46 protein-coding genes (1 of these 46 running past the window's edge) are annotated in these 57671 nt (G+C 44.8%); 37 read left to right on the plus strand and 9 right to left on the minus strand.

What is annotated here, in order from left to right; all coding sequences use genetic code 11:
* Positions 1-396 precede the first annotated feature (396 nt).
* The 12 genes from AAAT93_RS03555 to AAAT93_RS03610 all read left to right on the plus strand — a co-directional run bounded on the left by AAAT93_RS03555 (position 397) and on the right by AAAT93_RS03610 (position 16205).
* A complete protein-coding gene (locus AAAT93_RS03555) occupies positions 397-942 on the plus strand; it encodes a DJ-1 family glyoxalase III (protein ID WP_021985345.1) in 546 nt (181 codons plus the stop codon).
* A gap of 19 nt (positions 943-961) precedes the next feature.
* Positions 962-2326, plus strand: a complete 1365-nt coding sequence (locus tag AAAT93_RS03560) for a UDP-N-acetylmuramoyl-tripeptide--D-alanyl-D-alanine ligase (RefSeq protein ID WP_021985344.1) — start codon at positions 962-964, stop codon at positions 2324-2326.
* A 447-nt stretch (positions 2327-2773) separates the two neighbouring features.
* The gene (locus tag AAAT93_RS03565) at positions 2774-3364 is read left to right on the plus strand and encodes an NADH peroxidase (protein ID WP_227573069.1); all 591 of its coding nucleotides are present in this window, start codon (positions 2774-2776) and stop codon (positions 3362-3364) included.
* Positions 3365-3747: 383 nt separating this feature from the next.
* Entirely contained in the window at positions 3748-5451 is a 1704-nt protein-coding gene (locus AAAT93_RS03570) for a diguanylate cyclase domain-containing protein (protein ID WP_349095468.1), read from the plus strand.
* Between the two features lie 50 nt (positions 5452-5501).
* Positions 5502-5984 (plus strand): Cys-tRNA(Pro) deacylase, encoded by a 483-nt coding sequence (gene ybaK, locus AAAT93_RS03575; RefSeq protein WP_118734440.1) that lies wholly within the window; start codon positions 5502-5504, stop codon positions 5982-5984.
* Positions 5985-6366: 382 nt separating this feature from the next.
* Complete coding sequence (gene aspS / locus AAAT93_RS03580) at positions 6367-8115, plus strand: aspartate--tRNA ligase (RefSeq protein WP_117781542.1); 1749 nt, start codon at positions 6367-6369, stop codon at positions 8113-8115.
* Positions 8116-8437: 322 nt separating this feature from the next.
* The gene (gene gatC, locus AAAT93_RS03585; protein WP_021985339.1) at positions 8438-8725 is read left to right on the plus strand and encodes an Asp-tRNA(Asn)/Glu-tRNA(Gln) amidotransferase subunit GatC; all 288 of its coding nucleotides are present in this window, start codon (positions 8438-8440) and stop codon (positions 8723-8725) included.
* Between the two features lie 14 nt (positions 8726-8739).
* Positions 8740-10233 carry an Asp-tRNA(Asn)/Glu-tRNA(Gln) amidotransferase subunit GatA gene (gatA, locus tag AAAT93_RS03590; RefSeq protein ID WP_118734439.1) on the plus strand — a complete coding sequence of 498 codons (1494 nt, stop codon included), beginning with the start codon at positions 8740-8742 and terminating at the stop codon, positions 10231-10233.
* Positions 10233-11669 carry an Asp-tRNA(Asn)/Glu-tRNA(Gln) amidotransferase subunit GatB gene (gene gatB, locus AAAT93_RS03595; protein ID WP_021985337.1) on the plus strand — a complete coding sequence of 479 codons (1437 nt, stop codon included), beginning with the start codon at positions 10233-10235 and terminating at the stop codon, positions 11667-11669. Before gatA ends, gatB begins: the two co-directional genes overlap by 1 nt.
* 662 nt (positions 11670-12331) lie before the next feature.
* Positions 12332-13513: a MerR family transcriptional regulator gene (locus AAAT93_RS03600; RefSeq protein ID WP_227572972.1), complete on the plus strand. Its 1182-nt coding sequence runs from the start codon at positions 12332-12334 to the stop codon at positions 13511-13513.
* Positions 13514-13656: 143 nt separating this feature from the next.
* Positions 13657-14742: a dTDP-glucose 4,6-dehydratase gene (gene rfbB, locus AAAT93_RS03605; RefSeq protein WP_117781544.1), complete on the plus strand. Its 1086-nt coding sequence runs from the start codon at positions 13657-13659 to the stop codon at positions 14740-14742.
* Between the two features lie 65 nt (positions 14743-14807).
* Positions 14808-16205, plus strand: coding sequence for a CAP domain-containing protein (locus tag AAAT93_RS03610; RefSeq protein ID WP_147354351.1), 1398 nt, complete (start codon positions 14808-14810; stop codon positions 16203-16205).
* Between the two features lie 67 nt (positions 16206-16272).
* Here the strand turns inward: AAAT93_RS03610 and AAAT93_RS03615 are convergent, their stop codons facing one another.
* On the minus strand, positions 16273-17496 hold the full coding sequence (locus tag AAAT93_RS03615; RefSeq protein WP_227572973.1) for a UTP--glucose-1-phosphate uridylyltransferase: 1224 nt from the start codon (positions 17494-17496) through the stop codon (positions 16273-16275).
* Positions 17497-17702: 206 nt separating this feature from the next.
* On the opposite strand from AAAT93_RS03615, the gene AAAT93_RS03620 reads away from it, so the two are divergent.
* The 3 genes from AAAT93_RS03620 (at position 17703) to AAAT93_RS03630 (ending at position 25245) form a co-directional block, all read left to right on the plus strand.
* Complete coding sequence (locus AAAT93_RS03620; RefSeq protein WP_118374077.1) at positions 17703-18806, plus strand: LCP family protein; 1104 nt, start codon at positions 17703-17705, stop codon at positions 18804-18806.
* A gap of 299 nt (positions 18807-19105) precedes the next feature.
* The gene (gltB, locus tag AAAT93_RS03625) at positions 19106-23662 is read left to right on the plus strand and encodes a glutamate synthase large subunit (protein ID WP_021985331.1); all 4557 of its coding nucleotides are present in this window, start codon (positions 19106-19108) and stop codon (positions 23660-23662) included.
* 20 nt (positions 23663-23682) lie between these two features.
* Positions 23683-25245 (plus strand): glutamate synthase subunit beta, encoded by a 1563-nt coding sequence (locus AAAT93_RS03630; protein ID WP_118374078.1) that lies wholly within the window; start codon positions 23683-23685, stop codon positions 25243-25245.
* A 620-nt stretch (positions 25246-25865) separates the two neighbouring features.
* Here the strand turns inward: AAAT93_RS03630 and AAAT93_RS03635 are convergent.
* On the minus strand, positions 25866-27101 hold the full coding sequence (locus AAAT93_RS03635) for a 6-phosphofructokinase (protein ID WP_227572974.1): 1236 nt from the start codon (positions 27099-27101) through the stop codon (positions 25866-25868).
* Between the two features lie 532 nt (positions 27102-27633).
* Between AAAT93_RS03635 and galE the strand changes: the two genes are divergently transcribed.
* The 5 genes from galE (at position 27634) to AAAT93_RS03660 (ending at position 34450) form a co-directional block, all read left to right on the plus strand.
* On the plus strand, positions 27634-28659 hold the full coding sequence (gene galE / locus AAAT93_RS03640) for a UDP-glucose 4-epimerase GalE (RefSeq protein ID WP_117780600.1): 1026 nt from the start codon (positions 27634-27636) through the stop codon (positions 28657-28659).
* Positions 28660-28905: 246 nt separating this feature from the next.
* Positions 28906-29064 (plus strand): hypothetical protein, encoded by a 159-nt coding sequence (locus AAAT93_RS03645; protein WP_181985513.1) that lies wholly within the window; start codon positions 28906-28908, stop codon positions 29062-29064.
* Positions 29065-29083: 19 nt separating this feature from the next.
* Entirely contained in the window at positions 29084-31249 is a 2166-nt protein-coding gene (locus AAAT93_RS03650; protein WP_227572975.1) for a DUF342 domain-containing protein, read from the plus strand.
* A gap of 15 nt (positions 31250-31264) precedes the next feature.
* On the plus strand, positions 31265-32359 hold the full coding sequence (locus tag AAAT93_RS03655; protein ID WP_021985326.1) for an HD domain-containing phosphohydrolase: 1095 nt from the start codon (positions 31265-31267) through the stop codon (positions 32357-32359).
* A gap of 327 nt (positions 32360-32686) precedes the next feature.
* Positions 32687-34450, plus strand: a complete 1764-nt coding sequence (locus tag AAAT93_RS03660; protein WP_117780585.1) for an ammonium transporter — start codon at positions 32687-32689, stop codon at positions 34448-34450.
* 87 nt (positions 34451-34537) lie between these two features.
* Here the strand turns inward: AAAT93_RS03660 and AAAT93_RS03665 are convergent, their stop codons facing one another.
* Positions 34538-35560, minus strand: coding sequence for an acyltransferase family protein (locus AAAT93_RS03665; RefSeq protein ID WP_227572976.1), 1023 nt, complete (start codon positions 35558-35560; stop codon positions 34538-34540).
* Between the two features lie 270 nt (positions 35561-35830).
* Here AAAT93_RS03665 and AAAT93_RS03670 point away from each other — a divergent pair, with 270 nt between their 5' ends.
* Complete coding sequence (locus tag AAAT93_RS03670; protein WP_196020311.1) at positions 35831-36277, plus strand: DUF6465 family protein; 447 nt, start codon at positions 35831-35833, stop codon at positions 36275-36277.
* A gap of 82 nt (positions 36278-36359) precedes the next feature.
* Here AAAT93_RS03670 and proC read toward each other — a convergent pair whose 3' ends face one another.
* Genes proC through clpX form a run of 4 tightly spaced genes read right to left on the minus strand, consistent with a single transcriptional unit; the run spans position 36360 to position 39630 of the window.
* Positions 36360-37157: a pyrroline-5-carboxylate reductase gene (gene proC / locus AAAT93_RS03675; protein WP_117780582.1), complete on the minus strand. Its 798-nt coding sequence runs from the start codon at positions 37155-37157 to the stop codon at positions 36360-36362.
* A 32-nt stretch (positions 37158-37189) separates the two neighbouring features.
* Positions 37190-37897 (minus strand): glycerophosphodiester phosphodiesterase, encoded by a 708-nt coding sequence (locus AAAT93_RS03680; protein WP_021985321.1) that lies wholly within the window; start codon positions 37895-37897, stop codon positions 37190-37192.
* On the minus strand, positions 37894-38232 hold the full coding sequence (locus AAAT93_RS03685; protein ID WP_021985320.1) for a P-II family nitrogen regulator: 339 nt from the start codon (positions 38230-38232) through the stop codon (positions 37894-37896). The genes AAAT93_RS03680 and AAAT93_RS03685 overlap by 4 nt, the downstream gene beginning before the upstream one ends.
* A gap of 24 nt (positions 38233-38256) precedes the next feature.
* The gene (gene clpX, locus AAAT93_RS03690) at positions 38257-39630 is read right to left on the minus strand and encodes an ATP-dependent Clp protease ATP-binding subunit ClpX (protein ID WP_021985319.1); all 1374 of its coding nucleotides are present in this window, start codon (positions 39628-39630) and stop codon (positions 38257-38259) included.
* A 176-nt stretch (positions 39631-39806) separates the two neighbouring features.
* Between clpX and AAAT93_RS03695 the strand changes: the two genes are divergently transcribed.
* Entirely contained in the window at positions 39807-40172 is a 366-nt protein-coding gene (locus AAAT93_RS03695; RefSeq protein WP_117780579.1) for a hypothetical protein, read from the plus strand.
* Between the two features lie 59 nt (positions 40173-40231).
* On the opposite strand, the gene AAAT93_RS03700 is transcribed toward AAAT93_RS03695, so the two are convergent.
* Positions 40232-40579 carry a hypothetical protein gene (locus tag AAAT93_RS03700; protein WP_021985317.1) on the minus strand — a complete coding sequence of 116 codons (348 nt, stop codon included), beginning with the start codon at positions 40577-40579 and terminating at the stop codon, positions 40232-40234.
* A 93-nt stretch (positions 40580-40672) separates the two neighbouring features.
* On the minus strand, positions 40673-41575 hold the full coding sequence (locus tag AAAT93_RS03705) for a hypothetical protein (RefSeq protein ID WP_021985316.1): 903 nt from the start codon (positions 41573-41575) through the stop codon (positions 40673-40675).
* 101 nt (positions 41576-41676) lie between these two features.
* On the opposite strand from AAAT93_RS03705, the gene AAAT93_RS03710 reads away from it, so the two are divergent.
* The 15 genes from AAAT93_RS03710 to AAAT93_RS03780 all read left to right on the plus strand — a co-directional run.
* Positions 41677-42465, plus strand: coding sequence for a hypothetical protein (locus tag AAAT93_RS03710; RefSeq protein WP_021985315.1), 789 nt, complete (start codon positions 41677-41679; stop codon positions 42463-42465).
* A 150-nt stretch (positions 42466-42615) separates the two neighbouring features.
* On the plus strand, positions 42616-43692 hold the full coding sequence (locus AAAT93_RS03715) for a polysaccharide deacetylase family protein (protein ID WP_021985314.1): 1077 nt from the start codon (positions 42616-42618) through the stop codon (positions 43690-43692).
* On the plus strand, positions 43693-45024 hold the full coding sequence (locus tag AAAT93_RS03720) for a bifunctional folylpolyglutamate synthase/dihydrofolate synthase (RefSeq protein WP_227572977.1): 1332 nt from the start codon (positions 43693-43695) through the stop codon (positions 45022-45024).
* A complete protein-coding gene (locus tag AAAT93_RS03725; protein WP_021985312.1) occupies positions 45008-45487 on the plus strand; it encodes an HD domain-containing protein in 480 nt (159 codons plus the stop codon). Before AAAT93_RS03720 ends, AAAT93_RS03725 begins: the two co-directional genes overlap by 17 nt.
* Before the next feature lie 360 nt (positions 45488-45847).
* Positions 45848-46711, plus strand: a complete 864-nt coding sequence (locus AAAT93_RS03730) for a transporter substrate-binding domain-containing protein (protein ID WP_021985311.1) — start codon at positions 45848-45850, stop codon at positions 46709-46711.
* An 80-nt stretch (positions 46712-46791) separates the two neighbouring features.
* Positions 46792-47562 (plus strand): amino acid ABC transporter permease, encoded by a 771-nt coding sequence (locus AAAT93_RS03735; RefSeq protein WP_021985310.1) that lies wholly within the window; start codon positions 46792-46794, stop codon positions 47560-47562.
* Between the two features lie 12 nt (positions 47563-47574).
* Positions 47575-48324 (plus strand): amino acid ABC transporter ATP-binding protein, encoded by a 750-nt coding sequence (locus AAAT93_RS03740; protein WP_255669602.1) that lies wholly within the window; start codon positions 47575-47577, stop codon positions 48322-48324.
* Between the two features lie 54 nt (positions 48325-48378).
* Positions 48379-49011: a cytidylate kinase-like family protein gene (locus tag AAAT93_RS03745; protein ID WP_021985308.1), complete on the plus strand. Its 633-nt coding sequence runs from the start codon at positions 48379-48381 to the stop codon at positions 49009-49011.
* Between the two features lie 34 nt (positions 49012-49045).
* Positions 49046-50263 carry an aspartate aminotransferase family protein gene (locus tag AAAT93_RS03750; protein ID WP_118374087.1) on the plus strand — a complete coding sequence of 406 codons (1218 nt, stop codon included), beginning with the start codon at positions 49046-49048 and terminating at the stop codon, positions 50261-50263.
* 17 nt (positions 50264-50280) lie between these two features.
* Positions 50281-51429, plus strand: coding sequence for an iron-containing alcohol dehydrogenase (locus tag AAAT93_RS03755; protein ID WP_227572978.1), 1149 nt, complete (start codon positions 50281-50283; stop codon positions 51427-51429).
* A gap of 275 nt (positions 51430-51704) precedes the next feature.
* The gene (gene folP, locus AAAT93_RS03760) at positions 51705-52511 is read left to right on the plus strand and encodes a dihydropteroate synthase (protein WP_117780597.1); all 807 of its coding nucleotides are present in this window, start codon (positions 51705-51707) and stop codon (positions 52509-52511) included.
* 73 nt (positions 52512-52584) lie between these two features.
* The gene (gene folK / locus AAAT93_RS03765) at positions 52585-53409 is read left to right on the plus strand and encodes a 2-amino-4-hydroxy-6-hydroxymethyldihydropteridine diphosphokinase (RefSeq protein WP_021985304.1); all 825 of its coding nucleotides are present in this window, start codon (positions 52585-52587) and stop codon (positions 53407-53409) included.
* Between the two features lie 343 nt (positions 53410-53752).
* Positions 53753-55288 carry an exopolyphosphatase gene (locus tag AAAT93_RS03770; RefSeq protein ID WP_021985303.1) on the plus strand — a complete coding sequence of 512 codons (1536 nt, stop codon included), beginning with the start codon at positions 53753-53755 and terminating at the stop codon, positions 55286-55288.
* A 3-nt stretch (positions 55289-55291) separates the two neighbouring features.
* Positions 55292-57415, plus strand: a complete 2124-nt coding sequence (locus AAAT93_RS03775; protein ID WP_021985302.1) for an RNA degradosome polyphosphate kinase — start codon at positions 55292-55294, stop codon at positions 57413-57415.
* A 29-nt stretch (positions 57416-57444) separates the two neighbouring features.
* Positions 57445-57671, plus strand: the beginning of a protein-coding gene (locus tag AAAT93_RS03780; protein ID WP_227572979.1) for an NCS2 family permease. Its footprint extends 1252 nt past the window's final position; 227 of the gene's 1479 nt are visible here — the first part of the coding sequence; its start codon is at positions 57445-57447; the stop codon falls past the right edge of the window.

Raw genomic sequence — 57671 nt, forward strand, 5'->3', positions numbered from 1 at the left:
GAGACTGCAGATGCTGCGTCGTATAAGGTTTTCTTGCGTACCCGGATCACCGGATTGGTCGTCACATATGCCTGCTCGATGCTGTAATGTGGATATGTGTCTAGCTGATCTGGCAGTTTATGAAATAAAAATTTGCGTTCGATTTCCATATTTTGTTCCTCCGTGTCTGGAATATCTTGAAGATTTCCACAAACTATTATATACTACATGTAATTATGGGATGGAATTGTAACATTTGTTAGATACAAATTCGTAAAACCATAACCAATCAATAATTCCTTGTAAATTATAATGTATTTTATAATAGAAGGAAAGTGGAATTTTAGAAGATGAATATACATGTTTGCGGGTCGGAAATCAACCGGTTTCATGATGCGCAGGGCAAGGAGGATGCATATGAGTAAAGTAAATGTATATCTTGCAGATGGTTTTGAAGAGGTCGAAGGGCTGACCGTCGTAGATCTGCTGCGGCGCGCAGGTATCGAGACAGATATGGTATCCATTATGGGACGGAAAGAAATTACCGGTGCACGGAAGATTCCCGTGCTGGCAGATAAGCTCTTTGAAGAGCAGGACGATCCGGATGTGATCGTGCTTCCGGGCGGTATGCCGGGAACCCTGCACTTAAAGGCGCATGAAGGTCTGGCAGATCTGATCCGGAAAGCAGACAAGGAAGGAAAATTGCTTGCAGCAATCTGTGCAGCACCAACCATCTATGGAGAGATGGGACTTCTCGAAGGAAAGAATGCAACCTGCTATCCGGGCATGGAGGACAAGCTGCTTGGTGCAAACTGGCAGGAGCAGCCGGTCGTTGTCGACGGAAACTTCGTGACAAGCCGGGGCGTTGGGACAGCGATTGCATTTGCACTCACATTGGTTACAATCCTGAAGGATGAAGAAACAGCGAAGTCTTTGGCGAATAGTATAGTTTATAAATGGTAATTCCAATCGGGAGGACGTTATGTACAGATTAACGATAAAGGATATATTGGAAGCAACAGGCGGCGTATTGCTGTGTGGCGATGAAAATACAGAGATCAAAGATGTCTGCATCAATTCCAAGGAGATCAAGCCGGGCGATTTGTTTGTCCCGATCATCGGGGAGCGGGTCGATGCGCATCGTTTTATCGAGAGCGCACTTCACACAGGTGCGGCAACCCTGACATCACAGCATACCGATATTGTTGTATCGGAGAAGCCGTTTGTCTACGTGAGTGATACAGAAAAGGCATTGCAGGATATCGGCGCTTATGTGCGCAGGAAGTTTAAGAAGCCGGTTATCGGTGTGACCGGAAGTGTTGGAAAGACGACAACGAGACAGATGATTGCAACCGTACTTTCGGGATGCTTAAATGTCTATCAGACCGAGGGCAATCTGAATTCCCAGATCGGTGTGCCGCTGACCCTTCGACGGATTGACGAGAACGCAGAGGCAGCCGTGCTTGAAATGGGTATCAGCGAACCGGGACAGATGGAGATTCTGTCTGACATGGTGAAGCCGGATATCTGTGTCGTGACGATGATCGGTGTTGCGCATATCGAATTTATGAAGACGCGTGAGAATATCCGCAAAGAGAAGTTGTCGATTATCAATCATATGAGCCCGGATGGTGTGCTGTTCCTAAATGGCGATGATGCACTGCTTGCAGAAGTGAAAGGTGATACCGGCGTCCGTACATTTACATACGGCACTGGTGCGGACTGCGATTACCGGGCAGAGAATCTTCATATGGAAGATTACCAGTATGTATATGATTTCGTGCATGGAGACACGCGTGTGCATGTGCGGCTCAACGCACTTGGCAAGCACAATGTCGGAAATTCACTGGTCGGTCTTGCAATCGCAGATTATATGGGATTGGATCTGGAGAAGGCAGCAGCCGGACTTTCCGAGTTCAAGGGGCTTCGTCAGAAGCTGATCCGTGTTCCGGGCAAATACACGATCATCGATGATACTTATAATGCAAGTCCGGATTCCATGAAGGCAAGTCTGGATGTGCTGGAGGATCTGGAGACAACCGGTAAGAAAATCGCGGTGCTTGGCGATATGTTCGAGCTTGGTGAAAATGCAGAGCAGTATCATTATGAAGTCGGAAAATACGTGGCGACGAAGAAAATCGATGAGCTGGTCGTAGTCGGGGATCTGGCACAGCATATCATGCAGGGCGTACAGGACAGTAATTCTGATATCAACTGTTACAGCTTCAAGGACAACGGCGAGGTTGCTTTGTATCTGCTTTCTGTGATGCAGCCGGAAGATATCGTGCTGATCAAAGGCTCGAATGGTATGCATCTGGATGAAGTTGTAAATAATATGCTTGGATAATAAGATACATGAATTGTGACAGTGGCATGGCGATGAAACAATTTGTGTATCCGATGAGGTTCTATGGATGCATAGGACCTCATTTTTAATGTGGTAAGCAATGGAAATGCTTGTACATATGTTGATGTGTGAAATCATGGGACTATATATAGATAAGATCGTGCGTATTGTGCGGCTACACTTGCACGAGCCAGTGGAATGTGAAAACACATATGAAATAATCCGGCGGCATGATAGGATGTAATTGTGAAAAATCTGTAAATTATGAAAATACAGGTTGACAGTCAGAATATGGTGTGCTATATTAACAATAACAAAAATGATAATCATTACTGATTTAGAAAAATGTGGATCAATCAGTTCTCGTAAGTATCATTTTGTATAATTGCAGATATTATAGCAAAGTATATCATGTGTATAAACATGTGGAAGAATGAAAGGAGATTTATTATGAAATTTGTATGTACAGTTTGTGGATATGTTTATGAAGGTGACGCAGCTCCGGCAGAGTGCCCAATCTGCCATGCTGGCGCAGATAAGTTCAAGAAAGTAGAAGACGGAGCGATGACACTGGCTGCAGAGCATGAGTTTGGCGTATATGCTTCTACTGTTAAGAACAACCCGGAAATCAGCGACGAGGATAAGAAGTTTATCTTCGATCAGCTTAAAGCAAACTTCAATGGTGAGTGCTCAGAGGTTGGTATGTACCTTTGCATGGCAAGAATCGCACATCGTGAAGGCTATCCGGAAATCGGTCTCTATTGGGAGAAGGCAGCTTACGAAGAAGCAGAGCATGCAGCAAAGTTTGCTGAGATGTTAGGTGAGGACTTAGAGCCAAACATGACAAGTTCTACAAAGAAGAACCTTGCTTGGAGAGTTGACTGCGAATATGGCGCAACAGCAGGAAAGGTTGACCTTGCAAAATGTGCAAAGAAGAATAATCTGGATGCAATCCATGACACGGTTCATGAGATGGCAAGAGACGAGGCAAGACATGGCAGAGCATTAGAAGGATTACTTAAGAGGTACTTTGGTTAAGCTACAAGCCATGCAAAACAGTAAAAATAACGCTCCGCAAGTTTACTTGCAGGGGCGTTTATTTTTGCTGTTTTATACGGCGCCAGCCGTCCATGAAGCGCCCCGAAGGGGTGCGAATGGGGCATGGCTTGTGATTTTACCTTTTTCCATAAGCATATTAGGTAAAATGTTTGGAATATAGATAAGTGGGAAATTCTCTGAAAAGTGAAAAAATGAAAGATTGTCAAACGGAAAAAGATGCGATAGAATATAGGACAATTTATTGAACCGAACGAGATCGGGTGCAGATTGAGGAGACAGACGAAACAATGCGATTCCTTCAGAAACAATATAATAAAAAATGGATGCTTCCGTTGCTGACTTTTGTAGTCGGATGTTTGATTTTGACAGCATTTATACATCATTCTTATGATACAAACCGAAAACAGGTGCGGATGATTACGGAGCTGAATGCAAGCACCTATGCGGAACGACTACGCGACGATATGAACCGCGGAGTTGCTATTACCGATGCACTGAAAGCGATCATAATCAGCGGGAATGGGACAATTGACAATTTTGAAAAGGTATCTGAGAATCTGATGTCAGATTTTGTTCAAAGCATACAAATTGCACCGGATGGGGTTGTCACAGAGATTTACCCGGCGGAAGGAAATGAGGCAGGAAAGATAGACCTGCTTCATGATGAAAAACGTGGGGGAATCTGCCGCTATGGAAGAGATAACAATTGTGTAACGATGCAGGGACCATTTGATTTAAAGCAGGGAGGTCGTGGAATTGCAGTTCGCTATCCTGTCTATCTTGAGGCGGCGGATGGGAATCCTGTATTCTGGGGATTTACCATAGTGATTATCCGGGTTCCGGAAATTTTTGAAGAGTCGGTGCAGGCTCTTACGGAGTTTGGGTATGATTACTGCCTGACCAAGACGGTTTCTCCGCTTTCGGAAGAACGTGAGAGATTATCCTTCTCGAAAGAAGATTTGACAAATCCGGTTACATATACGTTTGAATTCGGCGGCTGTACATTTAATCTGGCAGTCACGCCAAAAGATGGATGGGAGCAAGGGAGGAAGATACTTCCGAATCTGGTTCTTGGATTCTTCATTGTATTATTTTTGACGGGATTGGTGATTGTCATTCTTGTAATCGAATTCCATCGGGAGGTATTAAAGAAGATAGCAATCACGGATCCGTTAACCGGACTTTTGAACCGGGATGGGTTTGATGAACAAATCAAAAGTGCAATACAGGATACCCCGGATGCGCATTGCGTGGGAATTCAGACAGACATTGATGACTTCAAATTTATCAATGATATGTATGGACACGAAGCAGGTGATACCGCGCTTCGGATACTTGCGCAGAGTATGCGGAATGCTTTTGAAAAGGATGCGATTCTATGCAGAAATGGTGGCGATGAATTCTCGGCGGTTCTGATAGGAATGACGGAGGCAGAAGCGAAGGAAAAAATCGAGAAATTCACTATGCAGCCTAGATATATCACACAGAATGGAGAGAAACGTCCATTTTATATTTCGCTTGGGTATGCAGAATATCCGAAGGATTGTGATGATGTATCGGAATTAATCCGCTGTGCGGATATGGCACTTTATGCGGTGAAATTACACGGAAAGCATAGCTGCTGTGCGTATGAGGGTAACTACAAAGTGCAGAATAGAAGCCAGTTGGGATTTGCACTTCAGGATGTGTCAAGAAATCTGCCGGGGGCATTTCTGATATACATTGCGGATAAAACGAATGACCGCATCTTATTTGCGAATCAGGAGTTGATAGAATTTGCGGGATGTAAGGATTTTGATGAGTTTCTTGCATATACGGATCAACGATTCCGGAATCTGATTCATCCGGAGGAGCAGGATGCGGTTGAGACGAGCATCTGGAAGCAGATTGATTCGGAAAAAAGTGGAAACAATGATTATGTCAAATTCCGTTTTGCGAAAAAAGACGGAACGTATCGGCCGGTATTCGATCATGGAAGAATCGTGAAGAGCCGGTATTATGGAAATGTATTTTATGTGTTGATTATGGATTGTGCTCTGATTGATTCATATTATGACAAAATGTGATCGGCAGTGCCCATACATATCAATAAGCAAAATAGAAAAGAGGCAACAACATGGGTAAAAAAGAAGAGAAAACAAATGTGATGCGTCTGCTCGATCAGGCGAAAATCGAATACAAGCATTACTGCTATGCAGGCACGGATGCGGTCGGCGGCATGGAGGTTGTCGAGGTACTGCACCAGGATCCGGATCAGGCATTTAAGACACTGGTCACAGTCGGCAAATCCGGCGAGCATTATGTGTTTGTGATTCCGGTCAATCAGGAGCTTGATTTGAAGAAAGCGGCAGAGGCTGCCGGCGAGAAATCCATCGCGATGATTAAGTCCAAGGAATTGCTGCCGTTAACCGGCTATATTCATGGCGGATGTTCACCACTTGGAATGAAGAAGCAGTTCCGTACATTCTTCCATCAGACCGCCAATGATTTTGAGACGATTATGTTCTCGGCAGGAAAGATCGGCTATCAGGTGGAGGTGAGTCCGGAAGCACTCCGGAAGATCCTGAAATATGAGACCTGTGATCTCGTAAAGGAATAAAAAAATCGTATAAATCCCTTTACATTTGCCGATAATTAGCTTATAATCGAGACAATTATAGGGAAAAAGCGTTGAAGGAGACTGCCGACAACAGGACATGACAGGGAATATGGTCACCGACTGAGAGCCATAACATGACACCATGTCTGGTGGAACACTACCGGAGCTGATAAGCTGAAGCCTACGTGGAGCTACATCCTAAGAGGTCTAGGTTTATCCGGAGCATTCACGTTACGAATGAAGAGAGGAATCCGTCTTATATATATTTATTACAGATGGTTTCAATGCGGGTGGTACCGCGGATGTAACACATGTACATTCGTCCCGAGGTCAAAGCACATTTGACTTCGGGATTTTTTAATGCAGAAAAGGAGATAGGAAAATGCAGGCAAACATTTACAGAGACATGACAATGGCGCAAGTATCAGAAGACCTTGTCGGAAAAGAAATCAGACTGGCAGGATGGGTAGAGAACATCCGTGACCACGGTGGCGTATCCTTTGTGGATTTACGGGACATGTATGGCGTAATGCAGGTTGTTATGCGCGATACAACGTTGCTCGATGGAATTACTAAGGAGCAGTGTATCTCCGTAGCGGGACTGGTACAGCATCGTGACGAGGAGACATACAATCCGAAGATTCCAACCGGAACAATCGAGCTGGAAGCACATGAGGTAGATATCTTAGGAAAGGTGTACAAGCAGCTTCCGTTCGAGGTGACAACCTCCAAGGAAGTCCGTGAGGATGTCCGTCTGAAATATCGGTACTTAGACCTTCGTAACCGCAAGGTAAAGGAGAACATGATCTTCCGTTCCAACGTCATCTCATTCCTGCGTCAGAAGATGACAGAGATGGGATTCATGGAGATTCAGACACCAATCCTTTGTGCATCTTCTCCGGAGGGCGCACGTGATTATATCGTACCATCCAGAAGATACAAGGGTAAGTTCTATGCACTCCCACAGGCACCACAGCAGTACAAGCAGCTTTTGATGGTGTCCGGATTTGATAAATATTTCCAGATTGCACCTTGCTTCCGTGATGAGGATGCAAGAGCCGACCGTTCCCCAGGTGAGTTCTATCAGCTCGACTTCGAGATGAGCTTTGCAACACAGGAAGACGTATTCAAGGTTGGCGAGGAAGTGCTTACCGCAGCATTTAAGAAATTCGCTCCGAAGGGATACACCGTTACAGAAGCACCATACCCAATCATCAGCTACAAGGAAGCAATGCTGAAATATGGTACAGATAAGCCGGATCTTCGCAATCCACTTGAGATCATCGATGTGACAGAGTTCTTCCAGAGATGTACATTTGCACCATTCCACGGCAAGACCGTTCGTGCGATTGCAGTACAGAAGAAGCTTTCCAAGGGACAGCATGAGAAGATGCTGAAGTTCGCGCAGTCTATCGGTATGGGCGGACTCGGATATCTCGAAGTATTGGAAGATGGTTCTTACAAGGGACCAATCGACAAGTTTATTCCGGATGATATGAAGCAGGAGCTCAAAGATCTCGCAGGCTTGAAGGAACTTGATACGATTTTCTTCATCGCCGATACAGAGAAGCAGGCAGCTCTCTTTGCAGGACAGATTCGTACCGAGCTTGGTAACCGTCTTGATCTGCTTGAGAAGAATGCATATCGTTTCTGCTACATTAACGACTTCCCGATGTTTGAGTACAATGTGGAAGAGAAGAAGATTGGATTTACACACAACCCATTCTCTATGCCACAGGGCGGCTTAGAGGCATTAAATGAGAAAGATCCACTGGAGATTCTTGCATATCAGTACGATATCGTATGTAATGGCGTGGAGCTTTCATCCGGTGCCGTTCGTAATCATGACATGCAGATTATGGAGAAGGCATTTGAGATTGCAGGCTATGATAAGAGTGTTCTGGAGGAGAAGTTTGGAGCACTTTACAATGCATTCCAGTTTGGAGCACCACCACATGCAGGTATGGCTCCGGGTGTCGACCGTATGATCATGCTGCTTCGTAACGAGGAGAATATCCGCGAGGTTATCCCATTCCCTATGAGCGGAACCGCACAGGATCTCATGTGTGGCGCACCAAACGAAGTCACAGAGCAGCAGCTTCGTGAAGTTCATATCAAAGTACGCCAGTAGTATTTTTCAGCAAAGAGAAGGCAATTGTGATTTCATATGAATTGCTTGCGTTAACATGAATGATATGTTTGCGGAAATAATCATTAGAAGAGTAGTATATTGAGATGTTCGGATTTATTATTCTTAAGCAGACCGTTGAAGCACGTTGGTACTTAATAAGTGACAATTTATTGGCACGAATTTAGTACCACTACGTGCTGAACCGAACGAGAGCGCGTCTGCGTAGAAAATAAATCCGAACATCTCAGAAACAATAATAGGTTTATTGATTATTTTCGCAAACTATAATATGTAGATTCGCAAGCATTATAGGAGGAAAAATATGACGATTACAGATGAAACAATTGATTATGTAGGTATTCTGGCGAAGCTCGAGCTTTCCGATGAGGAAAAGGAGCAGGCGAAGCAGGATATGTCGAATATGCTGGAATACGTCAGCAAATTAAATGAGCTCGATACCGATTCCGTGGAACCGATGAGCCATGCGTTTCCGGTCAGCAACGTATTCCGTGAGGATGTTGTGACAAATGGGGATGACAGAGACAATCTTCTGGCAAATGCACCAGAGCAAAAAGATGGCTGTTATAAAGTGCCGAAGACATTTGACTAAGGAGGGCGGTATAGATGAGAAAAGATTTAATGAAATTAACCGCCGTTGAACTCGGCAAGAAAATTAAAGACAAAGAAGTGACCGTCGTAGAGGCAACGAAGGCGTGTCTGGAGCGAATCAAAGCACTCGACGAGACATACAACTGTTTCGTCACTGTGGATGAGGCAGGCGCACTGGCACAGGCGGAAGCAATTCAGGCAAAGATTGACAGTGGAGAGCTTACCGGACCGCTGGCTGGTGTTCCGGTTGCCATCAAGGATAACATGTGTATCAATGGTATGCTTACAAGCTGTTCTTCCAAGATTCTGAGTAATTTCGTTCCGACGTATACAGCAACTGCCGTTGAAAAACTGCAGGAGGCAGGTGCGGTTATCATCGGAAAGACAAACATGGATGAGTTCGCTATGGGTAGTACAACGGAGACTTCTTATTATGGTGTGACAAGAAATCCGTGGGATACAGACAAGGTACCGGGCGGTTCTTCCGGTGGTTCTGCAGCAGCCGTTGCAGCAGAGGAAATTCCATATGCACTTGGTTCCGATACAGGTGGAAGTATCCGTCAGCCGGCCGCATTTTGCGGTGTGACAGGTATCAAGCCGACATACGGAAGAGTGTCCCGTTATGGTTTGATTGCGTATGGTTCCTCGCTTGATCAGATCGGACCACTTGCCAAGGATGTCACAGACTGTGCCACAATCCTTGAAGCAATCTGTAAGCATGATGACAAGGATTCTACTTCCTATGCACAGGCAGAGGATGATTTCACATCTGCATTAGTGGACGATGTAAAGGGAATGAAGATTGGTATTCCAAGAGATTATTTCGCAGAGGGTATCGATGAGGATGTTAAGACAGCTGTGCTTGCAGCCGCAAAGAAGCTCGAAGACAAGGGTGCAATCGTGGAAGAGTTTGACCTTGGTATGGTAGAATATGCAATTCCTGCTTACTATATCATTGCATCCGCAGAAGCATCTTCGAACTTAGAGCGTTTCGATGGCGTCAAATATGGTTACCGTACCGCAGAGTACCGTGACCTTCACAATATGTATAAGAAGACCCGTTCCGAGGGCTTTGGTGCAGAGGTAAAGCGTCGTATCATGCTTGGTTCCTTCGTCCTTAGCTCCGGTTATTACGATGCATATTATGTAAAGGCACTGAAGACAAAGGCGCTGATCAAGAAAGCCTTTGACGATGCATTTGCAAAATACGATGTGATCTTAGGACCGGTTGCACCAACGACGGCATTGAAGATGGGCGAATCTTTAAGTGATCCGATCAAGATGTATCTGGGAGATATTTATACAGTATCTGTAAATCTTGCCGGTCTGCCGGGTATTTCCCTTCCATGCGGACAGGATAAGGATGGTATGCCGGTTGGCATGCAGCTGCTCGGACAGACATTTGACGAGAAATCAATCATCCGCGCAGCGTATGCATTTGAATGTACAAAGACTTATAAGCGTCCGGATGCTCTAGGCACCGTGGAAGCAGAAAGGGGGCTTGCATAATGAGTAAAACATATGAGACAGTCATCGGCCTGGAGGTTCACGTAGAGCTTGCCACGAAGACGAAGATTTTCTGTGGATGTTCGACTGCATTTGGCGGTGCACCGAATACACATACCTGTCCGGTTTGTACCGGTATGCCGGGATCCCTTCCAGTGCTCAATAAGGCGGTAGTTGAGAAAGCAGTTGCGGTTGGTCTTGCAACGAACTGTACAATCACACAGAACTGTAAGTTTGACCGTAAGAATTATTTCTATCCGGATAACCCGCAGAACTACCAGATTTCGCAGCTTTATTATCCGATCTGCCGGAATGGTAAGGTAGAGATCGAGGTTGACGGGAATAAGAAATATGTCCGTATTCATGAGATTCATATGGAGGAGGATGCAGGTAAGCTGGTACATGATCCGTATACAGACAGCTCGCTGGTTGATTACAATCGTTCGGGCGTGCCTCTGATTGAGATTGTATCCGAGCCGGATATGCGTTCCGCAGAGGAAGTCATTGCTTATCTTGAGAAATTAAGACTGATCATCCAGTACCTTGGTGCTTCGGATTGCAAGCTGAACGAAGGGTCCATGCGTGCCGATGTCAACCTGTCTGTCCGTGAAGTCGGTGCAGAGAAGTTCGGTACAAGAACCGAGATGAAGAACCTGAATTCCTTCAAGGCGATTGCGAGAGCCATCGAGAACGAGAAGGAGCGTCAGATCGATCTGATTGAATCCGGTGAGAAGGTCATTCAGGAGACAAGAAGATGGGATGATACAAAGGAATATTCCTATGCAATGCGTTCGAAAGAGGATGCACAGGATTACCGTTACTTCCCGGATCCGGATCTGGTTCCGGTTATGATCAGCGATGAATGGATGGAAGAGATTCGCAGCCGCCAGCCGGAGCTGCGTGACGAGAAGCGCATCCGTTACAAGGAAGAGTATGATATTCCGGATTATGATATTGACATTCTGACGAACTCCAAGAAGCTTGCAGATATCTTCGAGGAGGCGATTGCGCTTGGAGCAGCACCAAAGAAGGTATCGAACTGGCTGATGGTTGAGACAATGCGTCTGATGAAGGAAGCATCCATCGATGCCGATGACTTAAAATTCTCAGCAAAGAACCTTGCAGCTATCATCAAGATGGTCGATGACAAAGTCATCAATGGTACGGTTGCAAAGGAAGTGTTCGAGAAGGTATTTGCAGAGGATATCGATCCGGAAGCTTATGTCGAGGAACACGGCCTGAAGACTGTCAATGATGAGGGCGCGCTTCGTACTGTCATCTTAGATGTCATCGAGAAGAATCCGAAGTCTGTCGCAGATTTCAAGGGCGGTAAGGAGAAAGCAATCGGTGCACTTGTTGGACAGACGATGAAGGCAATGCAGGGTAAGGCAGATCCATCCGAGGTTAACCGTATTCTGCGCGAAGAATTAAGTAAATAATTTTTAATCTACGGAGTTGACTTAGGTACGAACTCCTAGATGCAAAGAAGTCCACCTCAAAAAATTCACGTTACAATTTTTGTGAGGTGGACTTTTTGCATCCCGGAGTTCTGGTAAAGGAAAAACGGAAAGCAAAAAAATTTATGAAAATATTCTTCGCATAAAACGGTTCGCCTTGTGTAATACAAGAAATTATAATAAAATTAAAGCATAAAGGTAAGCACTACGGAGAAGTAATATCTATATTTGAATAGATATTATTCGCTTAGTTTAGTCTGTAAATTAGGAGGCAAATATTTTGTATATGTATATCTGCGCCATATTTTGAAATATAAATATGTTTGTAACTTAGAAGTACTTGATGTTCTGTGAGCAAACAGCAATGTTTGAACACGATGTTCAAACAAGCCGCCGCTGAGCCATGGACGGCGAGCGGAGGGCGCATATGAACGAAGTTCATATTTAGGATGCGCCCGACAACCTGCCGCCGAGCGAAGCGAGGGGGCAATACCCGCAAGGCGGTTGCGTCCTATATCATTATGTGAATCAGAACATCTAGAACTTCTTAGTTACAATACATCTGATATTTCAAAATATGGCGTGGATATATTTAACAAAATATTTACCTCCGTATTCTCTTGATAAGCAAAAGGAAAAACACTATGAAAAAAGAAGGATATTACTCGACCGGCGAGTTTATGAAACAAGCGAATATTACGAAGAAAACCGTCCGCTACTACGACGAGAAGGATATCCTGAAGCCCTCCTTTGTCAGTGATTCCGGCGCCCGTTACTACACGGAGAAGGATCTGGCGAAGCTTCAGCAGATACTTCTGTTAAAGTATCTTGGTTTCTCGCTGGGCGATATCAAGGAGATGCAGGTGGACGATGCGGACAAGCATTTTATCGTCAACTCCCTGAACATCCAGCAGAAGCTGGTGGAAGACCGTATCGAGCAGCTGCAATTAGTGAAAATGACGATCAAGGAGGCAACCGATGATCTGCAGGCAGACCGGGAAGTAGACTGGACGAAGCTGTTCGAGTTGATTCAGGTGGCAGATTTGGAGAGCATCCTGAAGAAACAGTACAAGGATGCTTCGAATATCATGGCGCGGATCAACCTGCACAAGCAGTATTCGGTCAATAAACAGGGCTGGTTCCCGTGGATCTATGAGCAGATGCAGGTAAAGCCGGGGCAGAAGATTCTGGAGCTTGGCTGCGGTGCCGGAGACCTCTGGGTGGAAAATGCAGAGAAGTTTCCAGAGGATATTTCAATTACAGTTACGGACATTTCCGATGGTATGCTGCGTGATGCAAGACGCGAAATCGGCAGGGAGGATGCAGTGTTCTCGTATGCGATCTGTGGCTGCGAGTCGATTCCATTTGCGGATGCGACCTTCGATCTTGTCGTGGCGAACCATGTGCTCTTTTACTGCGATGACATCGGGCAGGCGTGCCGGGAGATCCAACGCGTGTTGAAACCGGGAGGTGTGCTTGTTGCGGGTACGTATGGCTCGGCGCATATGAAGGAAATCAGCCGGTTAGTCATGGAGTTTGATGACCGAATTGTGCTTGCGGCGGAGAATCTGTATGACCGGTTTGGCAAGGAGAATGGAACAGATATTCTTCAAAGTACATTTGAGCAGGTGGAGTGGCGGCAGTATGAAGATGCGATTGAGATTGACGATGCCGAACCGCTGATCTCATATGTTTTGTCGTGTCACGGAAATCAGAATCAGTATATTGCGCATAAATACAAGGAATTCCGGACATTTATGAAGAAGAAAATAGTGGGTGGCTTTCACATTACAAAGGATGCAGGAATATTTCTTGTAAAAAAATGAAAAAAACACTTGACTATGCCCTAGGGGCACCCTGTATAATAAATACATAACAAACACATATTCGAATATACCGGATTGTGTTTCGACTCAAAAGCGCGAGACAAAATCAAGAAAATAAAGGAATGATTTAAGGAGGTAGAAAAGTGAGAACGTATTTAGTAACTGGTGGTGCCGGATTTATCGGTTCCAATTATATTCACTACATGTTTAAGAAGTATGATAACGAGATTCGCATTATCAACGTCGATGTGCTGACATATGCAGGCAATCTTGAGAATCTGAAGGATATCGAAGACCGCGAGAATTACACATTTGTAAAGGCAGATATCTGCGATAAGGAAGCAATCTCGAAGATTTTTGCAGAGAATGATATCGACCGCGTGGTACATTTCGCAGCGGAGTCACATGTAGACAGAAGTATCAAGCATCCAGAAGTATTTGTACAGACAAATGTACTTGGTACAGCCGTTATGTTGAACTGCGCGAAGGCTGCATGGGAGCTGCCGGATGGCACATTCAAGGAAGGAAAGAAGTTCCTGCATGTATCGACAGATGAGGTGTATGGTTCTCTTCCGGACGATAAGAATGCATTTTTCTATGAGACATCACCATATGAACCACACAGCCCATATTCTGCAAGTAAGGCAAGCTCGGATATGCTTGTAAAGGCATATATGGACACTTATAAGTTCCCTGCAAATATCACGAACTGCAGTAACAATTATGGACCTTACCAGTTCCCGGAGAAGCTGATTCCTCTGATTATCAACAATGCATTGCAGGGTAAGAAGCTTCCGGTTTATGGTGATGGCAAGAATGTCCGTGACTGGCTGTTTGTTGAGGATCACGCGAAGGCAATCGATATGGTTCAGGAGCAGGGACGTCTGTTCGAGACATACAATGTCGGCGGACATAATGAGAAGCAGAATATCGAAATCATCAATATTATCATTGACACATTGCAGGAGATGCTTCCGGCGGATGATCCGAGACGGGCACTTGTATCGAAGGATCTGATCACTTATGTAGAAGATCGTAAGGGACATGACCGAAGATATGCAATCGCACCGGACAAGATCAAGGCGGAAATCGGCTGGTATCCGGAGACCGATTTTGCAACTGGTATCAAGAAGACAATCGCATGGTTCTTCGAGCATGAGGACTGGATGAAGAACGTGACAAGTGGTGATTATCAGAAGTACTATGACGACATGTACGCAAATAAATAAGACGTGCGAAATCATCTATAATGCCGATGCGGGCACGTCGTATCGAATGCAAGGGGGCGGAAATTATGAAAAGACAAGCATGGAAGCGAATGCAGGCGTGGCTTCTTGTCGTTGCAATGCTCGTTTCTGTTGTAACAGGAATTGGCACTACGAAAACTGCGAAGGCAGCAACCAAGATGGGTGTTACCTATACCGTGCATGTACAGACCTATGGTGACCAGCAGGGATGGGTTCATGATGGTACGATGGCAGGAACGAAAGGACAGGCAAAACGTTTAGAGGAGATTCGCGTCAAACTGACCGGTGATGAATATTCCGGAAGCATCCAGTACAAGACACATATCCAGAGCTATGGCTGGCAGGATTGGTCATACAATGGAGAGAAAAGCGGCAGCCGTGGACAGGCAAAACGTCTGGAAGGCATTGAGATTCAGCTTACCGGTGAAGTGGCAAAACATTACGATGTTGTATATCGTGTGCATTGTCAGACCTATGGCTGGATGGACTGGGTGAAGAACGGTGTCATGGCTGGAACGAGCGGACAGGCAAAACGATTAGAGGGCATCGAGATTAAACTGGTTCCGAAGAGTCAGATTGTAGATATGGGTGTGCAGTATCGTGTGCATTGTCAGACCTATGGCTGGATGAGCTGGCTTACGGATGGGAAGACGAGCGGCACGACCGGCGAAGGAAAACGTCTGGAAGCAATCGAAGTAAAATTGACCGGAAACCGGTATTATGGCGGCATCTCATATCGGACACATGTGCAGACGTATGGCTGGGAGACAAAGATGGTCAGTAATGGTGCCATGTCTGGAACGAGTGGGCAGGCGAAACGTTTAGAGGCAATCGAACTGGAATTATATGGAGAGGTTGCATATTATTATGATGTATACTATCGGGTTCACGCACAGAGCTATGGCTGGCTTGGATGGGCGAAGAATGGTGAGACTGCCGGAACAAGCGGCATGGCAAAACGTTTAGAGGCAATCCAGATTAAGCTTGTGCCAAAGAACAGTGATACCAGTCAGTTTGAGGATGGAAAGAAAGCCTATATCAAAGGGACGCCAACTGCGAACTACTCAACACAGGCACAGGAAGTTCTGGCACAGTGTAATGCACAGCGGCAGGCAAATGGTATTGCGGCACTTTCCTTAGATCCAGAGCTTACAAAAGCAGCCAATATCCGGGCGCAGGAGATTGCAACCTTGTTTTCCCATACACGTCCAGATGGAAGAAAATGTTTTACCGTGTTAGATCAGATCGGGTATTCCTATTGGTCGGCGGGAGAGAATATTGCGGCGGGATACGGAAATTCTTCTGCTGTAATGAATGGTTGGATGAATTCGCCGGGACATCGGAGCAACATCCTCAATGCCGGTTTTAAGAGACTGGGTGTTGGTTATGTGTATATTCCGAATTCAGAATATGGATATTACTGGGTACAGATTTTCTCGAATTAGAATTTAGAATCAGAATTAAAAAGAGAGTCCAAATCGTTGAGATATGGACTCTCTTTTTTTCGTTGTATTAAAGTGTATAGCCGTTTTTCTCCAGCAATGCGCGGGCAGTATCGACGGAATCAACTCCTGTGCTGTTCTTGACTGGCGCAAATTCATGCTCGCGGTCGACCTCGAAGATCAGACAGTCGTCCATCTCGTGGATCAGATCGAGAGCCAATGTCTCAAATTTAAATGCATTTGGCTCTGCCGGGGTAACCGGATTACCGGATTCGTCCACGTAAGGAACCTTTTTCTTTACTATATGCAACGGCATGGATTTATCCAAAGTTTCCTTCAATTTCTGGATTGGGAACAGATAGTTCAGGATAGCTCCAAATCCGTAGGCAAGACTGCCATCTGGCAGACGCTTGTTCAACATATCATCAGTCATTTCGTAATACTCGATAATATGTGGCTTGCCATCTTCCTTGCACATGACACCAACTTTTTCTTCCGGACACGCTTTGCGGACAACCTTTGCTCCACTCATCTTTCCACTGTCGATGGTTGCACCTAAGAATACCGGATCGGCAATCCGCTGCAATACATTGTCCACAGAAAATACATTGATCCATTCCAGATTGGATTCAAAAATTCCTTCCAGAAGTCCAGCTTTGTGCATAGAAGAGAACCAACCGCCGTTTCCGTTTGGAGACAGGGCAAGCTCGTATTTGGATTTCAACAGAATCTTTCCGTTAAAGTCCGTAGCCGGGTTCAATTCCTGTACAAAGAAATGTACATAAGCTGGGTTATAACCAAAATAATCATGTGCTTCAAAGAAAGTCACAGTATCCTGATAGTTAATGTTGCTCGTCATAATATAAAGCGGAATCCATGCATCTGCAGCACGCACGATGTCTAACGTGTGCTCAATCAAAAGCTGGAAGATGTAGAGTTCCTTTGTAATACCAACATTGAAACAGCCCTTTGGTTTGTCGAAACCAAGACGAGTGCCCTGTCCTCCGGCGAGAAGCAAAAGGCAAAGCTTTCCTTCCTTGATTGCCTGCAAGCCGATAGAATGATAACGTTCTGAATCTGCCTGGATCTTATCCAGATGCAGTGCATCGATCTCCTCAATCATGGTATCTTCTTTTTTCTTGTCGTTGTGAAATGCCTGTTCAAATCCCCAGTCAACTGCATCGATCTGTGAAAATAAGATTTGCTTTTCATCATCATTTAACTGGTCGAGAAAGCGTAATAGATGTACCTGTTGCTTCCCCTCCAATAAGTTCTTTCGTTCCTTAAAATTCATATATTCAAATAAATTCCTTCCATAATATAGTAGTCAAAATTTAATTTAGTATAGCATAGGCATACTTTGTTTACAACAGTCAAAATATGAAAGTTTTTTGAAAAATTAGCAAATAAGGAAAAAGAATATTGTAATTTTATGAAGAATCATGTATGATAGGTAAATAGTTTGGTTTAGAAAAAACACAAAGATGGAAGGATAAGAATATGAGCAGGAAAAAGGCAGGCATGAGTGCAAATGCCAAATGGGGAATTGCATTTCTGATTGAAATCGTTGTTATGTTTTTTATGGTTGTCGGATATTTATTCTTTTATGCAAATCGAAAATTAGACAACATTAACCGCCCGACAAATTGGGATGACAGTAAAGAAAATTTGGATATTAATGAAGATGCGAATGAGGCACAGAAGGGATATCGGACAATTGCATTGTTTGGTATCGACTCTAGAAGCACAACTTCCATGGCGGAAGGAAACCGAAGTGACTCTATCATTATCGCAAGTATTAACAATGATACAAAGGAAGTAAAGCTTGCTTCAGTATATCGTGATTCCCTGCTTCAGGTAGATTATGATGGCGGTATCACGACGAAGATTACACATGCATATGCATATGGTGGTCCAGAGATGGCAGTCCGTGCATTGAATGCAAACCTGGATTTAGAGATTACAGATTTCGTAACGGTTAACTTTACAGCGTTGGCACAGGCGATTGATGATCTGGGTGGAATTACGATCGATGTCCGTGAAGCAGAGCTTGAGATGCTGAATGCATGTATTACAGAGCAGATTGGTATTTCCGGCGAATATTCTGATGGTGTATTTTCAGCAGGTACACAGTTGCTGAATGGTACACAGGCAACTGGCTGGGCACGTATCCGTAGTACAGATCAGGGAGATATCACCCGTACAGAGAGACAGAGAACCGTTATTGCGAAGATGATTCAGAAGGCAAAGAGTTCCGATTTGTCAACCATCAATGATATTATTGATGATGTATTCCCAAACATTTATACAAGCTTGACAAAGAAAGAGCTGATGAGTCTTGCAAAGGATATGTTTGATTATAACCTTGGAGATACAATCGGATTCCCGATGGCATATGCACCAGTCACAACAGATGCAAAGGGTGCCGTACTTGTTCCTGCAGATCTGACAACGAATGTATCCGCATTGCATGAGTTCCTGTTCGGAACACAGGATTACACGCCGACCTCTAAAGTACAAGGCATTAGTTCTTCCCTTCAGAGTGAGACGGGAGTTGGAGCACAGGAGATTGATTTGAATATCTTCAATCCGCCGACCGAATAAAGTTATTATTTTGAAACGTATTATATATAGAAGAAACGCATTTTTTACAGAATACTGTGAGGGATGCGTTTCTTTTTTGTATAAGTGATTATTCAGAAGTGCATGTATTCTGAAATGATAGTGAAAAAACTTTGTGAAAATATGGATTTGCTTGTTATTTTCCACAAAAATACAAAAAATGGTTTACATTTCGAATAAAGTGTTGTATTATAGGCGCATGAGTTGAGAAAACAAAGTGAAAAATGTGTTTTACTTGATTTTCGCCAGCACAAGATTTTTTCGAGAAAGGAAAGACAAGCATGACGCAGATAAGAGATGAAAGAGCGCATATCGCAGAACAGGGCATGTATGATAGCAGCTTTGAACATGATAACTGCGGTATTGGTGCAGTAGTAAACATTAAGGGTATTAAGACACACAAGACAGTCAGCGATGCACTTCGGATTGTGGAGAATCTGGAACATCGTGCCGGTAAGGATGCAGAAGGAAAGACCGGTGACGGTGTTGGTATATTGCTTCAGATCTCACACAAGTTCTTCAAGAAGGCAGCAAAGGAGCTTGGCGTGGAGCTTGGAGAGGAACGTGATTATGGTATTGGTATGTTCTTCTTCCCACAGAATGAGCTTCAGCGTAAGCAGGCAATGAAGATGTTCGAGATCATCGTGGAGAAGGAAGGACTGGAATTCCTCTGCTGGAGAAAAGTTCCGACGAATCCGGGAATCCTTGGACATAAGGCTGTCGCTGTTATGCCATATATTATGCAGGCATTTGTGAAGCGTCCAAAGAACGTGGAGCGTGGACTTGATTTTGACCGGAAGCTGTTCGTAGTACGCCGAGTATTTGAGCAGTCAAATGAGGATACGTATGTTCCATCTCTTTCAAGTCGTACGATCGTATATAAAGGAATGTTTCTGGTAGGCGAGCTTCGCTTGTTCTATCAGGATCTGCAGGATGAGGATTATGAGTCAGCCATTGGTCTGGTACATTCCAGATTCTCAACGAACACAACACCGAGCTGGCTGCGTGCGCATCCATATCGTTTCCTTGTTCACAATGGTGAGATCAATACAATCCGTGGTAACGAAGACCGTATGATTGCCCGTGAGGAGACAATGGATTCCGAGTATTTCAAAGGAGAGTTCCACAAGATTACACCAGTACTTGATCCGGATGGTTCCGATTCTGCAAGACTGGACAATGCGCTGGAGTTCTTCGTTATGAACGGAATGCCGCTTCCACTTGCAGTTATGATCCTGATTCCGGAGCCTTGGGATTCCAATAAATATATGCCGAAGGCAAAGCGTGATTTCTATCAGTATTACGCAACGATGATGGAGCCTTGGGATGGACCAGCATCCATGCTCTTTACCGATGGCGATTACATGGGAGCCGTGCTTGACCGTAACGGACTTCGTCCTTCCCGTTATTATATTACCGATGATGATTATCTGATTCTTTCTTCCGAGGTCGGTGTTTTGGATATTGAGCCGGAACATGTAGTGATGAAGGATCGTTTACGTCCGGGTAAGATGCTTCTCGTCGATACGAAGGCAGGAAAGCTGATCTCGGATGATGAGCTGAAAAATCAGTATGCAAATGCACAGCCATATGGTGAATGGCTCGACAGCAATCTGACATATCTGACCGATATTCCAATTCCAAATGAGCGTGTGCCGGAGCTTTCCAACGAGGAGAGAAGCCGTCTGCAGAAAGCATTTGGTTATACCTACGAGGAGTTTAAGACAGCAATTCTTCCAATGGCACAGAATGGAGCAGAGGCGATCGCAGCAATGGGTGATGATACCCCGCTTGCGGTGCTTTCCAACCAAAAGCTTCCGTTGTTTAACTATTTCCATCAGTTGTTTGCGCAGGTAACGAACCCGCCAATCGATGCGATCCGTGAGGAGATCGTCACATCGACGACGGTTTACCTTGGACGTGATGGTAATATCCTCGAAGAGAAACCGGAGAACTGCCGCGTGCTTCGCATCAACAATCCGATTCTGACGAATACGGATATGTTGAAGATCAAGAATCTGAATACAGAGAACTTGAAGGCAGCCGTTGTGCCAATTACTTATTATAAGAATACATCCTTAGAGAAGGCAATCGACCGTATCTTCGTCGAGGCAGATAAGTTCTTCCGTGATGGAGCCAATATCCTGATCTTATCTGACCGTGGTGTCGATGAAAACCACGTAGCGATTCCGTCTCTGCTTGCAGTATCTGCGATGCAGCAGCATCTGGTTCGGACGAAGAAGCGTACTTCCGTTGCATTGGTTATCGAGAGTGCAGAACCACGTGAGGTACATCATTTTGCAACGTTGCTTGGTTATGGTGCTTGTGCAATCAACCCATATCTGGCAATCGATACGATCAAGGACATGGTTGATACGCATTTCCTGAACAAGGATTTCTATGCGGCAGTCAATGATTACAACAGCGCAGTCCTGCATGGTATCGTAAAGATCGCATCGAAGATGGGTATTTCTACGGTGCAGTCTTATCAGGGGTCACAGATCTTCGAGGCAGTCGGACTGTCCGAGGAATTTGTAAAGAAATATTTCACGAACACGGTAAGCCGTGTCGGTGGTATCGGAATTAAAGATATCCAGCGCCATGTGGAGGAACTGCATAATTCTGCATTTGATCCACTTGGATTGTATACGAACCTGAGTCTGGAGAGTATCGGAAGCCACAAGATGCGAAGCGGGAAAGAGGAGCATCTGTATAATCCGAACACGATTCATCTTCTGCAGCAGGCAACATGGACAGACAACTATGATCTGTTCAAACAGTATTCTGCAGCGATTGATGATGAAGAAAAAGCGTTCCATCTGCGTGGACTGATGGAGTTTAATTATCCGGAAAATGGTGGAATCCCGATCGATCAGGTAGAGCCGGTTGATTCCATTGTAAAGAGATTTAAAACAGGTGCCATGTCTTATGGATCCATTTCGCAGGAGGCACATGAGTGTATGGCAATCGCCATGAACCGTCTCGGCGGCAAGTCCAATTCCGGTGAGGGTGGCGAGAGCTTGGAACGTATGCGTGGAAGCAAGGACGGCGTGAATCGTTGTTCTGCGATTAAACAGGTTGCTTCCGGTCGATTCGGTGTTACATCCGAATATCTGACAAGTGCGAAAGAGATTCAGATTAAGATGGCACAGGGTGCGAAGCCGGGTGAAGGTGGACATCTGCCGGGCGGAAAGGTATATCCTTGGATCGCCAAGACCAGACATTCAACACCTGGTGTAGGTTTGATCTCACCACCGCCACATCACGATATCTATTCGATCGAGGATCTGGCACAGTTGATCTATGATTGTAAAAATGCAAATACAGATGCACGTATCTCGGTAAAGCTTGTATCGGAAGCTGGTGTCGGCACGATCGCAGCAGGTGTTGCAAAAGCAGGCGCACAGGTTATCCTGATCTCCGGTTATGATGGTGGTACGGGCGCTGCTCCGGCAAATTCCATCCATCATGCAGGACTTCCTTGGGAGCTTGGTCTGGCTGAGACACACCAGACGCTTATTATGAACGACCTTCGTAACAAGGTAATTCTTGAGACCGATGGTAAGCTGATGACCGGCCGTGATATTGCAATCGCGGCAATCCTTGGTGCGGAGGAGTTCGGATTTGCGACAGCACCGCTTGTAACAATGGGCTGTGTCATGATGCGTGTATGTAATCTGGATACCTGTCCGGTCGGCGTGGCTACACAGAACCCGGAGCTTCGCAAACGGTTCAAGGGTAAGCCGGAATATGTCATGAATTTCATGCGGTTTGCAGCACAGGAGCTTCGTGAATATATGGCAAAGCTTGGCGTGCGTACGGTGGATGAGCTGGTAGGAAGAACAGACCTGATCAAGGCCGGCAAGATGGCTGAGGAATATAATGTTGATCTGTCCCGTATCATAGACAATCCGTTTGCGAATGATGCACAGAGTAAGATCAGCTATGCAAATAAGAATCCTTATAACTTCGAACTTGAGAAGACGGTCGATGAGACGGTTCTTATGAAGAAGCTTGGACCTGCGCTTGAGAAGAAGCAGAAGAAGACCATCGAGATCGATGTATCGAATATCAATCGTTCACTCGGTACGATCTTCGGTTCTGAGATTACGAAGAAATATGGAACAACTCTGGATGAGGATACATTTGTTGTCAAATGCCACGGCAGCGGTGGACAGAGTTTCGGTGCATTTATCCCGAAGGGACTCACACTGGAACTGGTTGGCGACAGCAACGATTATATCGGTAAGGGACTTTCCGGTGGTAAGATCATCGTCTACCCACAGGATGGTATCCGCTATGATGCATCCGAGAATATCATCGTCGGAAATGTTGCACTCTATGGAGCAACTTCCGGTAAGGCATTCATCAACGGTGTTGCCGGTGAGCGTTTTGCTGTGCGTAACTCCGGTGCAACGGCAGTTGTGGAGGGCGTCGGCGAGCATGGCTGCGAGTACATGACAGGTGGCCGTGTCGTGATCCTTGGACCAACCGGCAAGAACTTCGCGGCTGGTATGAGCGGCGGTATCGCATATGTACTTGATATGGACAGCGACCTTTACATGAAGCTCAACAAGCAGATGGTCGAGGTTGAGTCTGTCGTTGATAAATACGATGTTATGGAATTAAAGGACATGATCGTGGAGCATGTTCAGTGTACGAATTCCAAGCGCGGCAAGGAAGTACTCGAGCATTTCGAGGAGTACCTGCCGAAATTTAAGAAGATTATCCCACATGATTACAAGAAGATGATGTCGACGATCGGTCAGATGGAGGTCAAGGGACTTTCCAGCGAGCAGGCGTTGATCGAAGCATTCTATGCAATCAAGAATCATTAAGAGAGAGGAGCGTATGACTTATGGGAAAAAGTACAGGATTTATGGAGTATGAAAGACAGACCAGCAAGGAAGTACCACCTCTTGAGCGCATAAAGAATTTTAACGAGTTTCACGAGCCGCTTTCAATGGAAGAACAGCGCAAACAGGCGGCACGTTGTATGGACTGTGGTGTGCCGTTTTGCCAGTATGGCAAGATGATTGCCGGTATGGCGTCCGGTTGTCCGCTGAATAACCTCGTGCCGGAGTGGAATGATAATGTGTATACAGGAAATATGGAGATGGCGTATAAGCGCCTCTCCAAGACGAATAACTTCCCGGAATTTACAAGCCGTGTCTGCCCGGCACTCTGCGAGGCAGCATGTACCTGTAATATCAACGGAGATCCAGTCTGCACGAAGGAAAATGAGCGGAGCATTATCGAAAATGCTTACGAGAAGGGCTATGTGAACTGTGAGCCGCCAAAAGTACGGAGTGGAAAGCGTGTTGCCATCGTTGGTTCGGGTCCATCCGGTCTTGCAGCCGCCGATCAGTTGAACCGCAGAGGACATCAGGTAACGGTATTTGAGCGTAGTGACCGTCTCGGTGGACTTCTGATGTATGGTATTCCGAACATGAAGCTGGAGAAGCAGATTATCGACCGTAAGATCGACTGTCTGAAGAAGACGGGCATCGAGTTCGTGACCGGAACAGAAATTGCAAATGGAAAGAACAACCAGAATCCGGCAGTTGCCAAGGGTGATGAGATGGCAGGTTATCTGACCGATGCCAAGGTGAAGAACGTAAAGGCGGAGAAGCTGTTGGAGGAATACGACGCAGTTGTCCTTGCGTGTGGCGCATCAAATCCACGTGATATCAAGGTAACCGGACGTGACGCGAAGGGAATCTATTTCGCAGTTGACTTCTTAAAGACAACAACGAGAAGTCTGCTCAATTCAAATTTTGCAGATGGAAAATATGTCAGTGCCAAGGGTAAAAAGGTGCTTGTCATCGGTGGTGGTGATACTGGAAATGACTGTGTCGGAACATCCATCCGCCAGGGTGCGGTTGCAGTGACACAGCTGGAGATGATGCCGAAGCTTCCAGAGACACGTGCAGCAAATAACCCATGGCCAGAGTGGCCGAGAGTCCTGAAGACGGATTATGGTCAGCAGGAGGCAATCGCGAAGTTTGGACACGATCCACGTATCTATGAGACAACCGTAAAAGAGATCGTGAAGAACAAGGATGGTCAGGTCTGTGCAGCAAAATGTGTGAAGCTTGCATGGGAGAAGGATCCAGAGACTGGACGTATGAACATGAAGGAAATCCCGGACAGCGAGTACACGATTGAGTGTGATCTGATTTTGATTGCAGCCGGATTCCTCGGTACACAGAAATATGTGGCAGATGCGTTCGGTGTGAAGCTGAATGCGCGCACGAATGTGGAGACAGCTCCGGGCGAGCACAAGACGAATGTGGACAAGGTGTACACATGTGGCGATATGCACCGTGGACAGTCGCTGGTTGTATGGGCGATCCGCGAGGGACGTGACGCAGCGAAGGAAGTTGACACATTCCTCAACGGCTACTCAAATGATTTCTAGAGGCATGTTTGCCAACCTATGAAAATTTAATAAGAATTGCACACAGTAATATAAAGCCATCTACAGACGCGCTTTCGCTCACTTCCGCACATAACAGACACTAAGCTCTGGAGAAACAATTTTTCAAATTGTCCCTCCAATCGCTAAGTGCTGATGTGCTCCAATGGTCTGTTGATGGCTTATATTATGTGTGCAATTCATGTTACCGTATTGAAGTTGGCAAACATGCATGAACACATTCTCATTTATGATTGTGCGGACGTGCCAATTCTATTCAGAATGAGTGCCACAACCTTGAAGTATGGAGAAGATATAGAATTATTAGTGCGGTTTATGCGCATCTGTCCCCTTAAGGTCTGGGTATGAGAAAACCCGTATAAAAATTGGCAAGTGATAATCGTGCAGGAAGCGATATGTTTGTAACCTAGAATTACTTAGTGTTCTTTTGATACATAAGCAATACCTGAACACGACGTTCAGGTAAGCCGCCACTGAGCCACGGATGGCGAATTGGCGGCGGTTGCGTATTAAGCATATATCTTAATTAAGAACACTTAGTAATTCTTGGTTGAAATACATTGCTTCTGCATGATATCACTTGCCAATCTATTATACGGGTTTTACTTCCCATAAACTTTCGTCAGATGCGAAACATCCAAATAGTCCGCGATGCCGTCCGCGTAGTCCGTTGGAACTTCCCCGGCGACGAGCGGTTTCAGATACGCAATCATTTCTGCGGTCACGTCGTGGTGGTCAGGCGTGATCCAGGAGACAGGCACTTCCTTTGCCTGATTTGCAACTTCACTGACCGGAGTATTGGAAAGCTCGTAGGTGTATGGAGCATTCGACAGACGATGCAGACTTACCATCTGTGCGCTTTCTCCATTCTTGGCAAGGACAACTGCATGTTTGCCAGAGAGGAAAGATTCTGTTAAGTCTGTCATGCTTGCCATATGTCCGGCACAACGCTGCAGAACATTGACTTCGACGGAACGAACCTTGATGCCGAGCTTTTCCTTTACAAGGTATTCCAGTGTCTTTCCGGCACCGCTCAACTGTGCATGTCCGAACTTGTCAGCGGCAGCATTGGTAGCAGAGATGTAGTTGCCGTCCTTGTCGCGGATACCTTCAGAGACAGCGACGATGACATTCTTGTATTTCTTTACCATTTCCTTTAAGTCTGTGATGAACTGCTCCTTGTCGAAGGCAACCTCCGGCAGGTAGATCAGATGTGGTGCAAGGCTGAATTCATTTCTTGCAAGCACAGAAGCAGCAGTCAACCAGCCGGCATCCCGTCCCATGATCTCGATGATATTGACACTTTCCAGATCGTAAATATAGGTGTCATAGGCAATCTCACGGATGGAACTTGCAATGTATTTGGCAGCAGAGCCAAAGCCTGGTGTATGGTCTGTCATGATCAGATCGTTGTCGATCGTCTTTGGCACACCGATGATGCGGATATCATTGCCGATGGAAGCCGCGTAAGCAGAGAGCTTGGCAACCGTATCCATGGAATCGTTTCCGCCGATATAGAAGAATGCACCGATGTTCATTTCCTCAAAGATGGAGAAGATTTCTTCGTACATAGAAACGTCGTCCTTCATATCTGGCAGCTTGAACCGGCAGGAACCGAGGTACATGGCTGGTGTGCGTGCAAGCTTCTGGATGAATGCGTCATCCTTGTCTGACAAATCCAGAAAATGTTTCTTCAGCACGCCCTGAATTCCGTGAATCGCACCATAAATTTTATCATATATTCCAAAATCTCTGGCAGCGGCAACAACGCCGGCAAGAGATGCATTGATAGCGGCTGTTGGTCCGCCAGACTGTGCAACGATACAGTTTTTATTCATGATAACTCCTTATTCTACTTTAAATATAATCATTTGGTATCAGACGTAAAGAATGATTTCGATTATAGTTGATTTACGCCATACAAAATTATATTAGCATATTCATACAGGGATAGCAAACCTAAAATCCGCGAATCTATGCATCGTCGAAAAGTGATAAAAAATTCTAAAAAAAACGAGAAATCCAAAAAATTTTATATAATATTCAAAAATTTTCAATTTCAATCAAATCTGATCTTATGTATTATAATGACATAAACAAAAGAAGAGAACTTCAAAAAAAGAAGTTACCCCCTCTCCCCCCTTTTTATGTGACAAAGCTGCGTGATCCATTCTCTCCCCTCTTTTTGGATTTCGCAGCTTTGTGTATAGTTAGACATAATTCGGGATGGGGTGGAAAGCATTTGCCCAATGTGGTATATATATGGTAGAATATGAAATGTTGGAGAATTCCAGCGGATATACGGATAAATATAAAATATGTAAAAGCATTACATATAAAGAAGGAATTAAGAAAGGTGGTACGCAGGCTATGAAGATTTTAGTAACAGGTGGCGCCGGATATATCGGAAGCCATACATGTGTGGAGTTGCTTGAGGCAGGCTATGATGTTGTGATCGTCGATAACCTTTACAATGCAAGCGAGAAGGCAGTTGACCGGATCGGACAGATCACAGGCAAGACGCCGACATTTTATGAGGCAGATATCCGGGATTATGAGAAAATGACAGAGATATTTGCTAAGGAACAGCCAGATACCGTGATTCATTTCGCAGGACTGAAGGCAGTTGGTGAGTCTGTGCGGAAACCACTGGAATATTATGAGAATAACATCGCAGGTACATTGAATCTGTGCAAGGTTATGCGTGAGAATGGCTGTAAGAATATTATCTTCTCATCTTCTGCAACTGTGTACGGCAATCCAGCCTTTATCCCTATCACAGAGGAATGTCCAAAGGGCGTTTGTACAAACCCTTATGGCTGGACAAAGCATATGTTAGAGCAGATCCTGACAGATATCCAGTTTGCAGATCCAGAATGGAATGTGATCCTGCTTCGTTACTTCAACCCAATTGGTGCACATAAGAGTGGTCTGATCGGAGAAGATCCAAAGGGTATCCCGAACAACCTGCTTCCATATGTAGCACAGGTAGCAATCGGCAAGCTTCCTTGCGTGGGTGTGTTTGGCAATGATTACGATACACCGGATGGTACAGGTGTCCGTGATTATATCCATGTTGTTGATCTTGCGAAGGGACATGTGGCAGCGATCAATAAGATCAAGGAGAATCCGGGCGTCAAGATTTATAACCTTGGAACAGGAAAGGGATACAGCGTACTTGATGTGATCCATGCGTTTGGCAAGGCGTGCGGCAAGGAGATCCCATATGAGATTAAGCCTCGTCGTGCTGGTGATATTGCAACCTGCTATTCCGATGCAAGCCTTGCAAAGAAGGAGCTTGGATGGGAAGCACAGTATGATATTGATGAGATGTGTGCAGATTCATGGAAGTGGCAGTCTATGAATCCGGATGGCTATAATACACCAGAAAAGTAAAAATTTACTAAAAATATTAAAAAGTAGGAAAGCAACCGTGTTAAGCGGTTGCTTTTTTTGCCTATTCGCGGTACAATTCGTATAATTGTGTGAAAAAATAAGGATTGAATGCCGATATTATAAGTTGGGTTTACTTATATATCGGAGGAATTTGAATGAGAAATAGAACAAACGATAAGAATTAGGGCTTTACATTGAATGCAAAGAACTGTCTGACTGCAGCGCAGACAGAGTTCATAGAGTTGTATGCGAAAAATGATACAACAATTATTGGATCCGAAACAAAATAAATTTACTGTAAATGGCGAGCAGATTGATATGCAGTTTTACTTTGTAGCAGCACCAGATAGTAATATGAGTAATAATTGGAATATATTGAAAGATTATTTAAATGTCATGCAATAGTAAAATGAGGGAGATATAGATGGCAGATTTTGCGAAAGAAAATCAATTTACACCCGATCAGCAGGCAGAGATTGATGCAGGCATCAAGGACAACATTGATGTGTCCATCTATGCAAAGCCGGAATTTCTTGCAATTCAGATGCATGAGATTCGGATTGGCCTTGTGGAGCAGATACCGGTCTCTTATTATGCGGACAGCCGGTATGATTGGTTTCAGATGGAAGAAATCCGTAAGGGACTGGAGATGTCTTTGGATGTCAGTAAATACGCAGATCCCGAGATCTCTTTTGATAGGATGCGCCAGATTCGGAAAGGGCTGGAAGCAGGCATTGATTTATCGGATAAAAAGAATATGGCTGCGGGGGTTCTGCAGCAGTTAAGAAAGGCGACACTGGAGCATATCGATTTATCTGTATATATCAATAACGGGTTTGATGAAGACCAACTGCATCAGATCCGGTTGGCAAAGAAAAATGGTGTAGATATTGATTCCTATGTGATACCGGATTTCCGGGGAATCTCGATTCGTGAGATTCGATTAGGATTGGAGCATCATATTGATGTGTCTGTGTATGCGAGCAGAGAATACACGTGGCAGCAGATGCGTGAGATCCGGTTAGGACTGGAAAAACATTTGGATGTAGAACAATATAAGAATGTGTTATATTCATGGCAGCAGATGCGGGAAATCCGGTATGGACTCGAAGAAGGTATAGATGTCAGCTATTACCGTAGCTTTATGTACACGACAAAGCTGATGCGGCAGCGCAGACTGGATTTGCTGGAAAAGACGAAAATGCCGATCCAGAATGTAGAAGCAGTGAAGAAACGATTTTCCTGTTTTGATATGTTGCTTAATCAGAGTGGTATGGAGGCAATCGTCATACTTCCAAATCCGGGAGTTCCGATAGCGCAGGATGAGGTGCTTTCGGCGATTAAGGAGGCAGATATCAAAAAAGGTGTTGACTATGCGGTTGTCAAAGCAATCTGCGATGGTACGACAAGTGGCGATATCGTAACACTGGCAAAAGGCGTGATGCCACAGGCAGGCGCAGATGGCTGGTATGAATTCTTCTTTGATACGAATGTAAAATCCAATCCGGTTTTGATGGAAGATGGTTCCGTGGATTATCAGAATGCAAAATGGTTTGAACTGGTGAAGAAAGGGCAGACGGTTGCTGTCTACCATGAAGCACAGGAGGGAACACCGGGTTATACAATTATGGGAGAATCCCTTGCGACAAAGAAGGGTAAGGAGAAGCCAATCCTGACAGGAAGTGGTTTCCAGATATTGGAAGATAAGAAGACATATATTGCGATGGAAAATGGAAAGATTGAGCTGAAAGATAACCGGCTTGTGATCTCCAGCGTATTAGTGTTAGATGATGTGACATGTGCAACCGGAAATGTTGATTTTGATGGTTCCATCTATGTACGTGGCAATGTTGGACAGGGTGTGAGTATCCATGCGACAAGAGATGTGCTGGTAGATGGATATTCCGAATCTTCGGTAATCGAGGCTGGTGGCGATATCATATTGAAAAAGGGTAACAATGCATCCGGACGCGGTTTCCTGCGGGCAAATGGCGATGTGATGGGCATGTTTTTCGAGTCCGCACGCGTATGGGCAGGTGGAAAGGTCAGTGCGAATTATTGTCTGCGGAGTGAGATTCATGCAGGTACCCGGATCGAGATATCAGGACGAAATGGTGTACTTGCTGGAGGACTGGCGCAGGCGCAGAATCTGATACAGGCAACTAACATCGGAAATGAGGCGAGTCTTGCTACACGGCTTGTGCTTGGAAATAAGGACAAAAATGTGCAGATGCAGGTAGACCTGCAGGGTAGGGAGAAAAAGGTTTCACAAGAACTTCGATTATTGCTGAATGCATATCAGGAGTTCCGGAAGAAGTTTGAACCTGTGATACGAAATGTACATCCGACCTATTTAAAACTGGAGGATGCAATTTATACAAAGAAAACAGAATTGGAGGAATTAAAGAAGAGGAAAGACGCAGTGGAGAAAGAACAAAAGAAACAAAAATCTGCGAAGGTAGTCGTTACCGGGAATTTGTATTCCGGTGTCAGCGTGGAGATTAATGGTGTGATTTGGCGTTCAGAACCAATGCGGAACGTGTATCTGGTGAGTAGAGGAAATCGTATCGGATCGTTACGGAATGTGTAAACGAAGGAGAAGCAAATGAGAAATAAAATTTTGATAGTGGATGATGTTGATATAAACCGCGAGATACTGCGTTCAATCCTGGAAGATGAATATACGATTCTGGAAGCTGAAAATGGAAAACAGGCACTTGAGATTGTAGATCAGGAAGCAAAAAATATGGCTGCAATTCTGTTGGATCTGGTCATGCCGGAGATGGATGGGACGCAGGTGCTGGAAGAGCTGAACCGACGCGAGGTGATCGGAAAGGTTCCGGTTCTGGTTATCAGTGGAGATCATACGGTGGAGGTACAGAAGAAGTGCTTTGAGCTTGGAATTTCCGATTTTATTGCGAAGCCATTTAACAATGCGATTATTAAGCAGAGAGTTAAAAATACAGCTGAATTTTTTGATTATAAATTAAAGCTGGAAGACAAGGTGGCTGAGCAGACGAACGTATTGCGGAAAGCATATCGCACCTTGCAGATCCAGGCAGAGCATCTGAAGAAGAAGAACCAGCAGATCATTGAAATGCTTGGTACGGTTGTCGAGTATCGAAGCACAGAAAGTGGAGAGCATATCCAGCGAGTAAAGGGATACACCCGGATTCTTGCAGAGGCAGTAATGGAGGATTATCCAGAATACGAACTGACAAAGGAGAAGATTGATATCATTGAGTCTGTCAGCGCTTTGCATGATATTGGAAAGATTGCGATTCCAGACCGTATTTTATTGAAGCCGGGCAGACTGACATCAGAAGAGTTTGAATATATGAAGTCCCATACGATCCGTGGATGTGAACTACTTGATTCCATCAAGGAGGATTGGAACGATGACACGATGAAATATGCGTATGAGATCTGCCGCCATCATCATGAGCGTTATGATGGTAAGGGATATCCAGATGGTTTAGTTGGTGATGAGATTCCAATCTGCGCCCAGCTTGTATCAGTTGCGGATGTATACGATGCACTTGTCAATGAGCGGTGCTACAAGGATGCGTTTTCAAAGGAAGATGCATATCGGATGATTATCACCGGAGAATGTGGTGTATTTTCACCGAAGCTGATGGAGTCGTTTAGAAAGGTACGTCCAGCATTCGAAAAACTTGCCAATAAGAGTTTCCGAAAATAAGAGCATACTTGATAAAAACAAGTAAAATAGCATAAAACACAGAAAAAGAGAAGTGAAAATACGTTTTCACTTCTCTTTTTCTAGTACAACTTAAAAACATGTGGAGATTTTACAATCTCACTTTATTATATTAAATAAAAGCTGCATATGCGCTTGATAATCATAAGTAAAACGATTAATTTGCTTGATATAAATATAAATATTGATATTTTGACTGGAAAAAACTGTTTGACAAATTAATTTTATTAAGTATAATGACAACATGTTGAGTAAGGAAAGCTAGCGGACTTAACAAAAAGAAAGAAACAAAAAGAGGAGGAAATGATTATGACAGAAGAAATTATGAATGCGATTTCAAGTGAAGTCTACGGCGTCTGGTTCTTGATCGGTGCGGCACTGGTGTTCTGGATGCAGGCAGGTTTCGCGATGGTGGAGGCAGGATTTACCAGAGCGAAAAATACTGGTAACATCATCATGAAGAACCTGATGGACTTCTGTATCGGTACCGTGATGTTTATCCTGATCGGTTTCGGTTTGTTCCTAGGTGAGGATGTGGCAGGTATCGTTGGTAAGCCTGGATTTGATATCTTCACAAATTATGCAAATTTTGATTGGTCAAACTTCGTATTTAACTTAGTGTTCTGTGCTACGACAGCAACGATCGTATCCGGAGCGATGGCAGAGAGAACAAAGTTCTTATCCTACTGTGTATATTCCGCAGTAATCTCCGCAGTCATATATCCGATTGAAGCACACTGGACATGGGGCGGCGGCTGGTTGTCTAAGATGGGCTTCCACGATTTCGCCGGTTCCAACTGTATCCACATGGTTGGTGGTATTTGTGCCCTGATCGGTGCAGCAATCCTTGGACCACGTATTGGTAAGTTCAAGAAGCAGAAGGATGGAAGCATCAAGGTTGGCGCATTCCCAGGACATAACTTGGCACTTGGTGCACTTGGTGTATTTATCCTGTGGCTTGGCTGGTATGGATTTAATGGTGCAGCCGCAACATCAGTTCCGCAGCTTGGTGCGATATTCACAACAACAACGATTGCTCCTTCCGTTGCAACAGTCGTATGTATGATCTTTACATGGATCCGTTATGGTAAGCCGGATGTATCTATGTGTCTGAATGCATCTCTGGCAGGTCTGGTAGCGATCACAGCACCATGTGATGTTGCAGATGCGACTGGCGCAATTGTCATCGGTGCGGTATCCGGTGTACTCGTAGTATTTGGTGTATGGCTGCTTGATAACAAACTCCGTGTCGATGATCCGGTTGGTGCCGTAGCCGTTCACATGATGAATGGTATCTGGGGTACGATCGCAGTTGGACTTTTCGCAACAGACAGTACACCTACCTATTCTCTTGCAGATGCAAATGGTGACAAATTACTTGGCCTTTTCTATGGTGGTGGATTCAAGCTCCTTGGTATTCAGTTGACAGGTATGCTTGCAACAGCCGCATGGACAGCTGTTACAATTACAATCACATTCCTTTTAATCAAGAAAATCTTCGGCCTGCGTGTATCCGCTGAGGAGGAAATCACAGGTCTGGATGCAACCGAGCATGGACTTGAGACAGCTTATGCAGGATTCATGACATATGGCGATCACATCAGCAGCGATGGCACGACAACGGTATCAACTCCTGCGATTCCGGAGAATGCAGTCCCTGAGGATGAGGCAGTTCCGGTTCAGGTTATGAGTGGTGGCACAGGTGTTGCTTCGGATGTCAAGCTTACAAAGATTTCTATCATATGTAAGCAGAATAAGTTTGAGGATCTGAAGAATGCTTTGAATGATGCCGGTGTAACAGGTATCACAGTCACACAGGTACTTGGATGTGGTGCCCAGAAGGGTCAGACGAAGTACTATCGTGGTGTTAAGATGGATATGACATTGCTTCCGAAGGTAAAGGTGGAAGTCGTTGTCAGCAAGGTTCCGGTTGCTACCGTTGTAAAGGCAGCAAAGAAAGCACTTTATACTGGTAGCATCGGTGATGGTAAGATCTTCGTCTATGGTGTCGAAAATGTAATCAAGGTTCGTACCGGAGAAGAAGGCTACGATGCTTTGCAGGGAGAAAACTAAATCATTTCCTTACATATAAAGAAAGGCGTCTTGCATGTGATGTGCAAGGCGCCTTTTGCTATAAGGTTTCACCGGATACAAGATGATTCAGGAAACATGAACCCTTTGCTGAATCCACGCATTGTAGATTTTGAATGGCTTTTCGAACAGTGGCTGTGCAAGTATGATCACGAGAATTATCGCGATGATAAGCCATAAAATATTTGCCCATCCATGAAAATGCTGATACAGGAACGGATATGTCTCCACGTATTCCAGATAGAAGAGAACCGGACGATGGAAGAAATAAATCGACATGGATTCTTTTCCGAGAGCATCTAAATGGAATATCTTATGCCTTGGGATGATACTTAAAATACATACACCAATAATAAATGTGATCATATATGCGGATAGCCGGAATAAAATACCGACCTCACCAGCATCGTCCAACAGGGCTTCATATGAACTTCTGCCGGTGAAGAAGCGGCGGAAGATGTAAAAACTGTCAATATTTAAACGGCAAATAATAAAAAATGCAAGGACGGTCACCGGTGCAAGAATCTGCATAACCGGACGGTGAAGCTGGTATTCTAATTTGTCCACATTGCACGTCCACCCGAGCACAAACCATGGGAAGAATACAAGACACCGGGAAAAAGCAAATACATCCCCGATTCCGTTGTCATAGCCAGCCAGAAGTGCAGCCAAAACTGCGATGGCTAAGATTTTGCGCTTATCGACATGGCGAAGCAGATAGGCACATGTATAGAATACACACATGGCGAAAAGGTACCACGGAACGCCGTCGGTTTTCACAAGTGAAAATGTAAGTCCGGGACTGGTCAGCCGTTGGAATGGAAAGATCAGCAGCTTCAACAGGACATACAGACCTGCAAAATTCGCAAGTTTTTTGCAGAAGCGTTCCTTTGTCTGAATCGCATGCTCGCACATCAATCCACTTGCAAATACAAATAAAGGCATGTGAAAACTGTAAATAAACAAAAATAAAGATTTACACATGTTGGAATGATAATCAATTCCGCTCTCTAAAAAATGTCCAGCGACAACACAGATGATCAAAAATCCTTTTACATTGTCCAGCCAGATGTTCCGTTTTTGCGTAGACATAGAAAGAACTCCTTTTCCATATAATCAATTACAGACAATAAAAGCCGTCGTTTATAGTAGTCTTGTCGGGGTGAAAAGTCAATAGAAAATCATTGTGCAAAATGTCCTCTTTTTTTCATGAAAGCGCAAATCCATTGGTAAATACTTAAGAAAATCCCAAAAAGCCTTGCAAATTCAAGGAAAGTGGCGTAATATCATGTCAACAAAAGAAATCAAAGACAACATAGTATTACTAAAAAATATACATACATATTTACGGAGGAATGGATCATGGCAGTAAAGAAAGCAACAGTTGATGCAACTATGGCAAAGGTAGAAGCTGCAAAGGCAGCAGCTCCAGCTAAGGAAGAAGTAAAGAAAGCAGCAGCTCCAGCAAAGAAGGCAGCACCTGCAAAGGCAGCAGCTCCAGCTAAGAAGGAAGAGCCAGCAAAGAAAGCAGCAGCTCCAGCTAAGAAAGCAGAGCCAGCAAAGAAGGCAGCAGCTCCAGCTAAGAAAGCACCTGCAAAGAAAGCAACTCCAGCTAAGGCAACCGCTCCTAAGGCAGTAAAGCTTTTTGTTGAGTATCAGGGTGGTCAGGTTTCCACACAAGATATCGCAGCAAAGGCAGCAGAGGCAAGTGGAAAGAAAGCAATCAAGGAGTTGAACGTATACTATCAGCCAGAGACAAATATGGTATACTATACAGCAGATGGAACAGAGGGTTCTTTCTCATTATAATTTGTATTCCCAAAACCTTTCATAAAAAAGAAGCACTCGATGAAATTGACCGAGTGCTTCTTTTTTATCAAGACGAAGGGTGTTAAATTCCCTTCGCTTTTGCAGTGCAGGCTTTCATGGCGTCCATGACAGCCCCGCGGAATCCTTTTTCTTCTAAGACACGAACCGCTTCGATAGTGGTTCCGGCAGGAGAGCATACCATATCTTTGAGTTCTGCAGGGTGCTTTCCAGTCTCTAAAACCATCTTTGCACTTCCGAGTACCGCCTGGGCTGCGAATTTATATGCCTGTGCCCGTGGCATACCATCGGCTACTGCTGCATCAGCCATCGCTTCGATAAACAGAAATACATAAGCTGGCGAACTGCCGCTGACAGAGACAACAGCATCCATCAGGGATTCAGGGATTGCCTCGGCAAGTCCAAAGCTACTCAGTAATTTCAATACATATGCAAATTCATCTTCTGTGACAAGGTTGTTCTTGCAGACACCTGTGATGCCTTCTCCGACAAGGGCTGGTGTATTTGGCATGGTACGAACGATCTTTACATCACCAAGCCGCTCTCCAAGCCAAGCCAGTGTCTTGCCCGGTGCGATCGTAACGATGATCTGCCCGGCAGGGAGCGTTGGTTGGATCTCTGCGATCACCGTCTCGTAATACTGAGGTTTTACGGATAAGAATAATACGTCTGCCTGTGTGGATACTTCCGTATTCGATGCAGTTGTACAGATACTAAGGGTTTCCTTTGCTTTCTCACGTGCAGCTTCCGATGCATCTGCTGCGATGATTTCCGAAGCATCGATTCCAGCGTGTGCCTTCAATCCGCCGATAATGGCGCTTGCCATATTTCCACAACCAATAAATCCAACTTTGTATTTCATGCTTGTTCATCCTTTCTGTTTTGTCTATCTGATTATTCAAAAGCCATGCGTGCCTGTAATCCAAAATCCGGTCGGTCGGTGATGATACCATCGACACCTTTGCGGATAAGTTTGCTCATTTTTGCAATATCGTTGACTGTCCATGCATAAACTTCTTTGCGATGCAGATGCATGCGCAGGAGAAATTCCCGTGTCACGAACTGGAAATGCGGGGAGATAAAATCTGCCTTGCATACATGTAACCGGTGAAGCGGAAAATATTCGTTTAACCGGTGGATAATCGTGTTACGTGGTGTCCCAATCAGCAGCCCCGCTTTGATGTTCGGATCGATCTCCTTGATACGAAGTACCGAACGGTCAATAAATGACTTCATCATATAATCGGAGTAATCATAATAGCGTTCCACCAGATCAATGATTTTCTGTTCATATCCAGTTTCTTTTAACTCGATATCCAGCTTGATTTTTCCACGGCACAGCTCCAATACTTCCTGTAAAAGCGGAACCCGGTAACCGTGCGTGCCGGTGATTCTACAGATTTCGTCATAGGTAAGTTGGCGGATATCCGTGCCGTTTAAATCTGGATTGTGAAATGCAATCAACTGATGATCCTTCGTTCGACGGATATCAAACTCTGCAAAATCTGCCTGCAGATTGATCGCAATCTGAAACGCCTCCAATGTGTTTTCGTGGGTGGCGAGTGCCGAAGCACCCCGATGTGCGATGATCGCAGTCATCATAGAGCATCATCTCCGCGCTCTCCGGTACGAATACGTACAGCATCTTCTATATCATATACAAAAATCTTACCATCCCCATAACTTCCGGTTGGAATACGTTCTGTAACCATGGCGATCAACTTCTCGCATACATCATCGGAGACAACGGTCTCAACCTTCAGTTTCGGGAGAAGATTGACGAAATAATCGCCGTTATGGTGCTGGGACTTATATCCCTTCTGGTTACCGTAGCCCATGATATTGCTGACCATAGCTCCGGTTGTGCTGCATTCATCCAAAATCTCTTTCATGTCATCCAGCTTCTCAGGTCGGATGATCACTTCCACTTTTTTCATCTTGATACCTCCTGATCCTGTCGTTTAAATATTGGTACCACGTAATTCGATGATCGGTGCGCCTTTGCCATTGATATAATCGCCGGTGATGGTAACACGACCGATGTTATCGTCGCGCGGAATCTCATACATAATATCCATCATGAATTTCTCGATGATCGCACGGAGTGCGCGGGCACCTGTCTTTTTCTCCATCGCTTTTTCTGCGATTGCTTCATAGGCACTGTCATCGAATTCCAGATCTACCTCATCCAATGCAAGCAGTTTCTTGTACTGTTTGAGAATTGCATTTTTTGGCTCCTTCAAGATCTTGATGTACATGTCCTTGTCCAGCGAATCCAGAGTGAAAAGCACTGGGAGACGACCAAGGAACTCTGGAATCATACCGAATTCACGCAGATCTTCCGTTGTTACTTCCTTGATCAGGTTATCGTTCTTGTCATATTTATCCTTCAGGTCTGCGGCAAAGCCCATAGAAGACTGTTTGTTCAGACGCTGCTTGATGATGTCCTCGATATCCGGGAATGCACCACCGCAGATAAATAAGATATTCCGTGTATTCATCGTTGTCATCGGCGTCATGGCATTCTTGCTACCGGAACCGACAGGTACCTCAACCTCGGCACCTTCTAAGATCTTCAGAAGTCCCTGCTGTACAGACTCTCCACTGACATCACGGCTGCGCGTCTCTTTCTTCTTCGCAATCTTATCGATCTCATCGATAAAGACGATTCCACGCTCAGCTTTTTCAACATCATTGTCCGCAACGGCAAGAAGTTTGGAGAGAATGCTTTCTACATCATCGCCAATATAACCAGCCTCAGTCAGCGTGGTCGCATCGGTGATTGCGAGTGGCACCTGCAGAATCTTGGCAATCGTCTGAACCAGATAGGTTTTACCACAGCCGGTAGGCCCGAGCATGAGCATGTTGGATTTTTCAATCTCAATGTCATCCATTGTGTCTGTGATCACACGCTTGTAATGGTTGTAGACGGCAACGGACATGGCACGCTTTGCGTATTCCTGTCCGACGACATATTCGTCAAGCATTGCCTTGATCTTATGTGGGGCTGGAACATCTGCCATTGTGAGTGGTTTTTGTTCCTTTTCTTCCTTCTGTTTTTTCTTCTTTTTGACCTTCTGGGAAGTCGGGATATCATCAAATGGCATGAACTGCGACATGTTGATATTCGGCATCTTGGAGAGGTCTAAAAACTGCATCGCTCCGTTGTTGAAGGAGTCGAAACTTTTCTGCATACAGTCGTTGCAGATATACATATTTCCCGGCATCCGGATAAATGGACCGGCCTCGGATTCCGGTCTGCGACAGAGATAGCAATACTTTTCGTACTCATCATCGTCGTTGTTATTCTGATTATTTCCGTTGTTGTCTGGCATAATTTCCTCCTTATGTATGCGCATAAAAATGCACCTTTATTATAGCACGGAAATATACATATGACTATGGAATATTTATGCAGACAGCGATATAATGAAGAAATGAAAGTGAATACAGAAATACAATAAGGAAACGAAAAAATCAAATATAGCTATATGGTCTGGAGGAATGAAATATGAAGAAACGAATTACTGAATATCTGGCATATATTGATGCGCTGTTAGAAAAAGAGGATGTCGACTGGGAACATGAGAAGGAAAAGCATCTTGTACAGATCGCGTTTTTTGCACATGAGCGGCAGGTACACCTTATTGTCATGGCACTGTTTGCATTGGCAACTGTGATTTCAATCTTGTATTTGAATTTTAGCGGCTCACTGATCATCGTTGCGCTTGTGTTTGCGCTTTTGGTGCTGCTGATTCCTTATGTGATGCATTATTACCTATTAGAAAACAGTGTACAGAAAATGTACGAACAATATGACCGGATGATGAATAAGATCGAGCCATCCTTTCAGGTGAAACCGGACGATAAAAAATAAAACAAGGTTCCGTTTGCGGTATGAAAACTATACCACAGGCGGAACCTTTTTCTTTGTTATTATCGCTTACTCTGATTTCCATCTACGGCATCTTCCACGCCGTCCACAGCATCCTTGACACCATTTCCGACACCTTCGGCAGCATCCTTGACGCCTTCACCAACGCCTTCTGCTGCGTCCTTGACACCTTCGCCGACACCGTCCGCGGCATCTTTGATTCCATTTCCAACGCCATTGGAATTTGTTGCATTTCCGCCAGTTGCGTTGTTATTTTCGGTTGTCATCTGTGTCTGTTCCGAAGTGGTTGCATTATCCTTGCTCGTCTCATCCATACCACATCCACACATACAGATAGAAAGCATCATAGCAGTTGCTGCAATGGCAGCGGTTGTTTTAAATTTCTTCATAATAAAACACTCCTTATCTAGTTTTCATTCTATAAAAATAGTATGAACCTAAATAAGGAGATTATTTTACCAATTTCCGGTAATTTTTGAAATTCAATCCGACGGTGTCAGACAGGTGCAGTCATCGGGATCGGTACAGCTTTCGCAGTTTCGCTTCTGGTCAAGCGGATTGCAAAGCTCCAATGGCTTGATGTTCCGGTCTAAGAGGCTTCCGCTTACAAAACTCATGCAGACAGACTCCTCCGGACTTGCCAGTGTGCCCTTGGATACGATCGCTTTTCCGTTGTGAGGGATCCGGTATTGGTTGTAGTAGATGGATTTCACGATCAGGGTAAGTCCTACCGTCATTTCCGCATTTGCAATATCGAAGTTTAATACTTTGGACATTGCCATCAGATTCAGTCCCTGCGAAACCGTTCCGTTCGTGGAGAGGAATCCGATAAAGTTCAGGTTTGGTGTTGCTACAGTCGTATCCGTGTAGGTGACTCCATATGGTGCGAACAACTGCATCGTTACGGAAGTTGGATTGGTATCTTCATCGTATTCCGGATCGGTTGTTGCGGAAGGGAGATAGACAACACCTGTGACAGGGAGGGTTGCAAGCAGCCGTTTGCAACAGTCATAGACATAGATGACAAAATCCACAGTCAGGTTTGTGAGTGTCAGCTCGTAGCAGTTTGGACGTCCGGCAATCGGCTTGATTGTTACGGAAGGTGCTGCCCCTGTTGCAAAGGTGATGTTTGTAACCTCTGCCCGGATATATGCTGCTGTTGGATAATCTGCAAGCAGGGTTGCAAGCGGAATTGTCCGGCATACATTGATGCCAATCTCGTCGTAGATAACAGGAACAAGTACCGTGAGCAGCTTTGGGTCACCACATTGAGGTGTGACACATACATCGGTACAGTTATCTGTTAAGCTGCATGTGCAGGAATCGGTGTTGTTAGCAACTGCATTACTTAAGACTTTCTTGTTACAGCCACAGCATTTAGACATGTTCGTTTCCTTTCAAATATGCTTACAATAATATATTCAGAATATGCATTTTTGTTCGATTCCGGCAATATATTTGTAAAAGAAAGAATTGGGAGGAAAACGTGGAAGCGGTTTATAGATGGAAAGGAGATAAACGGATTTTACTTTATGAGGAGGGAAATCAGATCTTAGCACAGGTGATTGGGACGGGCAGGACAGTGCAATGGGGCAGTTTATGCCGGGATTATCATTCCTGTGGTGTAAGTCTGTTCTGGGAGGATGAAATCTATGTGGCATATGTCAACACAGAAAATGTTTTAATGTGGGATAAGCTTTTTGCGGAAGGACGACTGGTACTCGTGAAGGGTGACGACTGGGGGAGTATCTCTACGGTTCGGATCGCACCAGTCGCAGGAGAACGGACACAGCTTTATGTATGGTATCGCATGGCAGATCCGGGAAATGGCACGGATAGTCTGTATGTGATAAATCCACTGGGAGAGAGGAAGGTTCAGAGATTGGTATATGGTACAGAGAGGATTGAACGATATGAGATTTTACAGCACGGAGAAGTCAGTTATCTTCTATATAAATTAGCAACGGAAGCCAAACCGCGGATATATGCCGTGGATGTATCACGACTAGGAGACATAAGTCTGTCGGAATATATATTATGTAAAGAACAGACAATGCAAGAACTTGAAAAACGATGTAAAGAAAATGATAAGAATTATAATGAAGCAATTCGAAAGACGCAGGAGGATTATGAGTCACGGTTGAAATCAACAGTAAAAAATATGGAGCAGCGGTATAAACAGCAATATGACGAGCTGGCAAAACTGACACAGGGTATGCAGGAGGAAGGCCGTAAGTGGCGGGAATTATATTACAAAAGTGTTACAAAAGATTAAGAAAAAATAAAATTTACTTGACATAACTCATAGAATTTTATAATATAAAAATTGCAACCTTTTTTTCGGGAATGTCCCAAGGCTGCAAATGGTAATTTGTATTACATAAGTAATGTACCACAATATATAGAGAATGTAAAGGAAAATTTTATGGAAGACAAGAAAAAAACTTTAACTGAATATGAGAAAGAAATTTCCGAAGCACAAGAGATGGAAGAGGCAAACACACACAAACGAAAGGTACGGAGCTTTAAGCGGATGTTGATGGTAACATTTCTGGTCGTATGTGCGATCCCGATTACGTTGTGTATGTTCCTGATGGTGAAGATGAACCGGCTCGATCACCGGATAGAGAATCTGGTTGACCGGGTGGAGGAAGGAAAGAATCTGGTCAGTACAAACATCGGACTGATCGATGAATCGACGGAGACGATGACGAGTGAGCAGATGGCGTATGGAGATCTTGGAAAGGGTTCGGAAGGTGTGCACGTAGCTCTGACAGACAATGGCGATGGTTCAAACAAAACCACGGACGATGCAGAGGCGACGACGGAAGCAGCCAGTGATGTACCGGAACAGACGTACTACAATGGACAGAAAGTATACTTGACTTTCGATGATGGACCAAGTACATACACCGGAGAACTCTTGGATGTGTTGAAGGAAAACAATGTGAAGGCAACATTCTTTGTTGTTTACAATGATGATAAGGAAGCACAGCAGTATTACAAGCGGATCGTTGACGAAGGACATTCGATCGGAATGCATTCTTACAGTCATGTGTACGATCAGGTATATGCAAGTCAGGAAAGCTTCGAGGAAGACGTGACGAAGATTCACGATTACATACAGGAACAGACAGGTGTGGATACGCATCTGTACCGCTTCCCGGGTGGAAGTTCGAACCAGGTAAGTAAGGTAGATATTCAGGATCTGATCGGATATCTGCATGACGAGGGTATCGTTTATTATGACTGGAATTCCCTGTCAGGTGATGCAGTGGATGCATCTTTGACACCAAGTGAGTTAAATGATAATATACTTGGGTATGTACATGCCAATGCCGGCGATTCCGTGATTTTGATGCATGATCTGCAGAACAATCATGCAACGATCGAAGCACTTCCGGCATTGATCCAGACTTTGAAGGATGAAGGATATGAGATTTGTCCGATTGATGATTCTACAAAGCCAGTGCAGCATGTAGAATATAAGGGAGACAAATAATTGAACTACTTAGAAGCACAAAATTACATTGAAGAAAAAAGCAGGCTGGGCATTGTACCTGGCCTGACACAGGTAAAGGAGCTCTTACGGAGACTCGGCAATCCACAGGATGCGTGCAGGACACTGCACATCGCCGGGACAAACGGGAAGGGCTCTATTTTTGCGTTTGTACAGGAAAGCCTGCTTGCTGCAGGGTATCATGTGGGACGATATATTTCCCCGACAATTCTGACGTATCTGGAACGGTACCAGCTTGACAGACGCTATATGACAGAGGATGAATTTGCGGTGTTGCTCACAGAGGTTGCAGCGGTGATCGAGACAATGGAGACGGATGGGTTTGCCAGTCCCACTGTATTCGAGATTGAGACGGCGGTTGCGCTTCTGTATTTTGCGAGAAACCACGCTGACTATGTATTGCTCGAATGTGGCATGGGTGGAAGCCAAGATGCGACGAATGTGCTTGCAAAACCGGAAATCTGCGTGTTCGCACAGATCAGCATGGATCATATGCAGTTCTTAGGCGATACTCTGACGAAGATTGCAACAGAGAAAGCAGGTATCATCAAGCCGTATACAACTGTGATCTCCGCACCGCAGGTGCCAGAAGTATCGAAAGTATTACGGGAGATATGCGAAGTACAACATGCTTCTTATATAGAAGTGAATCCATCAGACTGGGAAGTTGTGCAGATGAATCTGGATGGCACTGAGGTGGTGGATTGTGGAACGAATCCAGATGAATCCAATATGGATGCGGATATGGATCAACGGCAACAACCATATCATATCCCGCTTTTAGGAGAGCATCAGATTGCGAATGCACAGACAGCAATCACGGTGCTGCGTACACTATATATAGAAGAAACAGCCATTCATAAGGGAATCGCACAGACGGTATGGCTGGGGCGTATGACGAAGGTGGCGGAGCATCCGTATATCTATGTGGATGGTGCGCACAATGTAGCAGCGTGGGAATATTTGCGTACATCGGTGGAAAAATATTTTACAAACCGCAGGGTAATCTATATAATAGGAGTACTGAAAGATAAGGAATACGAGAAGATGGTGGAGATTCTGGCACCGACGATGGCAGCGGCAGTTGTGATCACACCAGATACACCGCGCGGCCTGCCGAAAGAGATTCTGGCACCGTTGATACAGGCGCAGGGCGTACCGGTCCAGCTTGCGGATACGAGCGCGGAAGCACTGCAAAAGGCAAGAGAACAGGCGGGAGAAACGGGTGTCATTCTCGTGAGTGGTTCGTTATCTTTTCTGGCAGAGTATCTGCAATTAGAAAGCGGAGATGAAAACAATGGAGCGAGTAGATAAAATTCTCGCGCATCCGGAATTTCAGGTGTATATGCGTCGGATCAGGGAGCAGGAACGCACGCGTGTGTTCTGCCTGCATGGAATCGAGCATAGTCTGGATGTGGCAAGAATCGGATATATAAAGAATCTGGAACAGGGACTTTCCTTCCGGCAGGATGTGATCTATGCAATGGCATTGCTGCACGATATCGGAAGATGTGAGGAGTATGCTTCCGGGAAATCCCATCATGAGGCGGGAGCCGAGCTGGCACGACCTATCCTTCTGGCATGTGGATATACAGAGCATGAATGTGCTGAAATCTGTGATGCAATCGGCAGACATAAGGCACCGAGTGAGCAGGCAAGATCGCTTGCAACATTGCTGTATGATGCGGATAAGCAGTCTAGAAACTGTTTTGACTGCCCCGTGCAGGAACAGTGTTACTGGTCAGAGGAAAAGAAGAACCATACAATTCGATATTAAGTTTCATATACAAGAAGAATGCAGTCGGGAAAAAAACGGCTGCTTTTTTGTTTATGACGGGTGTAAAGAAATTGACAAAAAACAAAACTTGATAAAAACAACTACAAATTGATTTGTACAAAGGAAACACAAGCAAAAATAAAATACAACTTGATAAAGCTGTGCAACAACATAAAAATAATAAGAAAACCTCTCTATTTTTCTAAAAATAAAAAATGAACTCCCCAAAACTTTAAATAAATTAGGAAATCCCTTATCTGTGTTGACAAAATAACGTTACAGGCACATAATACAGCCAAGTCAAAGGTAGGGACTTAAGAAAATTAAGAAAAATGTGAGAAGAAAGAGAGGATGATGTTTATGAAGAAAAGAAAATTAATCAGCATGGTGCTTGCAGCAACATTGGCATTGACATCTCTTACCGGTTGTGGAAAGAAGGATTCATCCAGTGATGACAGTGTATTAAGAGTCGGAATGGAATGTGCATATGCTCCATTCAACTGGTCACAGGAAACGGATGAGCTTGCAAATGGTGAAAAGGCAGTTCCAATCTACGGAACAAACATGTATGCATATGGATATGACGTAATTGTAGCAGAGAAGCTTGCAAAGCAGATGGGTAAGACATTGGAAATCCACAAGGTAGAATGGGATTCCATCGGAATGTCACTCGATGCTGGCGATTACGATGTGATCATCGCAGGTATGGGTCGTACGAAGGAACGTGAGGCATCTTATTCATTTACAGATCCTTACTATTATAGAACAAACTGCTTAGTTGTTAAGAAAGGTTCTGGATTGGAAGGAATCAAGGGCTTATCTGAATTGGCAGGAAAGAATGTAACACTTACGACACAGCTTGGTACCGGATGGGTAAACCTGCTTGATCAGGTACCGGATGCAACACTTGGTGCAAATTATGAGACAACGGCTGAATGCTTTATGGCGATCTCAAATGGAACGGCTGATGTGTGTGTCATTGATGCACCGACAGCAGAATCTGCAGCGATGACAAACGATGATCTGGCAATTATCTATCTGGATGACAATGACAAGTTCGTGGGCGATGAGGAAATGACAAATGTATGTATCGCAACAAGAAAAGATGATACCGCCCGTCGGGATGAGATTCAGAAGGCGATGGATGCCATCGGATGGAATGACAAGGCTGAGATGGATAAGACAATGGAAGAGGCAGTCAGCTTACAGCCAGCAGCTAATTAGATTATGATCCCCCCCGCAGCCTTTCATGATTTCAGGCTGCGGAGGAATTATAAAAAACGTGTAGGACAGGAGGAAATCATATGGGTGCTATTCTAAGTATATCATCCCCGAACAATATCTTTGAATGGATGGCATTTCTTGCCGAAAAGTATTCGAGCATGTTCTTGCAGGGAACATGGATTACCCTGTATGTATCTGTGATCGGTACGATCGTAGGTTTCATACTTGGTTATATCGTAGGTATTGTCGGAGATATCAAAATTCACAAAGAAGATAATCCGATCAAAAAGGGAATTATCAAATTCTTCAAATTTATCTGTTTCTTATATGTAGAGTTGTTCCGAGGAACACCAATGATCGTACAGGCGATGATCGTATACTTCGGTCTCCGTCAGGGCGGTGTGAACATCAACCCGATCATTGCAGGTATTCTCGTAACTGTATTAAATACAGGTGCGTATATGTCAGAAACCGTACGTGCAGGTATCAAATCCATTGATGCCGGACAGCGTGAAGGTGCTCTGGCAATGGGAATGTCGCCGATGCAGGCAATGTTCTATGTAATCCTTCCACAGGCATTCAAGAACATTATCCCAGAGATGGCGAACACATTCCTGACGAACCTGAAGATGACATCTGTGTTGAATGTAATCGGTATTCAGGAGTTGTTCATGCAGGCAAAAACGGTCGGTGGTACATATTACAAGTATTTTGAATCGTATCTTGTAATCGCACTAATCTATCTGGTGCTTTGTGTGGCATTTAACCGGTTGTTCTTATTTATCGAGAAAAAGATGGCAGGCAAAAAAGATTATGTGCTTGCTGTGGAATATATGGAAGACAAACAGTAGGAGGGTGAGCTTATGAGTAAAAACAATGAAGAAAGTATTATTGAAGTAAAAGACTTAAGCAAATCCTTCGGTGATCATGAGGTTTTGCGGAAGATTGATTTTGAAGTGAAGAAGGGCGAGGTGATCTGTATCCTTGGTTCGTCCGGTTCCGGTAAGTCAACCTTGCTCCGGTGCGTGAACAAGCTGGAGACACAGACGAGTGGACAGGTGTTGTACCATGGTAAGGAGATCCGGAATGTCCAGAAGGAGATTAATGAGTTTCGTTCCAGAGTTGGCATGGTGTTCCAGTCCTTCAACTTATTTAACAATATGACGGTGCTGGAAAACTGTATGGAGGGCACCAGAAAGGTCCTGCATGTATCCAAGGAAGAGGCGTTCGATCGTGCAATCAAGCATTTGAAAGAGGTTGGCATGGCACCATACATTAACGCCAGACCGGAGCAGTTATCCGGTGGACAGAAGCAGCGTGTGGCAATCGCCAGAGGGCTCTGTATGAATCCGGAGGTGCTGCTGTTCGATGAGCCAACATCCGCGCTCGATCCGGAGATGGTCGGTGAAGTATTAAATGTAATGAAGGAGCTTGCAAGCTCCGGACTCACGATGTTGATCGTGACACATGAGATGGATTTCGCCAAGAATGTATCGTCCCGTGTGTTGTTCATGGATAAGGGCTATGTTGTGGAGGATGCACCACCAGAGGAGTTCTTCACGAATCCAAAGAACGATCGAAGCAGAGAGTTCTTAAGCAGATTCATCGCATAGCAACCTTGCTTGAAAATGGTTTCAAAAAGTGTAGATAGATTGTGAGGGAAAAATATGGAAAATTATGTTGTTACTTTTGCAAGAGGCTTTGGTACCGGCGGAAAGGAAATCGCATCGAAGCTTGCGAAGGAGCTTGGCATCCATTGCTACGAAAACCGAATCCTGACACTGGCATCCCAGATGAGCGGACTCGATGAGAAGTTATTTCAGGAGGTCAACGAGAAGGTTCGTTCGAATGGCGGCTTCTCCAGCTTCTTAAAAGGCTTGCCACGGGCGAAAAGCTATATCAGCCGGAATGAGAAGTTCGTGTCCGATGATAAGCTGTTTGAGTATCAGAAGCAGATCATTGAGAACTTAGCGGATACCGAATCGTGTGTCATCGTTGGAAAATGTGCCGATTACATCCTGCGGGGCAGACCGAATATTGTAAGCATCTACATAGAGGCACCACGTGATTTCTGTGTGAAGCGGACGATGGAGCATATGGGCGTGACCGAGGATGTTGCGACGGCGACGATCGTGCATACGGATAAGTTCCGTGCCGATTATTACAAGTATTATACACATGGAAATTACTGGACGAACCCGGTCAACTACGATCTGACGATCAACAGTGAGAAGGTCGGAATCGAGGACAGTGTGAAGCTGATCAAGGATTACATGAAGATTAAAGGCATTATAAAGTAACGAAAACATTTTATATATTTAGGAGGCGTTTATTATGAAATTAAAGGATCTTGGATTAACAAAGCAGGACATCAAGGATAAGGTAAGCAAGTACATGATCGATACATACGAGCGTTTTGATTTCTTGGCAGAGACAGCCGAGGGCATGTACATGTACGATGAAAATGGAACTCCGTATCTGGATTTCTATGCAGGTATCGCGGTAAATAATGCCGGAAGCAGAAACCCGAAGGTTGTTGCAGCCGTCAAAGATCAGGTCGATGATATCATGCATACATTCAACTATCCGTACACGATTCCGCAGGCATTGCTGGCTGAGAAGGTGTGTACAACCATCGGTATGGATAAGATCTTCTATCAGAACTCCGGTACAGAGGCAAACGAAGCCATGATCAAGATGGCAAGAAAATATGGTATTGAGCATTACGGACCAAACCGTTATCATATCGTAACTGCAAAGATGGGCTTCCATGGTAGAACATTTGGTGCGATGTCCGCAACTGGTCAGCCGGGCAATGGCTGTCAGGTTGGCTTCGGACCGATGACATATGGTTTTTCTTATGCGCCATACAATGATCTGCAGGCATTTAAGGATGCTTGTACCGAGAATACGATCGCGATCATGATCGAGCCAATCCAGGGTGAAGGCGGTGTCCATCCTGCAACCTACGAGTTTATGACAGGACTTCGTAAGTTCTGCGATGAGAATAATATGCTGCTCCTGATTGATGAGGTACAGACCGGATGGTGCAGAACCGGTCAGCCGATGTGCTACATGAACTATGGTATCAAGCCGGATATCGTCTCTATGGCGAAGGGACTTGGTGGCGGTATGCCAATCGGTGCCATCTGTGCAACCGCGGAAGTTGCAACCGCATTTACACCGGGTTCCCATGGTACAACATTCGGTGGACATCCGGTCAGCTGTGCAGCCGCTTATGCGGAAGTAAACGAGCTTCTTGACCGCGATCTTGCAGGCAATGCAAAAGAAGTTGGTGCGTACTTCATGGATAAGCTGAAGAACCTTCCACATGTGAAAGAGGTTCGTGGTATGGGACTGATGATCGGTGTTGAGTTTGATGATACAATCGGTGCTGTTGATGTGAAGCATGGTGCATTTGACAGAAAGCTTCTGATCACAGCAATTGGTTCGCATGTCATTCGTATGGTTCCACCACTGATTGCAAGCAGAGAAGATTGTGACAAGGCATATGCAATTCTGGAAGAGACAGTGAATGCACTTTCAAAATAAAGGCAAGGTGAATTAGATTGAAGAATTTTAGCTTTTCTGTGCCGCAGGATATCATTGTTGGTGCAGGTTCTATTAAGAAATTAGGTGAATGCGCAACCAAACTTGGCGGCACACATGCCCTTATCATCTCCGGTCCCCATCTGAACAAGATGGGACTGGTGGATACATGTAAACAGTCTCTGGCAGATGTTGGGATTCCGGCGGATGCATTTACGGAGACCGAAGGAAATCCTTCGGTTGAGACGGTCGAAAAGGCAACGAATCTGTACAAGGAATGTGGCGCGGATTTCATTGTGGCATTTGGCGGTGGTTCTCCGATGGATGTGGCAAAGGCTGTTGGTGTTATCGCAAAATACGGTGGAAGCATTACAGAATACGAAGGTGGAGGCAAGGTGCCGGGACCGATTGTTCCGCAGATTGCGATTCCAACGACTGCTGGTACAGGTTCTGAGGTAACTGCATTTTCGGTTATTACCGATCACAGCCGGAACTACAAACTGACGGTATTCAGTTATGAACTGATTCCAAAGTACGCGATTTTAGACCCGGATCTGATTGCAACGGCTCCTGCTTCTGTGGCAGCAGCGTGTGGAATGGATGCATTTATCCATGCATGTGAGTCGTATATCTCGACGGATGCTTCTCCGTTTTCCGAGGCGATGTCTGAGAAGGCGATGGAACTGATCGGGCGTTCGATCCGGGCTTATGTGGCAAATCGTACGGATGTCGATGCCGCCAGTGATATGCTGGTTGGTTCCCTCTTTGCGGGTATTGCATTTTCGTGGGCGAGACTTGGCAATGTACATGCGATGAGTCATCCGGTCAGTGCGTATTTCGATGTACCACATGGCGTGGCAAATGCAATCTTGCTTCCGACGATTCTGGATTATAACAAGCTTGCGGATAAAGGTAAATATAAGAAAATCTACGAATATGTGAGTGAGACACACAGAAGCGATGAGAGCTTCACACCGGATATGCTGGTGGATGCGATCAGAGCGTTGAATAATAGTCTTTCAATTCCTGCAAATCTTACAGAAGTAGGAGTGACGGAAGACAAGATCGATGTCATGGCAGACGATGCCATGAAGAGCGGAAACATCATGGTGAACCCACGCCGCTCTACGAAGAAGGATATCGTAGCTCTTTACAAAAAGGCTATGTAATATCAAACCTGTCTACACGGGAAAAGGTTGTCGCTTGTCGGCAGCCTTTTTCTATTGAGGATATTATTTGCAAAACAACCCTTAGAGATAATGATTTGCATGGAAAAATATACTATTCGGAATCATATGCGATGTATGGAATCTAAACGATTCTAAAAATTGTTAATAAAAAAATATAGATAAACCGGTGGCAGTTTTATGATAAAAATGTTAAAATGATAATAATTATGGACAAGAATGAAAATGAGGGCTTATAAATTATGAAAAAACAGGTTATAACGATTGGAAAACGTGACTTTGAAATTGGAAAACGTCCTTATGTGATGGGAATCCTGAATGTGACACCGGATTCCTTTTCGGATGGCGGAAAGTACGGAGATCTGGATGCGGCGTTGAAGCATACAGAAGAAATGATCAAGGAAGGTGCCGATATCATTGATGTTGGCGGAGAGTCGACTCGACCGGGACATGTGAAGATTTCGGTTGCGGAAGAGATTGAACGTACCTGCTTCGTGATTGAGGCAATCAAGGAACGGTTTGAGATTCCGGTTTCGTTAGATACGTACAAATATCAGGTGGCTCAGGCGGGAATTCTGGCTGGTGCCGATCTGATCAACGATATATGGGGATTTAAATGGGACGATGAGATGGCACCGCTTTGCGCGAAATACCAGATTCCGGTCTGCCTGATGCACAACCGGAAGGAAGCGGTATACAATGATTTTATTGCGGATGTGATCGCAGACATGAAGGAGTGCGTACAGATTGCGCGCGCATCAGGACTTGCCGACGATAAGATCATCTTAGATCCGGGGATTGGATTCGCAAAGACTACGGAAGAGAACTTAAAGTTTATGAACCATCTGGAGGATCTGGTTGCACTCGGATATCCGGTACTGCTTGGAACTTCGAGAAAATCCATGATTGGAAATACACTGAATCTGCCGGTTGACGAGCGAGAGGAAGGAACAATGGCAACTTCTGTCTTAGGACTGGTGAAGGGGTGCAGCTTCTTCCGTGTACATGATGTGAAGAAAAATGTGCGTGCGCTTGCGATGACAGATGCAATGCTCAAGGCATAAGATGGCAGGCGTGTGTCATAACGCTGTCAGGGCATTTGCTATGGAATAGGAGACGGAAAAGGACAGAAAAGAAATGGATAAAATATGGATTAAAGATTTAGAGATATTTGCATATCACGGTGTCCTTGCAGAAGAAAAAAGAAATGGACAGAAATTCTATGTAACTGTATCTATGGATGTGGATCTGCATGCGGCAGGCATGACAGATGATCTGGACAAAACGGTCAATTATGCAGAAGTATGTGAACTGATCCGGCGGACGATGCAGGAGGAAAGCTATGATCTGATTGAGGCAGCAGCGGAGAATGTTGCAGATGCGATTTTGCTTGCCTATCCACAGATAAAGATGGTTCATGTGATTGTAAGCAAGCCGGGGGCTCCTATTCCGATGGACTTTGATACGGTCTGCGTGGATATTACAAGAGGCAGACATATTGCGTATCTGGGTATCGGTTCCAATCTCGGAGATAAGGAGGCATACCTTGACTATGCGGTCGATCAGCTGAACAAAGATGAGTATATTCAGGTGACAAAGGTTTCTTCCTATATAATAACAGAACCATATGGCGATGTGGAACAGGATGATTTCTTAAATGGCTGTCTGGAGATTGAGACAATCTATTCTCCACAGGATCTGCTGGCTGTTATCAACGATATTGAACAGGGTGCCGGCAGAAAGCGGCTGATCCACTGGGGTCCAAGAACTTTGGACATTGACATTTTGCTCTATGATCAGGAAATGATCATGGAAGACACGCTGAAGGTGCCGCATGTGGAGATGGCAAAGCGCGCGTTCGTGCTTGAACCACTTGCCGAAATCGCACCATATGCCTACCATCCGGGCTACCATAAGACGATCATCGAACTACTGGAAATATTACAAAACAAAAAAGATTAAACTACAATATAAGAAAAACTATATTCAAGGGAGCGGCAAATGACATGCGTATGCCATTTGCATTGTAACCGGAAGTATATAAATGAGCAGATAATTATCCGATACAATCGATGTGTAGAAATCATGCGGGACACTGGTATTTATCCTAACGCAGACCATTGGAGCACATCAGCACTTAGCGAGTAACGCATTCATTCGCAGAATGATGTGTTAGGAGCTTAGTGTCTGCTATGTGCGGAAGTGAGCGAGAGCGCGTCTGCGTATGGATAATAGCAGTGTTCTGCATGAGACATACAGGAAATGTCGGATAATTATCTGCGGATGAAATAGGGAGGTAAAAACTATGGCATACAAAATGTTTGCCGCCATCTACGTGGGAAGCAGCGAGATATCCATGAAGATCTTCCAGGTAAATGGTAGAAAAACGTTTCGTCAGATCGACAGTGTCAGCCGGATACTGGAGCTTGGGCGGGACACCTATCGCGAAGGAAAACTGAGCCGGGAGTCGATCAAAATGATTTGCGAAGAACTCGAAGGCTTAAAACATAAAATGGAAGAATACAAGATCACAGAATACCGTGCCTATGCGACGAGTGCGGTACGTGAGGCAGATAACATGGATCTGGTGCTGGATGTGATCGAGCATACCACAGGTATCCGTGTACAGGTTCTGAGTAACTCGGAACAGCGTTATATCAGCTTCAAGGGACTGGTTGCGAAGTATTCGGATTTCCATCAGGTTGTCAGCAAGAACACAGCGTTCGTTGATGTCGGTGCTGGAAGCGTGCAGATTTCCCTGTTTGATAAGAACAATCTGGTTGTCACAGAGAATATCCCGATTGGTGCGGTGCGTGTTCGTGATTATCTGGCACTCATCGGGCACAAGTCTGGAAGACTGGATGAGATCATGGCAGACTATGTAGATAATGATATTGTATCGTTCCGAAATATTTATCTGAAGGATAAAGAAATCAAGAACATTATCGCTGTTGGTGAGGTCGTAAGCTCCCTGAAGAAGATCGTGCCGGAACTTTCCATCAAGGATGTGATCACGCGGGCGCAGTTTGATGCGATGTACAAGCGTGTTATCAGTATGCCGGCGCAGGAGCTCGCGGAAAAATACGGTATTCCATACGAGCGTGCGACGCTGATGTTACCGAACATCACAATCTACCAGTCGTTCCTGAACAACTGTAAGGCAGAGGAAATGTATGTGCCGGATGTGGATTTCTGCGAGTGTATCGTGGCAAATTACATGGACGAAGGAAGCCGTGTCGTGTTCAATCACAATTTTGAGGAAGATATTCTTGCAACGGCGAATAACATTGCGAAGCGGTATCGCTGCAATCGGAATCATGTGGAGCAGACCGCATATTTTGCACTGAAGATCTTCGATGTGGTTCGTAAGCCATTTGGATTGGATAAGATGCAGCGTCTGCAGCTTCAGATTGCGGCACTTCTGCATGAATGTGGTAATTTCATCAATCTGCATGATGGAGCGAGAAATTCCTATTATATAGTAGCAAATACTGAGATCCTTGGACTTTCGCACAAAGAGCGTATGGAAGTGGCAAATGTAGTCAAGTACAACCCACTGTATCTTCCATCGAAGGATAAGATATCAGCAGAACTTGATGGCTGTGATTATATTGTGATCGCGAAGCTTGCAGCAATCTTACGAATTGCGAATATTCTCGATAAGAGCCATATGCAGAAGATCGAAGATATTTCCGTGACATTGAAAGACGGAAAGCTGATTATTCTGGCAAAGACATACGAAGATATCTCACTGGAGGCGGGACTTTTTGAAGCACGTGCAGATTTCTTTGAGCAGATCTATGGAATCAGACCGGTACTTCGGGTGAAAAGGAGTGTGTAAGGAATGGACAAAAAATTATTGGAAAAACCGGAAAATTATTATAACCGTGAGATGAGCTGGTTACAGTTTAATTACAGAATCTTAAATGAGGCGAAGGATAAGTCAATTCCACTGTTTGAACGCCTGAATTTCCTGAGTATCACAGAATCAAATCTGTCTGAGTTCTTCATGGTGCGTGTAGCATCTCTGATCGATCTGGTACACGCAGATGTAAAGAAGAAGGACATTGCAGGATTGACGCCGCAGGGGCAGCTCGATCTGATTATTCCTGAGACGAAGAACATGATTGCGAGCCAGTACAGCACACTGAACCGCCAGATTCTTCCTGCAATGGAAGAAAATGGTCTGAAGCTTGTTAAGCATTATGAGGACTTAAACGAGAAGCAGAGCAAGTTCGTAGATAAATATTTTGAGAAGGAAGTGTATCCGGTACTTACGCCGATGGCAGTTGATTCTTCGAGACCATTTCCACTGATCAGCAACAAGACTTTAAATATTGGTGCACTGATCCGTGATAAGAAGAAGGATGTTATTGACATTGCAACCGTACAGGTACCATCCGTGTTGCCACGTGTGGTTGAGATTCCGGGCGAGGACGGATGCAGAGAGATCATTCTGCTCGAGCAGATCATTGAGAAGAACTTGAATCAGCTCTTCTTAAATTACGAGATCATTTGCGCGTATCCATACAGAATTATGCGAAATGCAGACCTTGCAATCGACGAGGACGATGCGTCCGATCTGTTGAAGGAGATCGAAAAGCAGATTAAGAAGCGTGCGTGGGGCGAGGTTATCCGGCTCGATGTGGAAGCAGAGATGGATAAGCGTCTGCTGAAAGAATTGAAGAAACAGTTAAATGTCAACAGCGATTATGTCTATTCGGTAAATGGACCACTTGATCTTACGTTCCTTGGAAAGGTACGTGGACTCGATGGCTTTGATCATTTGAAGAATAAGAAATACATCCCACAGCCGGTGAAGGGATTGGATCTCGATGCGAATATCTTCGACCAGATCAAGAAGAAGGATATCCTGTTACACCATCCGTATGATGAGTTTACACCGGTCATTGAGTTCATCAAACAGGCGGCAATTGATCCGGATGTACTTGCGATTAAGCAGACGTTGTACCGTGTCAGTGGCAATTCTCCAATCATTGCAGCACTTGCACTTGCAGCGGAAAATGGCAAGCAGGTAACGGTACTTGTTGAGTTAAAAGCACGATTTGATGAAGAAAATAATATAAATTGGGCAAAAAAACTGGAAAAAGCGGGTTGCCATGTTATTTATGGTCTGGTAGGATTAAAGACGCATTCCAAAATTGCACTCGTTGTCAGACGGGAAGAAGATGGCATCAAGCGATATGTTCATCTTGGAACTGGTAACTATAATGATGTGACAGCAAAGTTATATACAGATATGGGTATGCTGACTGCATCGGATGCGATAGGGGAGGATGCAACCGCAGTCTTTAATATGTTGTCGGGTTATTCCGAGCCGCCAGCATGGAATAAACTGCTTGTAGCTCCGATCTGGATGAAGGATCGATTCCTTGCACTGATCGACCGGGAGGCAGAGAATGCACGTATGGGTAAGAGTGCTAAGATCATTGCCAAGATGAATTCCCTGTGTGATCCGACGATTATCCGTGCACTGTATGAGGCGAGCAATGCGGGCGTGAAAATCGAACTGATCGTACGTGGTATCTGCTGTCTGAAGACAGGGATTCCGGGACTTTCCGAGAACATCACGGTGCGTTCCATTGTAGGTAACTTCCTGGAGCATGCGAGAATCTTTTATTTCTATAATGATGGATTCGAAGATGTATATATGGGCAGTGCCGACTGGATGCCTAGAAATCTGGACAAACGAGTGGAGATTACATTCCCGGTTGAGGATGAAGACCTCAAAAAACGGGTGATTGAGATTTTGGAGATTCAGCTTTCCGATACATTGAAAGCACATATTATGCAGCCGGATGGCTCATATGCAAAACAGGATCTGAGGGGGCGTGAAAAGTTGGAGGCGCAAAATTATTTCTGCAAACAGGCGATGGGTTCCTTGAAAGAGGACGACAAAAAGAAAGTATCCCGTATCTTCATTCCGCGCATGAAGATCGGTGATTAATAAAAACAATAGAGAGGAGACTTAAAAAAGTGGAAAAGTTTTTTAAGATCAAAGAGAGAGGATCAACGCTTAAGACTGAGATCTTCGCAGGTATCACAACCTTCTTCGCAATGGCTTACATTATCTTTGTAAACCCGAATCAGGTTGCTGCAGAGGGCGCAAATGGATGGCTTGTCGGATTAGGAGCTGATCCGGGAACTATGGGACAGATTTGGAATTCTGTATACATCGCATCTATCATCGTAGCGATCATCGG

The sequence above is a fragment of the Coprococcus hominis (ex Arizal et al. 2022) genome (assembly GCF_040094675.1).
Classification (GTDB): Bacteria; Bacillota; Clostridia; order Lachnospirales; family Lachnospiraceae; genus Coprococcus_C; species Coprococcus_C hominis.

What these genes read in the sequence shown, in the direction of transcription:
- AAAT93_RS03750 (WP_118374087.1), top strand. Translation starts at nt 49,046, where the DNA reads ATGAAATTAAAGGATCTTGGATTAACAAAGCAGGACATCAAGGATAAG.
- AAAT93_RS03715 (WP_021985314.1), top strand. Translation starts at nt 42,616, where the DNA reads ATGGAAGACAAGAAAAAAACTTTAACTGAATATGAGAAAGAAATTTCC.
- galE (WP_117780600.1), top strand. Translation starts at nt 27,634, where the DNA reads ATGAAGATTTTAGTAACAGGTGGCGCCGGATATATCGGAAGCCATACA.
- AAAT93_RS03695 (WP_117780579.1), top strand. Translation starts at nt 39,807, where the DNA reads ATGAAGAAACGAATTACTGAATATCTGGCATATATTGATGCGCTGTTA.
- AAAT93_RS03735 (WP_021985310.1), top strand. Translation starts at nt 46,792, where the DNA reads ATGGGTGCTATTCTAAGTATATCATCCCCGAACAATATCTTTGAATGG.
- AAAT93_RS03650 (WP_227572975.1), top strand. Translation starts at nt 29,084, where the DNA reads ATGGCAGATTTTGCGAAAGAAAATCAATTTACACCCGATCAGCAGGCA.
- AAAT93_RS03730 (WP_021985311.1), top strand. Translation starts at nt 45,848, where the DNA reads ATGAAGAAAAGAAAATTAATCAGCATGGTGCTTGCAGCAACATTGGCA.
- ybaK (WP_118734440.1), top strand. Translation starts at nt 5,502, where the DNA reads ATGGGTAAAAAAGAAGAGAAAACAAATGTGATGCGTCTGCTCGATCAG.
- AAAT93_RS03705 (WP_021985316.1), bottom strand. Translation starts at nt 41,575, where the DNA reads ATGTCTAAATGCTGTGGCTGTAACAAGAAAGTCTTAAGTAATGCAGTT.
- AAAT93_RS03725 (WP_021985312.1), top strand. Translation starts at nt 45,008, where the DNA reads ATGGAGCGAGTAGATAAAATTCTCGCGCATCCGGAATTTCAGGTGTAT.
- AAAT93_RS03745 (WP_021985308.1), top strand. Translation starts at nt 48,379, where the DNA reads ATGGAAAATTATGTTGTTACTTTTGCAAGAGGCTTTGGTACCGGCGGA.
- AAAT93_RS03655 (WP_021985326.1), top strand. Translation starts at nt 31,265, where the DNA reads ATGAGAAATAAAATTTTGATAGTGGATGATGTTGATATAAACCGCGAG.
- gatA (WP_118734439.1), top strand. Translation starts at nt 8,740, where the DNA reads ATGAGAAAAGATTTAATGAAATTAACCGCCGTTGAACTCGGCAAGAAA.
- aspS (WP_117781542.1), top strand. Translation starts at nt 6,367, where the DNA reads ATGCAGGCAAACATTTACAGAGACATGACAATGGCGCAAGTATCAGAA.
- AAAT93_RS03630 (WP_118374078.1), top strand. Translation starts at nt 23,683, where the DNA reads ATGGGAAAAAGTACAGGATTTATGGAGTATGAAAGACAGACCAGCAAG.
- clpX (WP_021985319.1), bottom strand. Translation starts at nt 39,630, where the DNA reads ATGCCAGACAACAACGGAAATAATCAGAATAACAACGACGATGATGAG.
- AAAT93_RS03670 (WP_196020311.1), top strand. Translation starts at nt 35,831, where the DNA reads ATGGCAGTAAAGAAAGCAACAGTTGATGCAACTATGGCAAAGGTAGAA.
- gltB (WP_021985331.1), top strand. Translation starts at nt 19,106, where the DNA reads ATGACGCAGATAAGAGATGAAAGAGCGCATATCGCAGAACAGGGCATG.
- AAAT93_RS03600 (WP_227572972.1), top strand. Translation starts at nt 12,332, where the DNA reads ATGAAAAAAGAAGGATATTACTCGACCGGCGAGTTTATGAAACAAGCG.
- folK (WP_021985304.1), top strand. Translation starts at nt 52,585, where the DNA reads ATGGATAAAATATGGATTAAAGATTTAGAGATATTTGCATATCACGGT.
- AAAT93_RS03680 (WP_021985321.1), bottom strand. Translation starts at nt 37,897, where the DNA reads ATGATGACTGCGATCATCGCACATCGGGGTGCTTCGGCACTCGCCACC.
- AAAT93_RS03635 (WP_227572974.1), bottom strand. Translation starts at nt 27,101, where the DNA reads ATGAATAAAAACTGTATCGTTGCACAGTCTGGCGGACCAACAGCCGCT.
- AAAT93_RS03645 (WP_181985513.1), top strand. Translation starts at nt 28,906, where the DNA reads ATGCGAAAAATGATACAACAATTATTGGATCCGAAACAAAATAAATTT.
- gatB (WP_021985337.1), top strand. Translation starts at nt 10,233, where the DNA reads ATGAGTAAAACATATGAGACAGTCATCGGCCTGGAGGTTCACGTAGAG.
- AAAT93_RS03610 (WP_147354351.1), top strand. Translation starts at nt 14,808, where the DNA reads ATGAAAAGACAAGCATGGAAGCGAATGCAGGCGTGGCTTCTTGTCGTT.
- AAAT93_RS03620 (WP_118374077.1), top strand. Translation starts at nt 17,703, where the DNA reads ATGAGCAGGAAAAAGGCAGGCATGAGTGCAAATGCCAAATGGGGAATT.
- AAAT93_RS03615 (WP_227572973.1), bottom strand. Translation starts at nt 17,496, where the DNA reads ATGAATTTTAAGGAACGAAAGAACTTATTGGAGGGGAAGCAACAGGTA.
- proC (WP_117780582.1), bottom strand. Translation starts at nt 37,157, where the DNA reads ATGAAATACAAAGTTGGATTTATTGGTTGTGGAAATATGGCAAGCGCC.
- AAAT93_RS03770 (WP_021985303.1), top strand. Translation starts at nt 53,753, where the DNA reads ATGGCATACAAAATGTTTGCCGCCATCTACGTGGGAAGCAGCGAGATA.
- AAAT93_RS03775 (WP_021985302.1), top strand. Translation starts at nt 55,292, where the DNA reads ATGGACAAAAAATTATTGGAAAAACCGGAAAATTATTATAACCGTGAG.
- AAAT93_RS03740 (WP_255669602.1), top strand. Translation starts at nt 47,575, where the DNA reads ATGAGTAAAAACAATGAAGAAAGTATTATTGAAGTAAAAGACTTAAGC.
- AAAT93_RS03700 (WP_021985317.1), bottom strand. Translation starts at nt 40,579, where the DNA reads ATGAAGAAATTTAAAACAACCGCTGCCATTGCAGCAACTGCTATGATG.
- AAAT93_RS03555 (WP_021985345.1), top strand. Translation starts at nt 397, where the DNA reads ATGAGTAAAGTAAATGTATATCTTGCAGATGGTTTTGAAGAGGTCGAA.
- AAAT93_RS03685 (WP_021985320.1), bottom strand. Translation starts at nt 38,232, where the DNA reads ATGAAAAAAGTGGAAGTGATCATCCGACCTGAGAAGCTGGATGACATG.
- AAAT93_RS03560 (WP_021985344.1), top strand. Translation starts at nt 962, where the DNA reads ATGTACAGATTAACGATAAAGGATATATTGGAAGCAACAGGCGGCGTA.
- gatC (WP_021985339.1), top strand. Translation starts at nt 8,438, where the DNA reads ATGACGATTACAGATGAAACAATTGATTATGTAGGTATTCTGGCGAAG.
- AAAT93_RS03660 (WP_117780585.1), top strand. Translation starts at nt 32,687, where the DNA reads ATGACAGAAGAAATTATGAATGCGATTTCAAGTGAAGTCTACGGCGTC.
- AAAT93_RS03665 (WP_227572976.1), bottom strand. Translation starts at nt 35,560, where the DNA reads ATGTCTACGCAAAAACGGAACATCTGGCTGGACAATGTAAAAGGATTT.